The organism is Streptomyces sp. NPDC093065 (assembly GCF_044754585.1).
Taxonomy (GTDB): Bacteria; Actinomycetota; Actinomycetes; order Streptomycetales; family Streptomycetaceae; genus Streptomyces.
In genome coordinates this window covers 115343-173013 of sequence record NZ_JBIVPJ010000006.1, presented here as the reverse complement: position 1 = coordinate 173013, position 57671 = coordinate 115343, and the positions used below count along the sequence as shown (strand labels likewise).

43 protein-coding genes and 1 pseudogene (2 of these 44 running past the window's edge) are annotated in these 57671 nt (G+C 72.0%); 26 read left to right on the top strand and 18 right to left on the bottom strand.

Translation table 11 applies throughout. From position 1 onward, the window contains the following. The 5 genes from narI to ACIQFU_RS13230 form a co-directional block, all read right to left on the bottom strand. Window positions 1-178 carry the 5' end (the start) of a respiratory nitrate reductase subunit gamma gene (gene narI / locus ACIQFU_RS13250; protein WP_402551126.1) on the bottom strand. It extends 545 nt beyond the left edge of the window, so 178 of the gene's 723 nt are visible here — the first part of the coding sequence; its start codon is at window positions 176-178; the stop codon falls past the left edge of the window. Beyond that, window positions 175-669 (bottom strand): nitrate reductase molybdenum cofactor assembly chaperone, encoded by a 495-nt coding sequence (gene narJ / locus ACIQFU_RS13245; RefSeq protein WP_402551124.1) that lies wholly within the window; start codon window positions 667-669, stop codon window positions 175-177. Before narJ ends, narI begins: the two co-directional genes overlap by 4 nt. 4 nt (window positions 670-673) lie before the next feature. After that, entirely contained in the window at window positions 674-2269 is a 1596-nt protein-coding gene (gene narH, locus ACIQFU_RS13240) for a nitrate reductase subunit beta (protein WP_402551122.1), read from the bottom strand. Then, window positions 2269-5964 (bottom strand): nitrate reductase subunit alpha, encoded by a 3696-nt coding sequence (locus ACIQFU_RS13235; protein ID WP_402551121.1) that lies wholly within the window; start codon window positions 5962-5964, stop codon window positions 2269-2271. Before ACIQFU_RS13235 ends, narH begins: the two co-directional genes overlap by 1 nt. Before the next feature lie 208 nt (window positions 5965-6172). After that, the gene (locus tag ACIQFU_RS13230; RefSeq protein WP_402551119.1) at window positions 6173-7036 is read right to left on the bottom strand and encodes a helix-turn-helix domain-containing protein; all 864 of its coding nucleotides are present in this window, start codon (window positions 7034-7036) and stop codon (window positions 6173-6175) included. Between the two features lie 228 nt (window positions 7037-7264). On the opposite strand from ACIQFU_RS13230, the gene ACIQFU_RS13225 reads away from it, so the two are divergent. After that, window positions 7265-7690, top strand: coding sequence for a hypothetical protein (locus ACIQFU_RS13225; protein WP_402551117.1), 426 nt, complete (start codon window positions 7265-7267; stop codon window positions 7688-7690). Here the strand turns inward: ACIQFU_RS13225 and ACIQFU_RS13220 are convergent. Beyond that, on the bottom strand, window positions 7672-8490 hold the full coding sequence (locus ACIQFU_RS13220; protein ID WP_402551116.1) for a helix-turn-helix domain-containing protein: 819 nt from the start codon (window positions 8488-8490) through the stop codon (window positions 7672-7674). The genes ACIQFU_RS13225 and ACIQFU_RS13220 overlap by 19 nt on opposite strands. 102 nt (window positions 8491-8592) lie before the next feature. Here ACIQFU_RS13220 and ACIQFU_RS13215 point away from each other — a divergent pair, with 102 nt between their 5' ends. From ACIQFU_RS13215 to ACIQFU_RS13205, 3 genes are all read left to right on the top strand, one after another. Then, window positions 8593-8898, top strand: coding sequence for a 4a-hydroxytetrahydrobiopterin dehydratase (locus tag ACIQFU_RS13215; protein WP_402551115.1), 306 nt, complete (start codon window positions 8593-8595; stop codon window positions 8896-8898). A 4-nt stretch (window positions 8899-8902) separates the two neighbouring features. Then, complete coding sequence (locus tag ACIQFU_RS13210) at window positions 8903-9643, top strand: class I SAM-dependent methyltransferase (RefSeq protein ID WP_402551114.1); 741 nt, start codon at window positions 8903-8905, stop codon at window positions 9641-9643. Window positions 9644-9715: 72 nt separating this feature from the next. Continuing rightward, entirely contained in the window at window positions 9716-11608 is a 1893-nt protein-coding gene (locus ACIQFU_RS13205) for a rhamnogalacturonan lyase (RefSeq protein ID WP_402551112.1), read from the top strand. Window positions 11609-11666: 58 nt separating this feature from the next. On the opposite strand, the gene ACIQFU_RS13200 is transcribed toward ACIQFU_RS13205, so the two are convergent. The 3 genes from ACIQFU_RS13200 to ACIQFU_RS13190 form a co-directional block, all read right to left on the bottom strand. Continuing rightward, complete coding sequence (locus tag ACIQFU_RS13200; protein WP_402551110.1) at window positions 11667-12107, bottom strand: peptidase inhibitor family I36 protein; 441 nt, start codon at window positions 12105-12107, stop codon at window positions 11667-11669. Between the two features lie 281 nt (window positions 12108-12388). Next, entirely contained in the window at window positions 12389-15055 is a 2667-nt protein-coding gene (locus ACIQFU_RS13195) for a cellulose binding domain-containing protein (RefSeq protein WP_402551109.1), read from the bottom strand. A gap of 279 nt (window positions 15056-15334) precedes the next feature. After that, window positions 15335-18256: a glycoside hydrolase family 48 protein gene (locus ACIQFU_RS13190; protein WP_402551107.1), complete on the bottom strand. Its 2922-nt coding sequence runs from the start codon at window positions 18254-18256 to the stop codon at window positions 15335-15337. A 519-nt stretch (window positions 18257-18775) separates the two neighbouring features. Here ACIQFU_RS13190 and ACIQFU_RS13185 point away from each other — a divergent pair. The 3 genes from ACIQFU_RS13185 to ACIQFU_RS13175 all read left to right on the top strand — a co-directional run bounded on the left by ACIQFU_RS13185 (window position 18776) and on the right by ACIQFU_RS13175 (window position 22439). Next, the gene (locus ACIQFU_RS13185; RefSeq protein ID WP_402551105.1) at window positions 18776-20518 is read left to right on the top strand and encodes a glycoside hydrolase family 6 protein; all 1743 of its coding nucleotides are present in this window, start codon (window positions 18776-18778) and stop codon (window positions 20516-20518) included. Between the two features lie 174 nt (window positions 20519-20692). Further along, window positions 20693-21622 carry a class I SAM-dependent methyltransferase gene (locus ACIQFU_RS13180; RefSeq protein ID WP_402551103.1) on the top strand — a complete coding sequence of 310 codons (930 nt, stop codon included), beginning with the start codon at window positions 20693-20695 and terminating at the stop codon, window positions 21620-21622. A 109-nt stretch (window positions 21623-21731) separates the two neighbouring features. Then, window positions 21732-22439: an SDR family oxidoreductase gene (locus ACIQFU_RS13175; RefSeq protein WP_402551102.1), complete on the top strand. Its 708-nt coding sequence runs from the start codon at window positions 21732-21734 to the stop codon at window positions 22437-22439. 83 nt (window positions 22440-22522) lie between these two features. Here ACIQFU_RS13175 and ACIQFU_RS13170 read toward each other — a convergent pair whose 3' ends face one another. The 3 genes from ACIQFU_RS13170 to ACIQFU_RS13160 all read right to left on the bottom strand — a co-directional run bounded on the left by ACIQFU_RS13170 (window position 22523) and on the right by ACIQFU_RS13160 (window position 26994). Further along, window positions 22523-23356, bottom strand: a complete 834-nt coding sequence (locus ACIQFU_RS13170) for an aldo/keto reductase (protein ID WP_402551101.1) — start codon at window positions 23354-23356, stop codon at window positions 22523-22525. Between the two features lie 83 nt (window positions 23357-23439). Continuing rightward, complete coding sequence (locus ACIQFU_RS13165; protein WP_402551100.1) at window positions 23440-25266, bottom strand: AMP-dependent synthetase/ligase; 1827 nt, start codon at window positions 25264-25266, stop codon at window positions 23440-23442. A 213-nt stretch (window positions 25267-25479) separates the two neighbouring features. After that, entirely contained in the window at window positions 25480-26994 is a 1515-nt protein-coding gene (locus tag ACIQFU_RS13160; RefSeq protein WP_402551099.1) for an MFS transporter, read from the bottom strand. A 122-nt stretch (window positions 26995-27116) separates the two neighbouring features. Between ACIQFU_RS13160 and ACIQFU_RS13155 the strand changes: the two genes are divergently transcribed. Beyond that, complete coding sequence (locus ACIQFU_RS13155; protein WP_402551097.1) at window positions 27117-28094, top strand: Lrp/AsnC family transcriptional regulator; 978 nt, start codon at window positions 27117-27119, stop codon at window positions 28092-28094. Here ACIQFU_RS13155 and ACIQFU_RS13150 read toward each other — a convergent pair. Then, window positions 28073-28954: a LysR substrate-binding domain-containing protein gene (locus ACIQFU_RS13150; RefSeq protein WP_402551095.1), complete on the bottom strand. Its 882-nt coding sequence runs from the start codon at window positions 28952-28954 to the stop codon at window positions 28073-28075. The two genes, ACIQFU_RS13155 and ACIQFU_RS13150, sit on opposite strands and share 22 nt — an antisense overlap. A 140-nt stretch (window positions 28955-29094) precedes the next feature. Here ACIQFU_RS13150 and ACIQFU_RS13145 point away from each other — a divergent pair, with 140 nt between their 5' ends. Then, entirely contained in the window at window positions 29095-30132 is a 1038-nt protein-coding gene (locus ACIQFU_RS13145; RefSeq protein ID WP_402551093.1) for a bile acid:sodium symporter family protein, read from the top strand. A gap of 298 nt (window positions 30133-30430) precedes the next feature. Here ACIQFU_RS13145 and fdhD read toward each other — a convergent pair whose 3' ends face one another. The 5 genes from fdhD to ACIQFU_RS13120 are packed head-to-tail and all read right to left on the bottom strand — an operon-like array spanning window position 30431 to window position 37055. Continuing rightward, window positions 30431-31279, bottom strand: coding sequence for a formate dehydrogenase accessory sulfurtransferase FdhD (gene fdhD, locus ACIQFU_RS13140; protein WP_402551091.1), 849 nt, complete (start codon window positions 31277-31279; stop codon window positions 30431-30433). Between the two features lie 32 nt (window positions 31280-31311). Further along, window positions 31312-32172, bottom strand: coding sequence for a 2Fe-2S iron-sulfur cluster-binding protein (locus tag ACIQFU_RS13135; protein WP_402551090.1), 861 nt, complete (start codon window positions 32170-32172; stop codon window positions 31312-31314). After that, the gene (locus tag ACIQFU_RS13130; RefSeq protein ID WP_402551089.1) at window positions 32169-34178 is read right to left on the bottom strand and encodes an NAD(P)H-dependent oxidoreductase subunit E; all 2010 of its coding nucleotides are present in this window, start codon (window positions 34176-34178) and stop codon (window positions 32169-32171) included. The genes ACIQFU_RS13135 and ACIQFU_RS13130 overlap by 4 nt, the downstream gene beginning before the upstream one ends. Next, on the bottom strand, window positions 34159-36087 hold the full coding sequence (locus ACIQFU_RS13125) for a molybdopterin oxidoreductase family protein (protein ID WP_402551087.1): 1929 nt from the start codon (window positions 36085-36087) through the stop codon (window positions 34159-34161). The genes ACIQFU_RS13130 and ACIQFU_RS13125 overlap by 20 nt, the downstream gene beginning before the upstream one ends. After that, the gene (locus ACIQFU_RS13120; protein WP_402551085.1) at window positions 36084-37055 is read right to left on the bottom strand and encodes a 2-dehydropantoate 2-reductase; all 972 of its coding nucleotides are present in this window, start codon (window positions 37053-37055) and stop codon (window positions 36084-36086) included. The genes ACIQFU_RS13125 and ACIQFU_RS13120 overlap by 4 nt, the downstream gene beginning before the upstream one ends. 200 nt (window positions 37056-37255) lie before the next feature. Here ACIQFU_RS13120 and ACIQFU_RS13115 point away from each other — a divergent pair, with 200 nt between their 5' ends. The 17 genes and pseudogenes from ACIQFU_RS13115 to eboE all read left to right on the top strand — a co-directional run. Continuing rightward, the gene (locus ACIQFU_RS13115; RefSeq protein WP_402551083.1) at window positions 37256-38602 is read left to right on the top strand and encodes an OFA family MFS transporter; all 1347 of its coding nucleotides are present in this window, start codon (window positions 37256-37258) and stop codon (window positions 38600-38602) included. Beyond that, on the top strand, window positions 38571-38723 hold the full coding sequence (locus ACIQFU_RS13110) for a hypothetical protein (RefSeq protein WP_402551081.1): 153 nt from the start codon (window positions 38571-38573) through the stop codon (window positions 38721-38723). Before ACIQFU_RS13115 ends, ACIQFU_RS13110 begins: the two co-directional genes overlap by 32 nt. 158 nt (window positions 38724-38881) lie before the next feature. After that, complete coding sequence (locus tag ACIQFU_RS13105) at window positions 38882-39832, top strand: beta-ketoacyl-ACP synthase III (RefSeq protein ID WP_402551079.1); 951 nt, start codon at window positions 38882-38884, stop codon at window positions 39830-39832. Window positions 39833-39981: 149 nt separating this feature from the next. Continuing rightward, window positions 39982-40659 (top strand): GntR family transcriptional regulator, encoded by a 678-nt coding sequence (locus ACIQFU_RS13100; protein WP_402551078.1) that lies wholly within the window; start codon window positions 39982-39984, stop codon window positions 40657-40659. A 274-nt stretch (window positions 40660-40933) separates the two neighbouring features. Continuing rightward, a complete protein-coding gene (locus ACIQFU_RS13095) occupies window positions 40934-42115 on the top strand; it encodes an ROK family protein (protein ID WP_402551076.1) in 1182 nt (393 codons plus the stop codon). 139 nt (window positions 42116-42254) lie between these two features. Continuing rightward, a complete protein-coding gene (locus tag ACIQFU_RS13090) occupies window positions 42255-43772 on the top strand; it encodes a sugar ABC transporter ATP-binding protein (protein ID WP_402551074.1) in 1518 nt (505 codons plus the stop codon). Continuing rightward, window positions 43769-44788, top strand: a complete 1020-nt coding sequence (locus ACIQFU_RS13085; protein ID WP_402551073.1) for an ABC transporter permease — start codon at window positions 43769-43771, stop codon at window positions 44786-44788. The genes ACIQFU_RS13090 and ACIQFU_RS13085 overlap by 4 nt, the downstream gene beginning before the upstream one ends. Window positions 44789-44805: 17 nt before the next feature. Further along, complete coding sequence (locus tag ACIQFU_RS13080) at window positions 44806-45849, top strand: substrate-binding domain-containing protein (protein WP_402551071.1); 1044 nt, start codon at window positions 44806-44808, stop codon at window positions 45847-45849. Window positions 45850-45937: 88 nt separating this feature from the next. Then, on the top strand, window positions 45938-47230 hold the full coding sequence (locus tag ACIQFU_RS13075; RefSeq protein WP_402551069.1) for a Gfo/Idh/MocA family protein: 1293 nt from the start codon (window positions 45938-45940) through the stop codon (window positions 47228-47230). Between the two features lie 16 nt (window positions 47231-47246). Then, on the top strand, window positions 47247-48245 hold the full coding sequence (locus ACIQFU_RS13070) for a sugar phosphate isomerase/epimerase family protein (protein WP_402551067.1): 999 nt from the start codon (window positions 47247-47249) through the stop codon (window positions 48243-48245). A 266-nt stretch (window positions 48246-48511) separates the two neighbouring features. Beyond that, window positions 48512-52228 carry a ThuA domain-containing protein gene (locus ACIQFU_RS13065; RefSeq protein ID WP_402551065.1) on the top strand — a complete coding sequence of 1239 codons (3717 nt, stop codon included), beginning with the start codon at window positions 48512-48514 and terminating at the stop codon, window positions 52226-52228. A 167-nt stretch (window positions 52229-52395) separates the two neighbouring features. Continuing rightward, window positions 52396-53580 carry an inositol-3-phosphate synthase gene (locus ACIQFU_RS13060; protein ID WP_402551063.1) on the top strand — a complete coding sequence of 395 codons (1185 nt, stop codon included), beginning with the start codon at window positions 52396-52398 and terminating at the stop codon, window positions 53578-53580. After that, complete coding sequence (locus ACIQFU_RS13055; RefSeq protein ID WP_402551062.1) at window positions 53577-54668, top strand: SCO3242 family prenyltransferase; 1092 nt, start codon at window positions 53577-53579, stop codon at window positions 54666-54668. The genes ACIQFU_RS13060 and ACIQFU_RS13055 overlap by 4 nt, the downstream gene beginning before the upstream one ends. Window positions 54669-55087: 419 nt before the next feature. Beyond that, a pseudogene (locus ACIQFU_RS13050) lies at window positions 55088-55996 on the top strand (sugar phosphate isomerase/epimerase family protein); the annotation flags it as partial. A 13-nt stretch (window positions 55997-56009) separates the two neighbouring features. Then, on the top strand, window positions 56010-56753 hold the full coding sequence (locus ACIQFU_RS13045; RefSeq protein ID WP_402551061.1) for an EboA domain-containing protein: 744 nt from the start codon (window positions 56010-56012) through the stop codon (window positions 56751-56753). Beyond that, window positions 56753-57601 carry a TatD family hydrolase gene (locus ACIQFU_RS13040; RefSeq protein WP_402551059.1) on the top strand — a complete coding sequence of 283 codons (849 nt, stop codon included), beginning with the start codon at window positions 56753-56755 and terminating at the stop codon, window positions 57599-57601. Before ACIQFU_RS13045 ends, ACIQFU_RS13040 begins: the two co-directional genes overlap by 1 nt. Before the next feature lie 3 nt (window positions 57602-57604). After that, window positions 57605-57671, top strand: the beginning of a protein-coding gene (gene eboE, locus ACIQFU_RS13035) for a metabolite traffic protein EboE (RefSeq protein WP_402551058.1). It continues 1109 nt past the right edge of the window; the window shows 67 of its 1176 coding nt (coding positions 1-67); it begins with the start codon at window positions 57605-57607; its stop codon lies beyond the right edge, outside the window.

Here is a 57671-nt window from a genome sequence, read left to right as displayed (position 1 = left end):
GCACGAAGAGGATGCCGTAGTGGAAGACCGGCGATGCGATGTTGAGCAGTTTGGACTCGTAGACCTGCGAGGAGCGCGTCGTCCAGCCGAAGCGGTCGTAGCGGTGCCGCCAGACGAGACCCGCGATCAGCAGCGCGAAGGCGGCGTAGGGCAGGACGCCCCACAGGAAGACGTTCATCGGCGGGCTCCGGTGGGTGCGGGCGGCAGGGTGGCGCACACGGCGTCCAGGACGCACGCGTAGGGCGTGCCGAAGGCGGTGAGCCGGGAGCGCAGCTGGTCGAGGGCGTCGCGGTGCTCGGTGAGCATGGTCAGGTCCCCGGTGCGCGAGACGAACTCCAGGACCGCCGGGAGGAAGTCCGGCAGTTCCTCGCCGGTGAACTCCAGACCGTGCGCGCGGTACAGCTCCTTGAAACGGACCAGGGACATCCCGCGATTGCGGGTGTCGCCGTCGGTCCACCAGCTCAGGTACAGACTGTGCCGGTTCCTGAAGTCGAAGACCTCGACGTAGTGCGCCTGGAGTTCGTCCTGCCCGGTCGCCGCCGCGTGGTCGGTGAAGCCGCGCAGTTGCGGGGCGGCCTCGCGCAGCAGGGGCAGCCGGGTGCGGAAGTCGTCGTCGGGATACGTCAGACAGAGCGCCGCCGCCTGGTACAGCACCTCGAAGCCGGGCATCGGATCAGACCTCCCTCTCGTCGTCCGCGGTCTGCCGCCTGCGCAGGATGTGGAAGTTCTCCACCGGCACCAGCGGCAGCCGCCTGCGCCCCGAGTCCTGGCCGAACGGTCCGTCGCCGCCCATGCCCGGCCCGCCGTCGGTGTCCAGGCTGCAGGTGTCCGGCAGCGCGGAGGCCTCCAGCCGGTGCGCATCCCCGACGGCTGCCGTCGGGATCACGTATCGCTCCTCGTACTTGGCGATCGCCAGCAGCCGGTACATCTCCTCGACCTCCTCGGGGGACATGCCGACGCCCGCGCAGACGGCCGGGTCGGGGTCCTCGCCGAGGTTGACCGACCGCATGTGGGCGCGCATCGCCGCCAGCTTCTCCAGGGACGCCCGCACCGGCCCGGTGTCTCCGGCCGTGAACAGTTCGGCCAGGTACTCCAGCGGGATGCGCAGCGTGTCGATCGCGCCGAACAGGTTGTCCGCGTCCTCGCCGTCGTGCCCGGTCTCCGTCAGTGCGTCGACGACCGGGGACAGGGGAGGGATGTACCAGACCATCGGCATCGTGCGGTACTCCGGATGCAGGGGCAGCGCGACGCGGTACCTGCTCACCAGGGCGTGCACGGGGGAGCGCCGGGCCGCCTCGATCCAGTCGAACGGGATCCCCGCCTCCTCGGCGGCCCGCCGCACCTCCGGGTCCTCCGGATCGAGGAAGACGCCCAACTGGGCCTCGTACAGGTCGCGTTCGTTCGGCGTCTCGGCGGCCCCGGTCACCTTGTCGGCGTCGTAGAGGACCACCCCCAGGTACCTGAGCCGTCCCACGCAGGTCTCCGAGCAGACGGTGGGCTGGCCGACCTCGATGCGCGGGTAGCAGAAGGTGCACTTCTCGGCCTTGCCGGTGCGGTGGTTGAAGTACACCTTCTTGTACGGGCATCCGGTCACGCACATCCGCCAGCCCCGGCAGCGGTCCTGGTCGACAAGGACGATGCCGTCCTCCGAGCGCTTGTACATCGCCCCGGACGGGCACGAGGCCACGCACGACGGGTTGAGGCAGTGTTCGCAGATGCGCGGCAGGTAGAACATGAACGTCTCTTCGTACGCGAACCGCACCTTCTCCGAGGCCTGTCGACGCGTGCGTTCCACCATCGGGTCCAGGTCGCCGTAGGCGGGGGCACCGCCCAGGCTGTCGTCCCAGTTCGAGGACCAGCCGATCTTCATGGGCTTGCCGTCTAGCTGCGAGATCGGACGCGCGACGGGGTAGTCCGTGCCGAGCGGCGCGTCGGTGAGGTTCTTGTAGTCGTACGTCCAGGGCTCGTAGTAGTCCTTGATCTCCGGGAGCCTGGGGTTGGAGAAGATCCCGGCGAGCTTCCTGAACCGGCCGCCCGCCTTCAACCGCAGCGCGCCACGCCGGTTCAGCTCCCAGCCGCCCTGCCACTTCTCCTGGTCCTCGTAGCGGCGCGGGTAGCCCTGTCCGGGGCGGGTCTCCACGTTGTTGAACCAGACGTACTCCATGCCCCGCCGGTTGGTCCACGCCTGCTTGCACGTGACCGAACAGGTGTGGCAGCCGATGCACTTGTCGAGGTTCATGACCATCGCCACCTGTGCCATGACGCGCATCAGTACTCGACCTCCTGGGAGCGGCGCCGGATCACCGTCACCTCGTCGCGCTGGTTGCCCGTCGGGCCCAGGTAGTTGAACGCCCAGGACAACTGGGCGTAGCCGCCGATGAGATGGGTCGGCTTGAGGAGCAGACGGGTGAGTGAGTTGTGGACGCCGCCGCGCTTCCCGGTCGTCTCCGTGAGCGGGACGTTGACCGTGCGTTCCTGGGCGTGGTGCATGAAGACCGTGCCGGGCGGCATGCGGTGCGAGACGATCGCGCGGGCCACCACCACGCCGTTGCGGTTGACCGCCTCGATCCAGTCGTCGTCCGCGACCCCGATCGCCGCCGCGTCCTCGGCGGACATCCAGATGGTCTGACCGCCGCGGGACAGCGCCAGCATGAACAGGTTGTCCTGGTACTCGGAGTGGATCGACCACTTGTTGTGCGGGGTGAGGTACCGGACCGTCACCTCGCGGTGCCCGTCGGGACCGAGCTGCGGTTCGCCGAACAGCCGGTGCATGTCCAGCGGAGGCCGGTACACGGGCAGTGCCTCGCCCAGCTCGTGCATCCAGTCGTGGTCGACGAAGAAGTGCTGCCGGCCGGTGAGGGTGTGCCAGGGCTTGAGGTGCTCGGTGTTGAGCGTGAACGCCGTGTAGCGCCGCCCGCCCGCCTCGCTGCCCGACCACTCCGGAGAGGTGATCACCGGCACCGGCGCCGCCTGGGTGTCGGCGTAGGTGATCCGCTTGCCCTCGTGCTCGGCGGCCAGGTGGGCCATCTCCTGCCCGGTCTTCGCCTCCAGGGTGTGGAAGCCCTGGGTGGCCAGGCGCCCGTTGGTGGTGCCGGACAGCGACAGGATGGTGTTGGCCGCCTTCACCGCCGTGTCCAGCGCCGGGCGTCCGTCGGCCGGGCCGCCGTGCACCGTGCCGTTGAGGTCCCGCAGCCGGGCCACCTCCTCGTCCGGCCGCAGCGTGATGCCCTTGGCGGGCAGCCCCTTGGCCTCCACCAGCGGGCCCAGCGCCGCGAACTTGGCACCGATCGCCGTGTAGTCGCGCTCCACGACGACGAGGTTCGGCATGGTCCTCCCCGGCTCCGGCTCGCACTCCCCGCGCCGCCAGTCCCGTACGACACCGCCCGGCTGGGCGATCTCGCCCGGTGTGTCGTGCTGGAGCGGTGCCGCCACCAGGTCCTTGCGCACCCCGAGACGGCCCTCGGCCAGCTCGCTCAGCTTCTCCGCGAGGAGCTTGAAGGTGTCGAAGTCGGTGCGGGCCTGCCATGGCGGGTCCACCGCCGGGGAGAAGGCGTGCACGTAGGGGTGCATGTCCGTGCTGGACAGGTCGTGCTTCTCGTACCAGGTCGCGGCCGGCAGCACCACGTCGGACAGGAGCGTGGACGAGGTGTGCCGGAAGTCCAGCGAAAGCAGCAGGTCGAGCTTTCCCTCGGGTGCCTGCTCGTGCCAGACCACGTCCCGGGGCCGCTCGCCGGGCGCCGCCTCCTCGGCCCGCAGCGAGGACTGGGTGCCCAGCAGGTGCCTGGTGAAGTACTCGGCGCCCTTGCCGGACGAGCCGAGCAGGTTGGCCCGCCACAGGGTCACGATCCGCGGCCAGTTCTCCGGCGCGTCCGGGTCCTCGCCCGCGAACTTCAGGGTGCCCGCTCGCAGTTCGGCCACCGCGTTCGCCACCGGGTCGCCCAGGCTCTCGCCCAGCTCCAGCGGGTTGCGGTCGAAGGTCGGGTACGACGGCATCCAGCCGGTGCGCGCCGACAGCGCGAGACAGTCCGCGCCCGCCATCCCCGCGAGCCGCCCCTCGCCCAGCGGCGAGGCGAGCACGTCGGCGCGGAAACGGTCGTAGCGCCACTGGTCGGTGTGGAGGTACCAGTACCCGGTGCCGATCGCCTGGCGCGGTGGGCGCGACCAGTCCGACGCGGCGGCCAGGGACGCCCAGCCCGTCACCGGACGGCACTTCTCCTGGCCGACGTAGTGCGCCCAGCCGCCGCCGTTGCGGCCCTGGCAGCCGGTGAGCTGGAGCAGGGCGAGGAAGCCCCGGTAGATCGTCTCGGAGTGGAACCAGTGGTTGGTGCCGGCGCCCATCAGGATCATGCAGCGCCCCTCGGACCGCTCCGCTGTCCGCGCGAACTCCCGGGCGATGCGCACACAGGCCGCCGCCGGGACCGAGGTGTGCGTCTCCTGCCAGGCGGGGGTGGCGGGCGCCTCCGCGTCCTCGTACGACGCCGGCCAGTCGCCCGGCAGGTCCGGCCGCGCCACGCCGTACTGGGCCAGCATCAGGTCGAAGACCGTCGTCACCAGCGGACCGGTCGCCCCGCCGAGCCGCGTCGCCGGCACACCCCGCCGCAGCACGTCACCGCGCCCCTGCCCGTGCGGGCCGCCCTCGGTGTCGAATCGGGGGAGCAGCACCTCCACGCCGGACGCCATGGCGTGGCCGTGCAGGCTCAGCCGGGGGCGTACGTCGCCCAGGTCCAGGTTCCACTTCCCCCGGTCGGCGTCGTTCCAGCGGAAGCCCAGCGAGCCGTTCGGGACGACCGCGCGGCCCGTCGCCTCGTCCAGGACGACCGTCTTCCAGCGGGCGTCGTCGCCGCCCTGCCCCAGGTCGGCGGCGCGCAGGAACTTGTCCGGGACGTACGCGCCGTCCCGCTCGGTCAGCGTCACCAGGAACGGGAGGTCGGTGAAACGGCGCACGTAGTCGTCGAAGAACGGGGTCTCGCGGTCGACGAAGAACTCCTTGAGGACCACGTGCCCCATCGCCGTCGCCAGCGCGGCGTCCGTACCGGGGTGCGGGTGCAGCCACTGGTCGGCGAACTTGGTGTTGTCGGCGTAGTCGGGCGAGACCACGACCACCTTCTGGCCCCGGTAGCGGGCCTCCGCCATCCAGTGCGCGTCCGGCGTGCGGGTCACCGGCACGTTCGTGCCCCACATGATCAGGTACGCCGCGTCCCACCAGTCGCCCGACTCCGGCACGTCCGTCTGGTCGCCGAAGACCTGCGGGGACGCCACCGGCAGGTCGGCGTACCAGTCGTAGAACGACAGCATCGGCGCGCCGATCAGCGAGTGGAAGCGGGCCCCCGCCGCGTGCGACACCATCGACATCGCGGGGATGGGGGAGAAGCCCGCGACGCGGTCGGGGCCGTGGGCGCGGATCGTGTGCACGTGCGCGGCGGCGACCATCTCCACCGCCTCGTCCCAGCTCGCCCGGACCAGACCGCCCTTGCCGCGCGCACGCTGGTAGCGCCCGCGGCGCTCCGGGTCGCCCTGGATGTCGGCCCAGGCCAGCACGGGGTCCTTCAGCCGGGCCTTCGCCTCGCGGTACATCGTCAGCAGCACACCGCGCACGTACGGATAGCGCACCCGGGTCGGCGAGTACGTGTACCAGGAGAACGCCGCACCGCGGGGGCAGCCGCGCGGCTCGTACTCGGGGCGGTCCGGACCGACCGACGGATAGTCCGTGGCCTGGGTCTCCCAGGTGATGATGCCGTCCTTGACGAACACGTTCCACCGGCACGAACCCGTGCAGTTCACGCCGTGCGTCGACGTGACGACCTTGTCGTGGCTCCAGCGGTCCCGGTAGAAGGCGTCCGACTCCCGGCCGCCGACCAGCCCGATGCTGTGCAGGTCGGGTGCGGCGGTGCCCGGCCGGAAGAACCGTCCCGCGCGCAGCAGCGCCGCGCCCGGCTCGGTGGGCGGTGTCCGCGTGTCGGTCACGTGCGCTCCCTTGCTCACCCGGCGCCGGGTGCTCGCCGGGCCCTGGTTCCCGAACCTAGGGCCGGGCGCGGGAGCGCACCCGTTCGCGGCGCCCGTACGGGTCAGGGGGCTGCCCGACGTGCGGCTCGGGGCCTTGCGGGCCACCCCCGCGTACACCGGCACGATGCCCTCGGCCTGGGCCGCCACGTCCTCCGGGTCCGGCCGCCGGTCAGAAGGTCTCGCGGTACTCCCGGAGGATCTTCTCGGTGCGCTGGGTCGAGGCGGCGCGCGCCGTCATGTGGTCCAGGACCTCCAGGTGCGCCGAGACCTCGGTGCGGGAGTCCAGGTACAGGGCGCCCGTCAGGTACTCGGTGAAGACCATGTCGGGCAGCTCCGGCTCCGCGAACCGGAACAGGGTGAACGGTGCGTACGTCCCGGGGTGCGGCCCGTCCTCGAACTCGGCGACCTGGAGCGTCACCCGGTCCCGGGCGGCGAACTCCAGCAGCTTGTCCAGCTGCTCGCGCATCACCCGGCCGTGGATGCTCACCGGCCGCTTCAGCACCGTCTCGTCCATCACCACCCACAGGTGGGGCGGATCGGCGCGGTCGAGGAGGCGCTGGCGCTCCATGCGCAGCGACACGTGCCGCTCCACCGCGTCCGCGCCCGCGTTGCCGATGGTCCCGGCCTCCAGGACCGATCGCGCGTAGTCCTCGGTCTGCAGCAGCCCGGGGACGAAGTGCGGCTCGTAGGAACGGACGATCCGCGCCGCCCCCTCCAGGCTCACGTACAGGCTGAACCAGTCCGGCAGCACGTCGTGGTACCGCTGCCACCAGCCCGGCTGGTTCGCCTCCTCGGCGAGCGCCACGAACGCCGAGACCTCGTCGGCGGCCACTCCGTACGCCGTCAGCAGTATCTGGACGTACGGTATTTTCAGCGCGACCTCGGCCATCTCCATGCGCCGCACGGTCGCCGGGGCCACCCGGAGCACCTTGGCGGCCTCCTCGCGCTTGAGGCCCGCTCTCTCCCGCAGTTCCTGAAGCCGTCTGCCGAGGACCACCTGGCCCACGGTGGGTGCGGCCCGCCGCTCGCTCACGCCACGCCTCCCCAACGCGCCCAAGTCTCACCGCAGTCTGTCATGTTCCTCTGCCGGTCTCACAGGGGTGTTCGTGGATCTTTCCCGGACCGGACGCATTACCCGGCGGGTAATCGACCCCCGCCCGTGCCGGACGGGATCGTGGAGCCACCGGGTTCCGGTCCGGCGCACTCCGGACCGGGAACCGGCCCGTCCCAGCATGTCCGACCCGACGGAGGGTGACTCGCCATGTCCACACACCAGCTTGCCGCACTCGCCCGTACGGCCGAACCGCGGCTCATGCTCCGCCGCTTCCTGGCCCTCGACGCGGCGGTGACCGGCGCCAACGCGCTCGCCTACCTCGCCCTGTCCGGCCCGCTCGGCCGCTACCTCGGCGCCGGCTCGGGGCTGCTCCTCGCCCTCGGCGCGTTCCTCGCGGTGTACGCCGGGTGCGTGGGCCTGCTGGCCGCCCGTCCCCGGCCCCCGGCGCTCGCCGTGCGGGCCGTCGTCGAGGCCAACCTCGCCTGGGCGGCCGTCAGCCTCGTCGCGCTCGCCCTGTGGCTCACGCCCACCACGGCCGGAGCGGTGTGGACGGTGCTCCAGGCCGCCGTCGTCACCGGGTTCGCGCTGGTTCAGTACGGCGCCCTGAGGGTGATTCAGGGCAGCAGGGTCTGAAGGTGCTTGACCGTCGCCGGGTCGGCCGGGAGCAGCGTCTCGATGGCCAGCTCGGCGACCGTCACGTCCATCGGGGTGTTGAAGGTGGAGATGGACGAGATGAACGACAGCACATGTCCCTCGTGCTCGATCTGCATGGGCAGCGCGAAGTACGGCACCGGCTCCTCCGGCTCGGTGCCCGGCGCGGTCTCCGGCACCGGATACGCCACCACCTCCTCGTACAGCTCCCGCAGCGCCTGTGAGCGGTGCAGGGCGATCTGCCGCCCCATCTGCTCCAGCAGGTGCCCGCGCCACTCGCGCAGATTGCGGATGCGTGGCGCAAGGCCCTCGGGGTGCAGCGTCAGCCGGATCGCGTTCAGCGGCGGCGCGAGCAGGTGCTCGGCGACCCCGTCCATGAGCATCGTGATCCCCCGGTTGGCCGCCAGCACCCGGTACGTCCCGTCGACGACCAGCGCCGGATACGGCTCGTATCCCCGGATCAGCCGCTCCATGCCCTCGCGCAGGGCGCCGAGCGCGGGATCGTCCAGCGGGGTCTCCGGGTAGCGCGGGGCGTAACCGGCCGCGAGCAGCAGCGCGTTGCGCTCGCGCACGGGGACGTCCAGGTGTTCGGCGAGGCGCAGCACCATCTCCTCGCTCGGCCGGGAGCGGCCCGTCTCGACGAAGCTGATGTGCCGGGCCGAGGAGTCGGCGCGCAGCGCCAGCTCGAGCTGGCTGACCCGCCGCCGCTCCCGCCAGGCCCGCAGCAGCGGGCCCACACCCCGGTCGGTCGCGGGGGCGGTGCCGGGCACGAGTGCGGTCATGCCCCGAACGGTAGTCGACGGCGGGCCGCGCCGCGGCGGCCCCGCTGTGGCAGGCTGAAACGAACCCGACCGTCGAGCACCACCAGCGAAGGAGCGCAGCACATGCCCGTCGAACCGCTGTCGCCGCAGGAGATCGAGGAGCGGCTGGCCGGGCTGCCCGGCTGGTCCCTGGACGCCGGCCGCCTCACCCGCTCCTACCGGCTCGCCTCCCACTTCGCGGCGACCGCGATGGTCGTCCACATCGCGCAGGTGCAGGAGGAACTGGACCACCACTCCGACCTGACCCTCGGCTACAACACGGTGGCCCTCGCCGTGCACACCCACAGTGCGGGCGGCGCCGTCACCGGGAAGGACGTCGAGCTCGCCCGCAGGGTGGAGGACCTGGCCGCCGGTCACGGGGCACACTGACGGTGTGCTCGACTACGACAAGGAAGCGGAGCGGTACGACGAGTCCCGCGGCGGTGAGCCCCGGGCCGCGGCGGCCGCGCAGGCCGTACTGAGCCTGGTGCCGCGACAGGCCCGCCGGCTGCTCGACGTGGGGTGCGGCACCGGCATCGTCACCCGGCGGGTCGCTGCCGGACGCGACGGCCTGCGGGTGACCGGTGTCGACCTCGTCCCCGCCATGGCCCGCCGCGCCGCCGCCCGGCTGCCCGGTGCCGTCGCGCTCGCCGACAGCCGCCGACTGCCCTTCGCGGACGGGGAGTTCGACGCGGTCTCCAGCGTGTGGCTGCTGCACCTCACCGGCGGCGCCCGCAACGCGCGGGCGGTCGTCGGCGAGTGCGCCCGGGTACTGCGGCCCGGCGGGGTGTACGTGACCACGGTGGACAAGGGCGCCTCGCACAACGTGGGCAGCGACATCGACGCCGTGCTCGCCGCCCGCCCGGCCGGCACCGCGCACGACGCCGCCCGCCTGGTCGAGGCGTACGCCCGCGAGCACGGCCTGGTCCCGGCGGGCGGGGCCCGCTTCACCGGCCACGGCCAGGGCCGCAGCCCTCGCCGGACGGTCGCGGACCTGCGGCGCGGCTGGTTCGTCACGCTGCCGCCGGGCGAACCGCTCGCGGAGGAGTTCGCCGCACGCCTGGCCGCCCTGCCGGACCAGGACCGGCCACGGGCCGACCCCGTCTTCACCCTCGCGGCGTTCAAGAAGCCCTAGGGGGCGGCAACCCGGCAGCCCCGGGCGGCGACTGAGGGGCGGAAACCGTCCGCCCCTCAGGAGGTCCGACCCGTGAGGCACCCCCACACCCGCCCCCATGCCCCCCGCGCCCACCGCAGACGCCCACTCGCCGTGGCCGCTGCCCTCGCCGCCGCGCTCCTCGGCGCCGGCCTGACCACGCTGGCCCCCGACACCGCCCAGGCCGCCACGGCACGCCAGGTGGAGGCCCTGGACCGGGGTGTCGTCAGCGTCCACACCGGCGACGGCAACCTGGTCGGCTGGCGCTGGCTGGGCACCGACCCGGACAACGTCGCCTTCAACGTGTACCGGGCCGGCACGAAGGTCAACTCCAGCCCGGTCACTGGCTCCACCACCTTCTTCCACGCCGGCGCCCCCGCCCAGGCCGACTACACGGTCCGCGCGGTCGTGAACGGCACCGAGCAGGGCGACTCCGTCCACGCCGTCCAGTTCCGCGCCGGCTACAAGGACGTACCGATCAGCCCGCCGGCCGGCGGCACCACCCCCGACGGCGTCTCCTACACCTACGAGGCCAACGACGCCTCCGTCGGCGACCTCGACGGCGACGGCGCGCTCGACATCGTCCTCAAGTGGCAGCCGACCAACGCCAAGGACAACTCCCAGTCCGGTTACACCGGCAACACGGTCGTCGACGGCATACGCCTCGACGGCACCCGCCTGTGGCGCGTCGACCTGGGCCGCAACATCCGTTCCGGCGCCCACTACACCCAGTTCCAGGTGTACGACTACGACGGCGACGGCAAGGCCGAGGTCGCCATGAAGACCGCGGACGGCACCAGGGACGGCACCGGCGCGGTCCTCGGCAGCTCCTCGGCCGACCACCGCAACTCGAGCGGCTACGTGCTCACGGGCCCCGAGTACCTCACCATGTTCAACGGCCAGACCGGCAAGGCCATGGGCACCGTCGACTACGTCCCCGCCCGGGGCTCGGTCTCCTCCTGGGGCGACTCCTACGGCAACCGCGTCGACCGCTTCCTGGCCGGCACGGCGTACCTGGACGGCTCCCGCCCCTCGGTGATCATGGCGCGCGGCTACTACACGCGCACGGTGATCGCGGCCTGGGACTGGCGGGACGGCCGGTTCACCCGCCGCTGGACCTTCGACACCAACTCCTCCACCAACAGCGGCAAGGGCTACGACGGCCAGGGCAACCACCAGCTGTCCGTCGCGGACGTCGACGGCGACGGCCGGGACGAGATCGTCTACGGCGCGATGGCCGTCGACGACAACGGCTACGCCCTGTGGACCACGAAGAACGGCCACGGCGACGCCATGCACGTCGGCGACCTCGACCCGTCCCGCGCGGGCCTGGAGGAGTTCAAGGTCGACGAGGACGGTTCGAAGCCCTCGTCGTACATGGCGGACGCGCGCACCGGCCAGATCCTCTGGTCCACCGGCGCGAGCGGCGACAACGGGCGCGGCGTCTCCGGAGACATCTGGGCGGGCAGCGCGGGCGCCGAGTCCTGGTCGTCCGCCGAGAGCGGCATCCGCAACCCCAAGGGCACCGTCGTGAACAGCCGCAAGCCCTCCAGCACCAACTTCCTCGCCTGGTGGGACGGCGACACCGTCCGCGAACTCCTCGACGGCACCCACGTCGACAAGTACGGCACGTCCGGCGACACCCGCCTGCTCACCGGTTCCGGCGTCGCCTCCAACAACGGCACCAAGGCCACCCCGGTCCTGGCCGGCGACATCCTCGGCGACTGGCGCGAGGAGGTCGTCTGGCGCACGTCCAACAACACGGCGCTGCGCATCTACTCCACCCCCTACGACACGGACACCCGCATCACCACCCTCCTCCACGACACCCAGTACCGCACGGCCCTGGCCTGGCAGAACACGGCCTACAACCAGCCTCCGCACCCGAGCTTCTTCATCGGCGGCGGCATGACGGCGGCACCGAGGCCGACGATCTACACGCCGTGACGCACGGCGCCTTGGTCGTGCGGATGACCCTGCCCGGTCGGCAGGGTCATCCACGTGTTCAGCAGGAGGCCCCCGGCGGTGGCGGCGGGAAACCACCGCCGCCCATGGGCCTCCATGAAGAGATGACATCGTTCATGCTCGAGCCACCCACGTAGACGTTCGCGAGGTTGTTGATGCCTGAGCCAGGCGGCACCGCAACGCCGCGACCCTGGAAGTTGTTGTGTTCGTAGAAGCAGATCGGTGTGGGGGTGGGATTGGTGATGGACGAGATGTTGTCCTGGAACCCGCGGCCGAGCTGCTTGAGAGCGTCACTTACCGTGGTCGCAGTGCCGGGCGCGCAGCCGCCTCCATTTGCGTTCACACAGACGGTGATCGTGTTGGCCGCTGCGCCGGCGTCACCCGTGGAGGCAGCTGCGCTGCCGGCGAAGGCGCCGATGACGCCAAGGGTCAATGCGAGACTTGCCGTCGCGCCGGTGAGTGGGTTTCTGAGCATACCCATGAGGCGTTTCCTCCAGGTTGGGCCCGTCCGGATCCGGTCCGGCTGTCGAGCGTTCCTTGTGTGCTTGGGCGGAGGTGCCCACATCGTGGGCCTCCGCGATCGACGAGGGATCGTCAACTCTTAGACCGGGTGGGGATCGCGGATGTGACTCGCTCGTTGGCCCTGCTGGGCGGACGGGTCTTCCTCGTTTGTCTGTTCCGTAGAAACCGACCCGAGTGCAACGGCACCCCCGCGCCTCTGCCACGGCAGTAGGGCGGGGGTGCGGTTGCCTTCTCTCGGTCTCAGCCGACCGCGCAGCTCCCCTCGCCCAGCGTGAACGAGGCCGGTTCCGCGTTCGCCCCCGACCAGTCGCCGGTGAAGCCGAAGCTCACCGAGGCGCCGGGGGCGACGCCCTTGTTCCAGGCCACGTTCCTCGCCGTCACCGACGTGCCGGACTGGGTGTGTTCCGCGTTCCACATCTGGGTCACCCGCTGGCCGCCGGCGAACGACCAGTCGAGGGACCAGCCGTTCCAGGCCGACGTGCCCGTGTTGGTGAGCCGGACGTCCGCCTGGAAGCCGCCGGACCACTGGTTCGTGACCGTGTAGGTGACCTCGCAGGCGCCGGTGGGTGTCGGATCGGGTCCGGGGCCCGGGTCGGTGCCGCCGTCGCCGCCCGCCGTGTCGCCGTAGACGACGCCCCTGCCGTTGGTCGCGACGTACACCCGGCCGTACACCCGCGGGTCACCGGTGATGGCGGCGCCGGTCCAGCCCCACTGGTGGGCGTCGTCGTTGACGCGGGTCCAGGTCGCGCCCGCATCGGTGGAGCGGAAGATGCCGCGGACGCCACCGATCTCCGCGCTGGTGAACAGGGTCTGGTAGGCGGCGTCCGGGGCCGCCTTGCCGAAGCCGACGGTGTCGGCCGCGTCGACGTTCGTCAGCTTGGTGAAGGCCGCGCCGCCGTCCGTCGAGTGCCACAGGCCGTACGGGCCGTCCGCCGCCCCGCCGGCCAGCCAGACGTCCCCCTCGGCGCCGGGCAGCGCCTTGAAGCGCACGCTGTCACCGGCGGGCAGGCCGGCCGCCGCCGAGGCGGTGAAGGTCGCGCCGCCGTCCGTGCTGACGTAGAACTTCCCGGACTTGAAGCCGTAGAAGGTGGCGGGGTCCACGCGGTCGGACTCGACGACCGCGCCCGCGGGGATGCCGGTCGACGCCTGCCATGACGTGCCGAAGCCCGTCGTGTACTGGACACCGGTGCCCTCGGGGCTCCACACGAAGCGGCTGCCGTCCGCGCCCGCCGCGACCGTGCCGCCGCCGCTCACCCCCGACGGGTCGGTGCCGCCGAACCAGTTGGCACCGTTGTCCGTGGAGAACGCGATGTGCGGGCCCGAGTCGAGGTTGCCGGCCCGGACCACCGTGTCCGGGTTCGTCTCCGCGAAGTCCAGGCTCGTGGTGGAGGTGAAGTTCGGCGAGGTGTACATCATCGACGGGACCTCGGTCAGGCTCGTGTGCCGGAAGCCTCCGACGTCACCCAGGGCGCTGAGCAGCGGGGCGCCGGACGGGGGCGAGGCCAGGTCGTTGACCGCCGTCTCCTCCAGGCCGCGCACCATCGGCTCGACCGTGAACGTGCCGCCCTCGTCGTCCCAGGCGGTCAGGTCCTCTGTGCCGTAGATCGTGGCGCCCGTGCCGTACATCATCCGGTCCGAGTCGAACGGGTCGATCTCCAGCGCCTCCGTCATCCAGCCCAGCTTCGGCGTCTGCTCGGGCGGCGTCGGATTCGCGCCCCAGGTGAGCCACGGGGACGAGGACACGTCCATCGTGTAGCGGTTCTCGCGGTTCGGGTACGACGTGTAGCTCCACGCCTGGGTCCACGTCGCGCCGCTGTCCGTCGAGCGGAAGATCTGCGTGTCCGGCCACCACGAGCTGTACGCGGTCGCCATCACCGTCCCCGGGTGCTGCCGGTCCACGGTCAGGCCGCTGAAGCCGTAGTACGTGTCCGCCTCCGCCACCGGGCTGATGTCCGTCCAGGTGCCGGTCGCCGTCGCGTACCGGTACAGCCGGCCCTTGCCGCCGTCGTACGGGCCGCCCGTGTCGCTGTACGCGAGGTACAGGTAGCCGTTCTCCGCGTCCAGCACGCCCTTGTGGGCCAGGTAGCCCGTGGGCTGGCCGGCGAGCCGTTCCCAGGTCGCGCCCGCGTCCGTCGAGCGGTAGACCGCGTTCTCCTTGTCGGCGACCCCGACGTAGACGGTCCCCGTCGCCGCGCCCGCGCCGCCGCCCGTGGACTCGTCGAAGGTGACCCACGTGATGCCCTGGTTGTCGGAGGCGTAGCCGGACGTGTCGGCCGGGTCCTGCGCGTAGTTCCCGGGGTTCGGGAAGGCCGTCACCTCGGACCAGGTGACGCCCGCGTCGGTGGACCGCCACAGGCCGTGCCCGCTGGGTGCGCCCAGGTACAGGACGTCGTTGTCGTGCGGGTCGACGGCCAGACGCTCGCCCGTCCCGCGGCCCGGCATGTTGCCGCCCAGCTTGAACGGCAGGTCCGTCTTCTCCCAGGTCGCCCCGCGGTCGGCGGAACGCAGCACCGCGCCGTTCGTCGGGTCCCAGTCGTTGGTGTACGTGCCGACCGCCGCGTACACCCGGTCGGGGTCGACGGAGTCGGAGGCGACACCGACCACACCGGTGTGGCCCCAGTCGTCCCAGCCGACGTGGTCGAGCAGCGGCGTCCAGGTGTGGGACGACTCCTGCCAGCGGTAGGCGCCGCCGATGTCGGTACGGGCGTAGGCCAGGTCCTTCTCGGTGCGGTTGAAGACGATGCCGGGGACGAAGCCGCCCCCGTCGATGCGGGCGTTCCTCCAGGTGTAGCCGTCGGCGGAGACCGCCGGTTTCGGGGCCTCGGCCGCCGGCGCGCTCGGCGGGCTGCCCGCGAGCAGGCCGGCCGCGAGGGCCAGCAGCACGGTGAGTGTCCGGGTTCTTCGCACGGTGTGGAACCGTCCTTCCGTCAGGAACAGAACACATGCGAGGACCGGGCGGCCCCAGGCGTGGGCAGGGGCCGCCCGGTCGGTTGGTCCCGTCGTCCGGTGACGAGACCGAGCACGCGGAGCCGTCAGGCGCCACGGGGGAAGAAGCGGTGCCCACGGCGCCCCTGGAAGGGGCGCGGGGCCGTATCGACTTGCGGCTACCGCCGCGCGAGCGCGACCAGCCACACCCAGCCCGCAGCCGAAAACGAACCGCCCAACCCGCGGAGCGCCTCGCGGGGGCTATTCCAGTAGCTCCGCGTACGAACCCATGGCGAGGGCTATGTCCGCCTGGGCCCAGAACCGGTGGTACGTGAACGTGGGCGCGGCACCGCCCCGGAGGTAGCTCTCGATCTTCGACCAGGCCGGGTCGTCCTGGTAGAAGGAGCGGATCGAGGCGAAGGTCGACGACGCGTCGACCGTGTCGCCGTTCGGCATGGTGCCGCTCCAGCCGCCCGGGACGTAGATCCCGTCGTCGAAGCGGTTGTAGTCGGCGCGGGTCTCCGGGACGGCGATGCCGAGCGCGTCCTGGTTGTTCTCCCACATGCCGTCGAGCAGAGCCTTGGCGGTCGAGGCCGCCTCCGTGTCGCCCGAGCGGTCGGCGTAGTAGGTCAGGGTCTTGGCGTAGGCCGCCGCCACCCCCACGTCGTTGGTGTAGTCCGCGACCGTGACGTGCAGGTCGCCGTTGTCACCCGGGGACGAGGCGTTCCAGGTGTCGGGCTGCCCCGACCACTGGAGCGTCGACGGCATCAGGAAGGTGCCGTCCGGGTTGACCGTCGTCTCCGACAGCGCCCAGTCGACCCACTTGTCCAGGACCGCCTTGGCACCGGCGTCACCGCTCTGCTGGTAGTACTCGGCGACCCGCTCCATGGACCACGCCTGGAAGCCGAACCACTGGTTGGACGGCGGGTCGTGGTACACCGGCTTCTCGTCGTAGTACATGCCGTAGAAGGTCGGCGTACCGGCCGGCGGCGTCGCGTAGCGGCCCGCCCAGCTGTTGGTCGCGCCGCCCGCGATGGCACCCTCGTCCGACTGCAGCCAGCGGTAGAACTCCACCTGCCGGTCCAGGGACTTGACCCAGTCGGACTGGCCCGTCGCCGACTTCGGCCTCAGGTCGGCGTCGGTGCTCAGCGCGTACGCGGCCAGCGGGTTCTGGTAGCCGCCGTGGGTGTGGCTGGAGCCGATGCGCCAGGCCCAGCCCGCCGAGGTGTCGACCGCGCCGCCCCATGCGTAGTACCAGGACAGCAGGTAGTGCGAGGAGTCCTTGCCGGTGCCGGCCGGGCAGCTCGACGGCCCCACGCAGTCGCCGACCTTCTTGAAGTACTTGTCGAACATGGCGTAGCGCAGGTAGTCACCCATCTTCGCGGCCTTGTCGAGGGTCGAGGAGATCTCGTCGGCCTTGCCCTGCTCCCCGGCCCAGACGTCCGCCCAGTACGCGGCCTGCACGGCACGCGCGTCGGCGTCCGGGGCGTTGGTGAACTTCCACTGCTTGGCGTAGGAGGCGTCACCGGTGAACAGGTCGAGGTAGCCGTTCTTCCCGCCGTACTCGAAGGCGTCGCAGGTCGGCTGCGGCACCGTCTCCCACACCGACTCCTGCGCGCCGCGCTGGAAGGTGTTGATGTAGGACGGGCCGGTGTCCGCGGGGCCCGCCTCGCAGTTGCCGGGCGAGTTGCCGTAGCCGTAGGTGTTGTCCACGTCCTGGAGCCAGTGCATGCCGTACACGTCATCCGTGCCGTACGCCGACTTCAGCTCACCGGCGATCGGGTCCGAGCCCACCGGCACGGTGCCGTCCAGCGGCGCCGGGTACTCGTTCGGCGTGTCCAGCTCGGGGGCGTAGGTCGCCGGCTTCGAGGCGTTGTACGAGGAGTTGGTGGGCTGGTCGGCGTGGGTGGGGATCATGTACGTCTCCATGATCTCCCAGGCGTTGTTGAACCTCTCCCAGTCGCCGGTCACCTTGCCGTACATGGCCTGGAGCCACAGCAGATAGCTGTACGCCTCCGACGTGGTCTCGTGGCCGTGGTCCGGGGCCTCGACGATGAGCGTCTCGACCGAGTGGTACGGGATGCCCTCCGGCGAGAAGTAGCCGTTCGCCGGGTCGGTGATCTTGCCGTACAGCTCCAGGAACCGGGCGTCGTAGTCCTTCGCGGCCGCCAGCTGGGTCACGGTGACCGTGGCCTTGCCGTGGCCGGGAGCCGTCGACTCGAAGACCGCCGAGCCGCTGCCGGCGGCGTCCGCCGAGACGGTCACCCGCTGGGCGGTGTCCCAGTCGGAGGGCGTGAAGGTGAGGCTCGCGCCGCCGGTCAGTGTCAGGCCCGTGTTGCCGCTCGCGCGGGAGGTCGTGACGGTCACGTTCGCCGTCGGCTGCTCCGACAGCTTGACCTCGTAGGATCCCGACTCGCCCTGTTGGACGCCCAGTTGGCTCGGCGAGGCGACGACGGTCGGTCCCGCCGCCACCGTGATGCCGACCGGCGTCGAGTCCGCGGAGGCGCCCGTGCTGTCGTAGGCCTTCGCCACCAGGGAATGACTGCCCACGGTCAAACCAGAGGCCGAGTAGGTGTACGGCGAACTGGTGTCGGTGCCCAGCAGGGTGGTGTCGTCGTAGAACTCCACCTTGCCGATGGTGGCGCCGTCGGCCGCGGCCGCCGTGGCCGCCAGCGGAACCGCCTCGCCCCGCGAGTACACCGCGCCCGCCTCCGGGCTGGTCAGCACCGTGATCGGCGGCTGGTGCGCGCCGGTGCAGGAGGTGCCGTTGACCGCGAAGTCCGTCGGCGCGGCGTTGCCGCCGCTGTACGTGAACTGTCCGCCGGTGGAGACGGCGGCCCCGGCGGCGATCCGCGCGTTGTACGACGCGTTCTTCACGGTGACGTTCCGGCCGGACTGGGACCAGCTGCCGTTCCAGCCGTTGGTCAGCTTCTGGTCACCGGCGTAGGAATACGTCAGCGTCCAGCCGTCGATGGCGTCGGTACCCCGGTTGGTCAGTGCCAGCTCGGCGGTGAAGCCGGAGCCCCAGTCGTTGGTCCTGTAGTCCACGCTGCACTGAAGTGCGGCCGCCTGGGCGGGAGTCGAACCTGTACCCAGCATCGTGAGGGGGAGTGCCAGGGCCGCCAGTGCGGCGGTCCACCATCGCCGCGCGGTGCGGCGTCTGTGTCTGTGTCCGGGGTGCATGGTGCTGGTTCCTCCTTGCGGCTCGGGGAGGGGTGGGGGAGGAGCAACAAGCCTTGAACCAGTGGGAGCGCTCCCATAGTGGAGAGGGTGCCTGGTGCGGTCAAGATGTGTGGAGAGTCGAAAAGATTCGACAGTGCCGGCCGGCAGAAAGTCGGTAACTCCTCTGTTCTTTGCCGTCACTTGGCGCTACCTTCGCTGCACCAGTGGGAGCGGTTCCATCAGTCGACGCGTCCGTCACGGCGTGTCCGAACTGCAAGGAGTCGCTCATGCGCCACCCCCCGTTCCACCCTCCGCGTTCAGGACTTTTAGCCGTCGCCGCAGCCGTGGCCGCTACGTGTCCGACGCCTGGCCGGCCCGTGTGCCGGATCGCTCACCCCGCGGGCGGCACCGCCGTGCCCGCGGGCCGTTCCTGACCTCCGATCACGACGGCACCCCCATGCCGATCGGCAGCGGGCCGCGCCGAGGGACGCGCGGCCCCGGACGACAGCAGCACCCCCACGAAAGAAGGAACCCGCACTCATGACCCGTACCAGAACCGCGATGCTCGCCGCCCTGACACTGGTCGCCGGCGCCTCCGGCACGGCACTGGCCGCCCAGTCCGCGAGCGCCGGAGCCGCGGCCGCCGCCTGCGCCGTCGACTACGAGGTGCAGAACGACTGGGGAAGCGGATTCACCGCCGCCGTGACCGTCACCAACAACGGTGCCGCCACGTCCAGCTGGTCCTTGGGCTGGACGTACGCCGGCAGCCAGAAGGTCACCAACAGCTGGAACGCGAAGGTCAGTCAGAGCGGTGCCGCCGTCACCGCGACCAACGAGTCGTACAACGGCACGCTCTCCACGGGCGGCTCGGCGAGCTTCGGCTTCCAGGGCACCTACAGCGGCAGCAACGCGATCCCGGCCACCTTCACCCTCAACGGCGTGACCTGCAACGTCGACGGCGGGACCGACCCCACGGATCCCACCGACCCGACGGACCCCACGGACCCGACCGATCCCACCGGCCCGTCCGACCGGGTGGACAACCCCTATGACGGCGCCCAGGTCTACGTGAACCCCGAGTGGTCCGCCAACGCCGCCGCCGAGCCCGGCGGCGACCGCATCGCCGACGAGCCGACCGGTGTGTGGCTCGACCGGATCGCCGCCATCGAGGGCGTGGACGGCGGCATGGGCCTGCGCGACCACCTGGACGCCGCGCTGGCGCAGAAGGGCTCCGGCGAGATGGCGATCCAGCTCGTCATCTACAACCTGCCCGGACGCGACTGCGCCGCCCTCGCCTCCAACGGCGAGCTGGGCCCGACCGAGATCGACCGGTACAAGACCGAGTACATCGACCCGATCGCCGAGATCCTCTCCGACCCGAAGTACGCGGGTCTGCGGATCGTCACCACGGTCGAGATCGACTCGCTGCCCAACCTGGTCACCAACGTCTCCGGGCGGCCGACCGCCACGGAGAACTGCGACGTGATGAAGGCCAACGGCAACTACCAGAAGGGCGTCGGCTACGCCCTGAACAAGCTCGGCGACATCGGCAACGTCTACAACTACGTCGACGCCGGCCACCACGGCTGGCTCGGCTGGGACGACAACTTCGGCGCCTCCGCCGAGATGTTCAAGTCCGCCGCCACCACCGAGGGCGCGACCGTCGCCGACGTGCAGGGTTTCATCGTCAACACCGCCAACTACAGCGCCCTGAAGGAGGACAACTTCAAGATCGCGGACTCGGTGAACGGGACCTCCGTGCGCCAGTCCAAGTGGGTCGACTGGAACCAGTACACCGACGAACTGTCCTACGCCCAGGCCATGCGCGACAAGCTGGTCTCGATCGGCTTCGACCGGAACATCGGCATGCTGATCGACACCTCCCGCAACGGCTGGGGCGGCTCGGCCCGGCCCGCCGGTCCCGGTCCGCAGACCAGCGTCGACGCCTACGTGGACGGTGGCCGCTACGACCGCCGTATCCACCTCGGCAACTGGTGCAACCAGTCCGGAGCCGGCCTCGGTGAACGTCCGCAGGCCAGCCCCGCCGCCGGGATCGACGCGTACGTCTGGATGAAGCCCCCGGGCGAGTCCGACGGTGCGAGCGAGGCCATCGACAACGACGAGGGCAAGGGCTTCGACCGGATGTGCGACCCCACCTACGAGGGCAACGCGCGCAACGGCAACAGCCCCTCGGGCGCGCTGCCGAACGCCCCGGTGTCCGGGCACTGGTTCTCCGCGCAGTTCCAGGAGCTCATGAAGAACGCCTACCCGCCCCTGTCCTGAGCGGATTCCCGCGCCTGCCGCGCGGGTGAGCCGCCGGGGTCCGGTCCTCGCGGGCCGGCCCCGGCGGCCGGGTGGTCGTGCACCCCCCTTTTTTTGCGGGACCGGCAACTTCAGTTGCGTCCGGGTGGCGAGTCGTCGCACCCTGACGGCACCGCGAACGGGAGGCCGACCAGCATGGCGCACGACCACCAGGACCACGACAGGCACGGCTCCGCCCACGAGCAGAGCCACGCACACCGGCACGGACACGCCCACGACCACGCAGACATCGACTGGGCCGAGATGGCCCCGCACCTAGAGGCGCAGGCCGAGCTGTACACGCCGCTGTACCGGCAGGCCATGGCCTGGCTGGCCCGGGAGGTGACCGATCCCGGCCTGGTCGTCGACGTCGGCAGCGGACCCGGCGTCGTGTCCTGTCTGTTCGCCGACACCTTCCCCGGCGCCCGCGTCGTCGCCGCCGACGGCGCGGCACCGCTCCTCGAGCGCGCCCGCGCCCGCGCCGAGCGGCTCGGGGTCGGCGACCGCTTCGGCACCCTCGCGGGCGACCTGCCCGCCGCACTGGCCGAGCTGGACCACCCCGCCGACCTGATGTGGGCCAGCCAGAGCCTGCACCATCTCCCCGACCAGCGCGCGGCCCTCGCCGCCCTCGGCGGGCACCTCGCCCCCGGCGGCACGCTGGCGATCCTGGAGGGCGGACTGCCCGCCCGGTTCCTGCCCCGCGACATCGGCATCGGACGCCCCGGCCTCCAGGCCAGGATCCGCGCCGTGGAGGAGGACGCGTTCGCCGAGATGCGCGCCGACCTGCCGGACTCCGTGGCCGAGGCCGAGGACTGGCCCGCGATGCTGACCGCCGCCGGACTGAAGCACACCGGCACCCGCAGCTTCCTGCTCGACCTGCCCGCACCCGTCTCCGACGCGGCCCGCGACTACGTCACCACGTCACTGTCCCGGCTGCGCGAGCGCATCGGCGAGCGGCTCGACACCGACGACCTCGCCACCCTGGACCGCCTTCTCGACCCCGCCGACGAGGCGGGTGTGCACCGCCGCCAGGACCTGTTCGTGCTGGTGGCGCACACCGTGTACACGGCGGTGCGGCCGGCCTGACCCCGTGCCGAAGCCCGTCCGGAGCGCGCGCACTTGACTTCGAGAGCGCTCTACGTGATGGACTCCCCGCTGTCCGTGAGAGAGACAGGAACAGACACAGGGGGGAACCATGACCGACACCGACACACCGGTCACGCTGATCACCGGTGGCGGCAGCGGCATCGGAGCCGCTGTCGCCCGGCGGCTGCTGGACGCCGGGCAGCGGGTGGCCGTCACGGGACGCGGGGAGGCGAGACTGCGGGCGTTCGGCGCGGAACTCGGCGACCCCGGGAACCTGCTGACGATCCGGGGCAGCGCCGCCGAGCACGACCAGGTGGCCGCCGCCGTCGAGACCACGCTGAAGGAGTTCGGCCGCCTCGACACGGTCGTCGCCAACGCCGGCTTCGCCACCCACGACTCGGTCGCCGAGGGCGACCCGGCCGGCTGGACGGAGATGGTGCTGACCAACGTGCTGGGCCCGGCCCTGCTGATCAGGGCGTCCATCGACGCGCTCAGGGAGACGCGCGGGCGGATCGTGCTGGTGGGCAGCGTCGCCGGCTTCGTGAACACGCCGGGCAACATCTACGGCGCCACCAAGTGGGCGGTGACCGGCCTCGCCGAGAACACCCGGCGGGAGGTGACGCAGTGGGGCGTGGGCGTGACCCTGATCGCGCCCGGCCGGGTGGAGACCCCGTTCTGGGACGGTACCGGGGGCCTGCCGCCGGGCGAACTGCTCACCGCCGACCAGATCGCCGACTCGGTCGTCTGGGCCATGGCCCAGCCCGCCGGGGTCGACGTCAACACCGTGGTCGTACGGCCGCTGGGGCAGCCCAACTGACGACCGACACGCGGAGAGACAGGCACACGGGAAGAGGGGCCCGGCCGCGCAGACGGCCGGGCCCCTCTTCCCGTGTGTACCGCTCAGGAGTTGACGTCCGCCGGGTCCGAGCCCAGCCGACGGTCCTCGTTCAGCGCGCTGATCGCCGCGAGGTCCTCGGTGTCCAGGGTGAAGCCGAACACGTCGATGTTCTCCTTGATCCGGGACGGCGTCACGGACTTCGGGATCACCACGTTGCCCAGCTGGAGGTGCCAGCGCAGCACCACCTGGGCCGGGGTGCGCCCGTGCTTCTGGGCGATCGCGACGATCGCGGGGATGTCCAGGATGCCCTTGCCGGAGCCGAGCGGGGACCACGCCTCGGTGGCGATGCCCTGCTCCGCGTGCGCCTCGCGGGCGGCGTGCTGCTGGAGGTGCGGGTGCAGCTCGATCTGGTTGACGGCCGGAATCACCGACGTCTCGGCGGTCAGCCGCTCCAGGTGCTCCGGCAGGAAGTTGGACACGCCGATGGCGCGGACCCGCCCGTCGGCGAGCAGCTTCTCGAACGCCTTGTAACTGTCGACGTACGTGCCCTCGGCCGGCATGGGCCAGTGGATCAGGTAGAGGTCGAGGTACTCCAGGCCGAGCTTCGCCAGCGAGGTGTCGAAGGCACGGAGCGTGGAGTCGTACCCCTGGTCGCTGTTCCAGAGCTTGGTGGTGACGAAAAGATCCTCGCGGGCCAGACCGGAGGCGGCGATCGCCCTGCCGGTGCCCTCTTCGTTGCCGTAGATCGCCGCTGTGTCGATGCTGCGGTACCCGGCCTCCAGCGCCTGGGCGACGGCGGTCTGCGCCTCGTCGTCCGGCACCTGCCAGACGCCGAAGCCCAGCTGGGGCATCTCGACGCCGTTGTTCAGGATGATCGGGGGGACCTTGCTGCTCACGAGCTCTTGATCCTTCGGTTGTGGTCAGGTGGTACTCATATCGTCAACGATCACGAGCCCCCGCGCATTCCTGACCGTGGAACTCACGCCCGGTAAAGTGCCTCGACCTCGGTGCCGTAGGCGTTCTCGATGGCCTTGCGCTTCAGCTTGAGCGACGGCGTCAGCAGCCCGTGCTCCTCGGTGAACGGCTGGGCGAGGATACGGAAGGTGCGGATCGACTCGGCCTGGGAGACCAGCGTGTTGGCCGCGACCACCGCGCGCCGCACCTCCGTCTCCAGGTCGGCGTCGTGCACCAGGTCGGCCGGGGACATCTGCGGCTTGTTGCGCATCGTCAGCCAGTGCTCGACCGCCTCCTGGTCCAGCGTGATGAGGGCGGCCACGTAGGGGCGGTCGTTGCCGACGACGATGCACTGGTTGACCAGCGGGTGATCGCGCACCCGCTCCTCCAGCAGACCGGGGGAGACGCTCTTGCCGCCGGAGGTCACCAGGATCTCCTTCTTGCGGCCGGTGATGGTGAGGTAGCCGTCCTCGTCCAGGGAGCCGAGGTCGCCGGTGGCCAGCCAGCCGTCGTGCAGGGTCTCGTCGGTGGCCTTCGGGTTGTTCAGGTAGCCCTCGAAGACGTTGCCGCCGTTCAGCCAGATCTCGCCGTCGTCCGCGATGTGCACGGTGACGCCCGGAACGGGCTGCCCGACGGTGCCGTAACGGGTGCGCTCGGGCGGGTTGGCGGTGGCGGCCGCCGTGGACTCGGTCAGACCGTAGCCCTCGTAGATCTGCACGCCCGCGCCCGCGAAGAACAGTCCGAGCCGCCGGTCCATCGCCGAGCCGCCCGACATGGCGTTGCGGATGCGCCCGCCCATCGCGGCCCGCACCTTGGAGTAGACGAGCTTGTCGAAGAACTGGTGCTGCATCCGCAGCCCCGCCGAGGGGCCGGGCCCGATGCCCCAGGCCTTCGCCTCCACCGCCTCCGCGTACTTCACGGCCACGTCGACGGCCTTCTCGAACGGACCGGCCTTCCCCTCCTTCTCGGCCTTGCGCCGCGCCGCGTTGAACACCTTCTCGAAGATGTACGGCACGGCCAGGATGAAGGTCGGCCGGAACGCGGCCAGGTCGGGCAGGAGGGCTGCCGCGTTCAGCTGCGGCTGGTGGCCGAAGCGGACCCGGCCGCGGATGGCCGCGACCTCCACCATCCGCCCGAAGACGTGCGCGAGCGGCAGGAAGAGCAGGGTGGCCGCCTCGTCGCCGCGCTTGGAGTGGAACACCGGCTCCCAGCGCTCGATGACGGTGTCCGCCTCGTACATGAAGTTGCCGTGGGTCAGCACGCAGCCCTTGGGGCGGCCGGTGGTGCCCGAGGTGTAGATGACGGTGGCGACCGACTCCGGCGTGACCGCCTTGCGGTGCCGGTGGACCACCTCGTCGTCGAGGTGCGCGCCCGCGTCGTACAGCTCCTGGACGGCGCCGGAGTCCAGTTGCCACAGGCCGCGCAGGTGCGGCAGCCGGTCGATGACCGTGGCGATCGTCATCGCGTGGTCCTCGTGCTCGACGACCGCCGCGGTCACCTCGGCGTCGTACAGCATCCACATGCACTGCTCGGCCGAGGAGGTCGGGTAGATCGGCACCACCTGGGCGCCGATCGTCCACAGGGCGAAGTCGAAGAGGGTCCACTCGTAGCGGGTGCGGGACATGATCGCGACCCGGTCGCCGAAGCGGATGCCCTGGGCCAGCAGCCCCTTGGCGAGCGCCAGCACCTCGTCGCGGAAGGCGCCGGCGGTGACGTCCCGCCACTGCCCGGCCTCGTCCTTGCGCCCGAGCGCTATGTGCCGGGGATCCTCCCGGGCATGCTCGAAGACGACGTCGGCCAGACCGCCCACCGGTGGTGCCAACGTCAACGGAGGACTGGTGAACTCGCGCAAACCCCGCTCCCCGCTTTTCGATGACGCCCCCGCACAGCGCCGTGAAAGCTACCCCACCCGACGCGGGGACGGGAGGGGTGCCAAAATCGAACAGGGCTCATGTTCGCGCTGGTCAGCGAGAGGAAATGCGCTCACATGGGGAAGGGTCGGACAGTTTCCTGACGGTTGAGTAAGTATCGGTGGCCTAATCTCCACCGAATCTGTACGACCCGCTTACCGGCGGTACGGGGCTGCCGGAGCGGACACCTCCTCCTGCGGCGCGGGCGGCGCGGACTCCGTCGCACCGGCGTCCCGGCCCCCGCGGTCGGCCTTGACCAGGACGAGCACCAGGACCCCGGCGACCGCCGCGACCGCGCCCGCGGCCACCGCCGCCGCGTTCAGTCCGGAGGCGAACGCGGAGCGCAGCGTGTGCTCGCCGAACACGTCCCGCAGGGCGCCCGCCGCACCGCCCGCCAGTCGGTGCGCCGCGTCGTGCGGCAGCGTGCCCTCCATCCGCGAGGTCAGCACCGTGCCGAACACGGCGATACCGAGCGCGTACCCGAGCTGCCGGAAGGTGTTGACCGCGCCCCCGGCCATGCCGGCCCGGTCCGCCGGGACCGCCGCCAGCGCCGCGCCCGCGATGCCGGGCGACACCAGGCCCGTCCCGACGCCCACCAGGAGCAGCCCCGGCACCAGGGCCGACGCACCGGATCCCGCGTCCAGGAACGCCATGCTGAACTGGCCCGCCGCGATCAGCAGCAGCCCGCCGCCGATGGTCAGCCGCGCCGGCACCCCGTGCAGCAGCCGCCCGCCCGCCGCCGCCACCACGAACGACGCCAGCGACAGCCACACGAACACCAGACCACCGCGCACCGGGCTCATCCCCAGCAGCGTCTGCAGCCATATGGAGGTGTACGCCATCACACCGAACGCCGCCGCGTTGAAGGCCAGCCCGCCCAGCATGACGCCGGAGAACGCGGGCCGCAGGAAGAGCCGCGGATCGAGCAGCGGATCGGCGACCCGGCGCTCCACCGCGACGAACGCGCCCAGCGCCACCACCGCGAGCACGAAGGAGGCGAGGGTGCCGCCCTCCGTCCAGCCGTGCGAACCGGCCCGCACCGCCCCGTAGGTCAGCGCCCCGGCGAAGGCCGCGAACGTGGCCGTACCCGCCCAGTCCACGCGGCGCCCGGCCGCACCGCGGGACTCCGGCACCACGCGCAGCGTCAGCCAGACCGCCGCCACGCTCACCGGCAGGTTCACCCAGAAGATCCACCGCCAGCCCGGACCGTCGGTGAGCAGCCCGCCCAGCACCGGCCCCACGGCCGCCGCCGCGCCGCTGACCGCACCCCACACGCCGAGCGCCATCGACCGCCGGCGCCCCTGGTAGACCGAGCCCAGCAGGGGCAGCGTGGTGGCGAACATCGCCGCCGCGCCCACGCCCTGCAGCCCGCGCGCGGCGACCAGCATGCCGGGTCCCGTGGCCAGCCCGCACAGCAGCGACGCCACCGCGAACAGCACCACGCCCGCCACATGCACCCGGCGCCGTCCCAGGACGTCGGCCGCGGCGCCCAGCCCCAGCAGCAGCGCCGCCAGCGCCAGCGCGTAACCGTCCATCACCCACTGCAGATCGCTCAGCGAGGCGTGCAGCCCCCGGGCCATGTCCGGCAGCGCGACGACCGCGATCGTCACGTCCAGCAACAGCATGAACGTCCCCAGGCACACCGCCGTGAGCGGCCCCCATGTACGCATGTTCCGTCTTCTTCCTGTGTGCTACGAGTGTCTGTACCTCCGTACGATGAACCGGCGCCGACAGATTGCCCCCGTCACCGGCGCCCACGTGACGGAACCCGATGGGAGATCGCGCATTGCGGATGGAATCCGACACCTTCGACGAACTCGACCTGCGCGTGCTCGACGCCCTGGAGGCGAACGGCCGCGCCTCCTTCAGCCGCATCGGCGCGGTCCTGGGCGTCTCCGACCAGACCGTCGCCCGCCGCTACCGCAGGCTGTGCGCCGAGGGCGGCCTGCGGGTGGTCGCCGTCCGCGACGCCGAGCGGCTCGGCCAGGACCACTGGACGCTGCGGCTGCGCTGTGTGCCCGACAGTGCGCTCGCCATCGCGGACGCGCTCGCCAAGCGGCCCGACACCAACTGGATCGGGCTGGCCGCCGGCGGCACCGAGGTCGTCTTCGGCACCCGGCCGCGCAGCCCGGGCGACCGGGACGACCTGCTCCTCGGCAAGCTGCCGCGCACCCCGCGCGTACTGGAGATCCACGCCCACCAGATCCTGCACCGCTTCTACGGCGGACCCAGCGGCTGGCTCCGCAAGTTCCGTGTGCTCGGTGACGACCAGGTCGCGGCGCTGCGGCCCGACCACGGTCCGGCCTCGCCCGGACCGGCCCGCATCGACCTGGAGGACGAGCCGCTGCTCGCCGTCCTGGAGCGCGACGGGCGCGCCGGGTACCCCGAGCTGCAACGCGCCACCGGCCGCTCCGAGTCCGCGGTCAAACGCCGTCTGGCGGCGCTGTTCGCCTCCGGCGCCGTGTACATCGACGTGGAGTACCACTCGGAGATCCTCGGCTATCCGACCGCCGCCGCCCTCTGGCTCACCACCAGCCCGGCCGCCCTCCACCGGGTCGGCGAGGCCCTCGCCGCACACGAGGAGATCGCCCACGCCGCCGCCACCGCGGGCCCCTCCAACATCGTCGCCACCGCGGTCGTGCGCAACACCGCCGACCTCTACGCCTACCTCAGCGGTCCGCTCGGCCGCCTGGAGGGTGTCCAGCACGTGGAGGCGTCGCCGTTCCTGCGCCGGGTCAAGCAGCTCACCTATCCGAGGCCCGCCCGCTGAGGCCGGTGCAGCCGGTCGCCGCCCGCCAGGACCGCCGCCGCCAGCGCGTCCGCGGCGTCCTGCGCCGAGGGGCGCCGCCGACCGTGCACCAGCACGAAGTCCACACCGCCCAGTTCGGGCAGCCCGGCCCGGTCCGGCACCCGCACGAGACCGGGCGGGACGAGTCCGCGTGAGTGCGCCATCACGCCCAGGCCCGCGCGGGCGGCCGCGATCAGGCCGTTCAGGCTGCCGCTGGTGCACGCGACGCGCCACTCCCGGCCCTCCCGGTGCAGGGCGTCCAGGGCGAGCGCGCGGGTGATGCCCGGCGGCGGATAGACGATGAGCGGCACCGGGCGGTCCGGGTCCAGGCGCAGCCGCTCCGCGCCGATCCACACCAGCCGGTCGCTCCAGACCTGCTCGCCCCGCGGGTCCTCGGGCCGCCGCTTGGCGAGCACCAGGTCCAGCTTCCCGGCCGCCAGCCGCTCGTGCAGCGTTCCCGACAGCTCCACCGTCAGCTCCAGGTCCACTTCCGGGTGGTCGTGCCGGAAGCCCTCAAGGATCTCCGGGAGCCGGGTCAGCACGAAGTCCTCGGACGCCCCGAAGCGAAGCCGCCCGCGCAGCCGGGTGCCCGTGAAGAACGCCGTCGCCTGGTCGTGCACCTCCAGGATCCGGCGCGCGAAACCGAGCATCGCCTCCCCGTCCTCCGTCAGTTCCACCGAGTGCGTGTCCCGGCTGAACAGCTGCCGTCCGGTGGCGTCCTCGAGGCGCCGCACGTGCTGGCTCACCGTCGACTGGCGCAGCCCGAGCCGCCGGGCGGCCTGCGTGAAGCTCAGCGTCTGGGCCACGGACAGGAACGTACGCAGGTGGGTGGGGTCGTACATGACGCCAGGCTACCGGTGATCGGGAATCGTGATGACAGTCAGAGCGGTGTACCGGATTCCCGATCGCCGGGTGGGGGAGCACGATGGAGCGGGGACCCGTGACCCCCGCGAACGAGTAAGCAGCGAGCAAGTGGAGCACCGTGAAACGCCTGCGTTGGCCGAGTTGGATGCCGATCGACCCGTACGTCCTGCTGCTGCTCGGCACGGTGGGTCTCGCGGCGCTGCTGCCGGCCCGCGGTACGGGCGCCGACGTCGCCTCCGGCGCCTCGACCGGCGCGATCGCGTTCCTCTTCTTCCTCTACGGCGCCCGGCTCTCCACCCGTGAGGCGATGGACGGCGTACGGCACTGGCGGCTCCACGTGACCGTGCTCGCCTGCACGTTCGTCGTCTTCCCGCTGCTCGGTCTCGCCTCCCGCGGACTGGTCCCGGTGTTCCTGACCGACCCCCTCCAGCAGGGCCTGCTCTTCCTCACCCTGGTCCCGTCGACCATCCAGTCCTCGATTGCCTTCACCTCCATCGCCCGCGGCAACGTGCCCGCCGCGATCTGCGCCGGGTCCTTCTCCTCGCTGGCCGGCATCGTCGTCACCCCGTTGCTGGCCGCCGCCCTGCTGGGCGGCGGCGGGGGCGGGTTCTCCGCCGACTCGTTGGTGAAGATCGTGCTGCAACTGCTCGTGCCGTTCGTGGCCGGGCAACTGCTGCGCCGGTGGATCGGAGGCTTCGTCGCCCGGCACAAGAAGGTGCTCGGGCTCGTCGACCGCGGCTCCATCCTCCTGGTCGTCTACACGGCGTTCAGCGAGGGCATGGTCCAGGGCATCTGGCACCAGGTGAGCCCGGTGCGGCTGGCCGGGCTGCTGGGGGTGGAGGCGGTGCTGCTGGCCGTGATGCTGGTGCTGACCTGGTACGGGGCGAAGGGGCTCGGCTTCGGGCGGGAGGACCGGATCGCGATCCAGTTCGCCGGGTCCAAGAAGTCGCTCGCCGCCGGGCTGCCCATGGCGAGCGTCCTGTTCGGTGCCCAGGCCTCGCTGGCGGTACTGCCGCTGATGCTCTTCCACCAGATGCAGCTGATGGTCTGCGCCGTGATCGCCAAGCGGCGCTCCCGCGACCCGGAGGCGGTCGCCTCGCAGGAGCCGGCCGCCCCGGCGCGCACCGCGGTCGGCACCGGCAGCCGGTCCGCCTGAAGCGTCCGCACCCGCGTGGTGACGGCCAGCCGCCCGAGGCCGAGGGGTCCGTGGGCCCGTCCGGTCTCGTCCGGGTGCCGGACCCCGGCGACCGCCGCAAGAAGGCGGCGTCGCTCACCCCGGAGGGCGGCTGTGTGCTCGCGCGCCGCGAGGACGAGCGGCGCGGCTGACGGACCTGGCCCGGCGGACCGCCGGTGCGGCGGAGGCGGAGGGCTGACGGGGTCGAGGCGGGGCCCCGGCGGCGCAGGGGGCGCTCCCCGCCGGCAGGGGCCCCGCCGCCGTGCAGCGGGGAGCCGGGTCAGCCCTGGGCGGCCGCGGCCCGCAGGGCGACGCGGTCCTCGCCCGCGTACACGTTCATGGAGCTGCCGCGCAGGAAGCCCACCAGTGTCAGTCCCGTCTCGGCGGCGAGGTCCACCGCGAGCGAGGACGGCGCCGACACCGCGGCCAGCACCGGTATGCCCGCCATCACGGCCTTCTGCGCCAGCTCGAAGGAGGCCCGGCCCGACACCAGCAGGACGGAGCGCGACAGCGGCAGGTCCCCGTTCTGCAGGGCGCGGCCGACCAGCTTGTCGACCGCGTTGTGGCGGCCCACGTCCTCCCGTACGTCCACCAGCTCGCCGTCCTCGGTGAACAGCGCCGCCGCGTGCAGGCCGCCGGTCCGGTCGAAGACCCGCTGGGACGCGCGCAGCCGGTCGGGCAGGTCGGCCAGCAGCTCCGGGGCGACACGGACCGGGGGAGTGTCAGCGATGGGCCAGCGGGCCGTCGTACGCACCGCGTCCAGGCTCGCCTTGCCGCACAGTCCGCAGGACGAGGTGGTGTAGACGTTCCGCTCCAGCGTGATGTCCGGGACGCGCACACCGGGGGCCGTCCGCACGTCGACCACGTTGTACGTGTTGGAGCCGTCGACCGTGGCGCCCGCGCAGTACACGATGTTCTGGAGGTCGGCCTGCTCGGCGAGCACGCCCTCGCTGACCAGGAAGCCGGCCGCGAGTGCGAAGTCGTCACCGGGAGTGCGCATGGTGATGGCGAGGGGCTTGCCGTTGAGCCGGATCTCCAGCGGTTCCTCGGCGACGAGTGTGTCCGGGCGGGTGGAGACCGCCCCGTCCCTGATGCGGATGACCTTGCGTCGTTCCGTGACTCGTCCCATGTTCGTGCCCCTTGCGCCGGTCGGTTTGCCGGTCAGTCCCGGTTCTGTACGTGCTGGTAGCCGAAGCGGCCCTTGATGCACAGGTTGCCGTGGGTCACCGGGTTGTCGTGCGGAGAGGTGACCTTCACGATCTCATTGTCCTGCACATGGAGCGTGAGATTGCAGCCCACGCCGCAGTACGCGCACACCGTCGTCGTCTCGGTCTGCCGCTCCTCGTCCCAGGTGCCCGCCGCGCGCATGTCGAACTCGGACTTGAAGGACAGGGCGCCCGTGGGGCACACCTCGATGCAGTTTCCGCAGTACACGCAGGCGGAATCGGTCAGCGGGCCGTCGTGCTCGACCGAGATCCGGGCGTCGAAGCCACGGCCGGAGACGGAGATGGCGAAGCTGTTCTGCCACTGGTCGCCGCAGGCGTCCACGCACTTGTAGCAGAGGATGCATTTGCCGTAGTCGCGCACGTAGAGGTCGTTGTCGAGCCGCGGTTCCTCGTCGACGCGGGCCGCGTCCGGGCCGAAGCGGTCGGGCTTCGCCTCGTACTCCTTGATCCACTGTGCGGCCGAAGGAGTGGTGGAGAGGTCGACGGAGGAGGCGAGGAGTTCGAGGACGACCTTGCGGCTGTGCCGGGCGCGCTCGGTGTCCGTGCGCACCACCATGCCGGGCTCGGCCCGGCGCGAGCAGGCGGGCGCGAGGGTCCTGGCGCCCTCGACGTCCACCACACAGACCCGGCAGGCGTTCTTCGGGGTGAGCGTGTCGCCCTCGCACAGGGTCGGGACGTCCTTCCCGGCGGCCCGGCAGGCGTCGAGGATGGTCGATCCCTCGGGGACCCGGGCCTCCTGGCCGTCGAGGGTGAACTCCACCAGGCGGCGAGGGACTCCGAGCGGTATCGCGGTCATTCGTACGCCCCCAGACGGTCGATGGCGGATTCCACGGCGTTCCACGCGGTCTGTCCCAGACCGCAGATCGAGGCGTCCCGCATCGCACGGCCGACCTCGCGGAGCAGGGCGATGTCGTCGGCCGCCGCGGCGCCCGTGCGGTCGGCGATCCGGTGCAGCGCCTCCTCCTGGCGGACGGTCCCGACCCGGCACGGCACGCACTGCCCGCACGACTCGTCGCGGAAGAACTCGGCGATGCGCAGGAGCAGGCGGGGGAGCGGGACCGTGTCGTCGAAGGCCATGACGACGCCGGAGCCCAGCGTCGTGCCCGCCTCGCGGGTGCCTTCGAAGGTGAGCGGGATGTCCAGCTCGTCGGGGCGGACGAAGCCGCCCGCCGCGCCGCCGAGCAGGACCGCGCGGAGATTGCCGCGGACCCCGGCGAGGGTGAGCAGCTCGCCGAGCGTCGCGCCGAAGGGGAGTTCGTAGACCCCGGGGCGGGCGACGGTGCCGGACACGCAGAACAGCTTCGGGCCGGTGGATGTGGGGGTGCCGATCGCGGCGTACGCCTCGGCGCCCATCGTGAGGATCGGCAGGACGTTGACCAGTGTCTCGACGTTGTTCTCGACGGTGGGTTTGCCGAACAGGCCCTTCTCGACCGGGAACGGCGGCTTGGAGCGGGGTTCGCCGCGGCGGCCCTCGATGGAGTTGAACAGGGCCGTCTCCTCGCCGCAGATGTACGCGCCCGCTCCGCGCCGTATCTCGATGTCGAAGGCGTAGCCCTGGCCGAGGACGTCGTCGCCGAGGAGGCCGCGGGTGCGGGCCTGCTCGACGGCGTGGGTGAGGCGGGCGAGGGCGCGGGGGTACTCGCCGCGGAGGTAGAGGTGGCCCTGGTGGGCGCCGGTCGCGTAGGCCGCGATCGTCATGGCCTCGACCAGGGCGTACGGGTCGCCCTCCATGAGGACGCGGTCCTTGAAGGTGCCCGGCTCGGATTCGTCGGCGTTGCAGACGAGGTGGTGCGGGTGGTCGGGCTGGGCGGCCGTCGCCTGCCACTTGCGGCCGGTGGGGAAGGCGGCGCCGCCGCGGCCGACGAGGCCGGCGTCGGTGACCTCGCGGATGACGGCGGCGGGGCCGAGTTCGAAGGCGCGGCGGAGGGCGGTGTAGCCGCCGTGGGCGCGGTAGTCGTCGAGGGAGGCGGGGTCTGTGGTGCCGATGCGGTGGAGGAGGGTGAGGGTGGGGGAGCCGGTCTGGGGGACGGCGGTTTCGGGGGCGGGTTCGGCGGGGGCGGATTCGGGAGCGGTGGCTGTGCGGACGGCGGTGTCCGGGGTGGCGGGGGCGCATACGGCTGTGGCGTGGAGGGTGGTTCGCCCCCGCCGCCCCTTCCCGTCCCCGTCCCCGGGGGCTGCGCCCCCGGACCCCCCTTCGGCCTGAACGGCCTCGTCCTCAATCGCCGGACGGGCTGGAGTGTCCCCCTGCGCCGGACGGGCTGGAGTGTCCCGCTGCGCCGGGCGGGCCGGAGTGTCTCCCTGCGCCGAACGGGCCGCAGCGCCTGCCCGGATCGCCAGGGCCGCCGGGGCGCGCTCGCACAGGCCCAGGCACGGAGAGCGCTCGACCTGCACCCCGCTCTCCGGGCCCAGGCGCGCTTCCACGGCCGCGCACAGTTCACTCGCCCCCGCCGCCGTGCAGGCAAGGTCGGTGCAGAGGTGGAGGACCGTGGCGGGGCGGGGGCGGACCGAGAACATCGCGTAGAAGGTGGCCACCCCGTACGCCTCGGCCGGGGGGACGGTCAGGCGGCGGCACACGTAGTCCAGGGCCCCCTCGCTGATCCAGCCGACGCGGTCGTTGAGTGCGTGCAGGGCCGGCAGGAGCTGGTCGCGGCGCTCCCGGGCCTCCCGGCCGCCGCGGGCCCATCTGAGGTCCGCGTCGGAGCGGTCGGCGCCCTCCCAGGAGGACTCGGGCGGGCCGAGGAGGGCGTCGACGGCCGCGCGTTCCTCGTCCGTCGGCTTGCTGTCACCGAAGCGCAGGTCCACCGGTGCTCACCTTCTCGATCCGGATCGCCGAGGCCTTGAACTCCGCCGTCCCGGCGATCGGGCAGTTGGCCTCGATGGTCAGCTGGTTGGTGTCCACCTCGTCGGGAAAGTGGAAGCTCATGAAGGCCAGGCCCGGACGCAGGGCCGTGTCGACCCAGACGGGCGCGAGGAGCGAACCGCGCCGGGAGGTCACCCGTACTTCCTCGCCGACCACCACTCCGTAGCGTTCGGCGTCCTCCGGGCAGAGTTCGACGGACTCGCCGCGGCGCAGGGGGGATGCGTAACCGCCGCTCTGCACCCCCGTGTTGTAGGAGTCGAGGCGGCGTCCCGTGGTGAGCCTGATCGGGTACCGCTCGTCGGTGAGGTCCACCGGCGGGTCGTGCCGAACGATGCCGAAGGGGGCGAGGGCCCCCCGGTGGACCGGGTCCGGGTCCCACAACCTGCCGTGCAGGTAGGGCGGTTCCAGCTGCTCCGTGCTCGGGCACGGCCACTGGATGCCCTGGTGCTCCTCCAGGCGGGCGTACGTCATGCCGTGGTGGTCGGGGGAGAGGGAGCGCAGCTCGTTCCAGACCGCCTCCGCGTCGGCGTACTTCCAGTCGTGGCCCAGGCGGGCCGCGAGGTCGCAGAGGATGTCGATGTCCTCGCGGGCCTCACCCGGTGGACTGACCGCCCTGCGGACCCGCTGTACGCGTCGCTCGCTGTTCGTGGTGGTGCCCTCCGTCTCCGCCCAGCCGGCGGTCGCCGGGAGGACCACGTCGGCCAGTTCGGCGGTCTTCGTGAGGAAGATGTCCTGGACCACCAGGAAGTCCAGGGCGCGCAGGCGGCGTACCGCCTGTTCCGCGTCCGCCTCCGACTGGGCCGGGTTCTCGCCGATGCAGTAGACGGCGCGGAGCGTGCCGTCCTCCATGGCCTCGAACATCTCGGTCAGGGTGAGACCGTGGTGGGGCTCGACCACCGTGCCCCACACCGTCTCGAACTTCCGGCGGACCTCCGGGTCGAGGACGTCCTGGAAGCCGGGAAGCCGGTTGGGGATGGCGCCCATGTCGCCGCCGCCCTGCACGTTGTTCTGGCCGCGCAGGGGCTGCAGGCCGGAGCCGTAGCGGCCGACGTGGCCGGTGAGCAGGGAGAGGTTGATCAGGGCGCGGACGTTGTCCGTGCCGTTGTGGTGCTCGGTGATGCCGAGGGTCCAGCACAGCTGGGCGCGCTCGGCGCGGGCGTAGGCGTGGGCCAGTTCGCGGATGGCGGCGGCCGGCACGCCCGTCACCTTCTCGGCGAGGGAGAGGGTCCAGGGCTCGACCAGGGCCTTGTAGTCGTCGTAGCCCGTCGTCGCGCGCTCGATGAACGCCTCGTTGGCCAGGCCCGCGTGGATGATCTCGCGGCCGACCGCGTGGGCCAGCGGGATGTCCGTGCCGACGTTCGGGCCGAGCCAGCTCTCCGCCCACTCGGCGGTCGAGGTGCGGCGCGGGTCCACCGCGTACATGCGGGCGCCGCCCCGTATGCCCTTCAGGACGTGCTGGAAGAAGATCGGGTGCGCGAAGCGGGCGTTGGAGCCCCACATCACGATGACGTCGGTGTGCTCGATCTCCTCGTAGGAGGAGGTGCCGCCGCCCGAGCCGAAGGCCGCGGAGAGGCCCGCGACGCTCGGCGCGTGACAGGTGCGGTTGCAGGAGTCCACGTTGTGGGTGCCCATGACCACCCGGGCGAACTTCTGGGCGACGTAGTTCATCTCGTTGGTCGCCCGCGCGCAGGAGAACATCCCGAACGCGTCGCGCGCGGCCGCCAGGCCCCGGGCCGTGCGGTCCAGGGCTTCCTCCCAGGTCGCCCGGCGGAAGGGCTCGTCGCGCGAGTCCCGGACCAGGGGGTGGGTGAGGCGGGTGTAGGTCTTGGGGGTTCGGTCGCGTTTCCTCATGCGGCGCTCCTCAGCGCGAGCAGGTCCGACAGTGCGTGCACGGTGCGCAGCGTGGGCACCGGCACCCCGGTGATCTCCGCCAGTTCGACGACGGCCGCGAGCAGCACGTCGAGTTCGAGCGGCTTGCCGCGCTCCAGGTCCTGGAGCGTGGAGGTGCGGTGGTCGCCGACCTTCTCGGCACCCGCGAGCCGGCGTTCGATGGAGACGCCGACCTCGCAGCCGAGGGCACCGGCGACCGCCAGCGTCTCGGTCATCATGGTCTCGATGACCTCCCTGGTGCCGCCGTGCAGGCACATCTGCCGCATGGTGGCCCGGACCAGGGCGCTGATCGGGTTGAAGGAGATGTTGCCCAGCAGCTTCAGCCAGATGTCGCTGCGCAGGTCGGGCTCGACCGGGCACTTCAGGCCGCCCGCCCGCATCGCCTCGCTGAACGCCAGACACCGCGGCGAGACGTCCCGGCCGGGCTCGCCGACCGAGAACCGGGTGCCTTCCACGTGGCGTACGACGCCGGGCCGTTCCAGTTCGGTGGCCGCGTACACGACGCAGCCGACGGCCCGTTCGGGCGCGAGCACCGCACTGACCGCGCCGGCCGGGTCCACGCTTTCGAGGCGGCGTCCGTCGTAGGGGCCGCCGTGCCGGTGGAAGTACCACCAGGGGATGCCGTTCTGGGCGGCCACGACCGCCGTCGTCTGGTGCAGCAGCGGCTCGATCAGCGGCCCGCACGCCGCGTACGAGTTGGCCTTCAGACCCAGGAACACGTAGTCGGCCGGGCCGACTTCGGCCGGGTCGTCGGTTGCGCGCGGGTGCGCGGTGAAGTCGCCGCGCGGGCTGCGCACCCGTACTCCGTACTGCCTCATGGCCGCCAGATGCGGTCCACGGGCGATGAGATGCACGTCGGCGCCCGCACGGTGGAGCGCGGCGCCGACGTAGGCGCCGATCGCCCCGGCGCCGAGGACTGCGACTTTCATGGCGGGGGAGCTCCGTTCGGTCGAGGGATACCGAGGAACCGGGAAGAGACAGGCCGACGAAGTCTCGATGGTGTCGACGAAATATTGTCTACAGTATGGAGGTTGGGGCGGCAAGGCTTTGTGCAGCAGTAGTGGTGGTCTGTAGTTGTGTGCTCAACAGTCTTCTCAAGCGCTTTCCGGATGCCTACGGTTGGGGACCCATGAGCCCCCCCGTCGCACCCCCGGGCTGGAGCCGCTGGCTCGTACCCCCGGCCGCCCTCTCGGTCCACCTCTCCATCGGCCAGGCCTACGCCTGGTCCGTGTTCAAACCGCCCCTGGAGTCCGCGCTCGGCCTCAGCGGCACGCAGAGCGCGCTGCCCTTCCAGCTCGGCATCGTCATGCTCGGTCTGTCGGCCGCGTTCGGCGGCACGCTGGTGGAACGGCACGGCCCGCGCTGGGCGATGACCGTCGCCCTGGTCTGCTTCTCGTCCGGCTTCCTGCTCTCCGCGCTCGGCGCGGCGGTGGAGCAGTACTGGCTGATCGTCCTCGGCTACGGCTTCGTCGGCGGGATCGGCCTCGGCATCGGCTACATCTCGCCGGTCTCGACGCTGATCAAGTGGTTCCCGGACCGGCCGGGCATGGCCACCGGCATCGCCATCATGGGCTTCGGCGGCGGCGCCCTCATCGCCTCGCCCTGGTCGGCGCAGATGCTGAAGTCCTTCGGCACCGACAACTCGGGGATCGCCCTCGCCTTCCTCGTCCACGGACTGACGTACGCCGTCTTCATGCTCCTCGGCGTGCTGCTCGTGCGCGTGCCGCGGCCCAGGGAACGGGCGAACGGCAGGCCCGCCCCGCTCGAAGGCGTCCAGGTCTCGGCGCGCTCGGCCATGCGCACCCCGCAGTTCTGGCTGCTGTGGATCGTGCTCTGCATGAACGTCACGGCCGGCATCGGCATCCTGGAGAAGGCCGCACCGATGATCAGGGACTTCTTCGCCGACACGGCCACCCCGGTGTCCGTGACCGCCGCCGCCGGCTTCGTGGCCCTGCTGTCGGCGGCCAACATGGCGGGCCGGATCGGCTGGTCCTCCACCTCGGACCTCATCGGACGCAAGAACATCTACCGCGTGTACCTCGGCGTCGGCGCGCTGATGTACGCCCTGATCGCGCTGTTCGGCGACTCCTCCAAGCCGCTGTTCGTCCTGTGCGCCCTGGTCGTCCTGTCCTTCTACGGCGGCGGCTTCTCCACCGCCCCCGCCTACCTCAAGGACCTCTTCGGCACCTACCAGGTCGGCGCGATCCACGGACGGCTGCTCACCGCCTGGTCGCTGGCCGGCGTCCTCGGGCCGCTGATCGTGAACTGGATCGCCGACCACCAGGAGGAGGCGGGACGGCACGGGTCGGCGCTGTACGGCACGTCCTTCCTCATCATGATCGGGCTGCTGGTCGTGGGCTTCGCCGCCAACGAACTGATCCGGCCCGTCCACGCCCGGCACCACGAACCCGCCGCCACCGTCCCCGAGCAGAAGGAGGGCAACGATGTCCCCCGACAGCAGCCAGAGTCCGCCTGACGCGGCCGGTCTGCCCGACCGGCGGCCGCTGATCGCCTTCACCTGGCTCTGGGTCGGCGCTCCGCTCGCCTACGGGCTGTACGAACTTGTCCGGAAGGCGACCCAGCTTTTCACCGGATGAGGGCGGACGTGGGTGCGGAGATGCCAGGTCGGCGATGGATGCTGACCGAAGCCGACAAGCCGGGCGCCGGTTTCCTGTCGTAACACCTGCCGCCGTACCCGTCGGTCACTGATCACACTAGTGGATCCCGTACCCCCGAGGCAGCGAGGATTCCACCCATGCAGTACGGCTCCCGGATCACCGCCGTCGGCCACCACCAGCCCGCCCGGGTCCTCACCAACGAGGACCTGGCGGGCATGGTCGACACCAGCGACGAGTGGATCAGGAGCCGGGTGGGCATCCGTTCGCGCCGGATCGCCGGACCCGACGAGCCGGTCGACGAGCTCGCCGGCCACGCCGCCGCGAAGGCGCTCGCGGCGGCCGGGCTGACCCCCGCCGACGTGGACCTGGTCGTGGTCGCCACCTCCACCGCGATCGACCGCTCGCCGAACACCGCCGCCCGGGTCGCCGCCCGCCTCGGTGTTCCCGGCCCGGCCGCGCTGGACGTCAACGTCGTGTGCGCGGGTTTCACGCACGCCCTGGCCACCGCCGACCACGCCGTACGGGCCGGTTCCTCCAGCCGGGCACTGGTCATCGGCGCGGACAAGATGTCCGAGGTCGTCGACTGGACCGACCGCAGCACCTGTGTACTGGTCGGCGACGGGGCGGGGGCCGCCGTCGTCGAGGCCTCGGCACCGGGCGAGGAGGCGGGGATCGGGCCCGTGCTGTGGGGGTCGGTGCCCGAGATGGGCAACGCGGTCCGCATCGAGGGGACGCCGCCGAGATTCGCGCAGGAGGGGCAGAGCGTGTACCGCTGGGCGACCACCCGGCTGCCCGCCGTCGCACGCCGGGCGTGCGAGCGGTCCGGTCTCGAACCAGCCGACCTCGCCGCGGTCGTGCTGCATCAGGCCAACCTGCGCATCATCGAACCCCTCGCGGCGAAGATCGGCGCCGTCAACGCCGTCGTCGCCCGCGATGTCGTCGAGTCCGGCAACACCTCCGCGGCGAGCATCCCGCTGGCACTGTCCAAGCTGGTCGAACGGGGCGAGATCACCACCGGCGACCCGGTGCTGCTCTTCGGCTTCGGCGGCAACCTCTCCTACGCCGGACAGGTCGTCCGCTGCCCCTGAACGGCCCCGCCCGGCCGTCCCGTGTGACGTGGCCTACACACCGGCTCCGGACCCCCGCCGCGCCGTAGACTGTAGACGAAAGACAATCAATACTGCGCGTACCGAGGATCGCGGGTACTGGTTGTGAGCCGGCCGTCGAGGGGGGACCGATGTTGTCCGCAGGACTGCCGCAGGGCGCGGTGCCCAAGCTGGAGCGACCCGGCCCGCTGCGGGACCGGGTCTACGAGGCGCTGCTCGAACTCATCACCACACGGGCCCTCCAGCCGGGCCAGCACCTCGTCGAGAGCGAACTCGCCGGACACCTCGGGGTGTCGAGGCAGCCGGTGCGCGAGGCGCTGCAGCGGCTCAACACCGAGGGCTGGGTCGATCTGCGGCCCGCCCAGGGCGCCTTCGTGCACGAGCCGACCGAGGAGGAGGCGGACCAGCTCCTGACGGTCCGTACGCTCCTGGAGGCCGAGGCGGCTCGGCTCGCCGCGGCCAACGCCTCCAGTGCCGGCATCGCCGCGCTGGAGGAGCTGTGCGAGGAGGGGGAGCGGGCCGTCGCCGCCGAGGACGTGGACGCCACCGTCGCCTACAACGCCCGCTTCCACGGCAAGGTCATGGAGCTGGCGGGCAACACCGTCCTCGCCGAACTCGCGGCCCAGGTCGACCGCCGGGTCCGCTGGTACTACACCCCGGTCGCCCGGCAGCGCGGCCGGCAGTCCTGGATCGAGCACCGCAAGCTGATCGCCGCCATCACCGACCGGGACGAGCAGTCGGCGACCCGGCTGATGCGCGAGCACACGGAGCACACCCGGCGTTCGTACCACGCGCGCGGGGATTCGTAGGGCCAGAGCCCTCCTGGAGCCCCTTCAGGACCCCATCGAGGTTTGATCACAGACCGCCCGGCATGTCGGCCGGGCGGTCTCGTCGTGCCCGGAGCCGTCCCGCGCCGCACTCTCCTTTGTCCTCTCAGTGGAGAAAGTTGGCAGCAATTCATGCGTGACTTCTTCCCACACCCGGCGCCCACTGCTACGTTCCCTCCGAAAGCAAGCCACCGGACGAGGCCGGAAGACCGGCACACTCACAGCCGATTGAGGCGGGGAGGGGCTCGTGAGACGCATGACCGCACGACCCGCGAACGCCCACCAGGCACGACTGCTCCAGCTGTTGCGCGACGGTGGGCCCAACTCCCGCGCCCAGCTCGGCGACCAGGTCGACCTCTCCAGGTCGAAACTGGCCGTCGAGGTGGACCGGCTCCTGGAGACCGGACTCGTCGTGGCCGACGGACTCGCCGCCTCGCGCGGCGGGCGCCGCAGCCACAACGTCCGCCTCAACCCCGAACTCCGCTTCCTGGGCGTCGACATCGGCGCGACCTCGGTCGACGTCGCCGTCACCAACGCCGAGCTGGAGATCCTCGGGCACATCAACCAGCCCCTGGACGTGCGCGAGGGCCCGGTCGCGGTCTTCGAGCAGGTGCTGTCGATGGCCGCCAAGCTGCGCGCCTCCGGGCTCGCGGAGGGCTTCGACGGCGCCGGCATCGGCGTCCCGGGGCCGGTCCGCTTCCCCGAGGGCGTGCCGGTGGCGCCGCCGATCATGCCGGGCTGGGACGGCTTCCCCGTGCGGGAGGCGCTCAGCCAGGAACTCGGCTGCCCCGTCATGGTCGACAACGACGTGAACCTGATGGCGCTGGGGGAGCAGCACGCGGGGGTCGCCCGCACCCAGCACGACTTCCTCGTCGTCAAGATCGGTACCGGCATCGGCTGCGGCATCGTCGTCGGCGGCGAGGTCTACCGCGGAACCACCGGCAGCGCGGGCGACATCGGGCACATCCAGGCCGTGCCAGAGGGACGTCAGTGCGCCTGCGGCAACCGGGGCTGCCTGGAGGCACACTTCAGCGGCGCGGCCCTGGCCCGCGACGCCACGGAGGCCGCCCAGCAGGGCCGGTCGGCCGAGCTCGCGAACCGGCTGGAGGCGAACGGGGGCCTCAGCGCCGCCGACGTCGCCGCCGCGGCCGCCGCGGGCGACGCCACCGCACTGGACCTGATCAGGGAGGGCGGCCGCAGCACCGGCCAGGTCATCGCCGGCCTGGTCAGCTTCTTCAACCCGGGCCTGGTGGTGATCGGCGGCGGGGTGACCGGCCTCGGCCACAACCTGCTCGCCGCGATCCGTACCCAGGTCTACCGCCAGTCGCTGCCTCTCGCGACCGGCAACCTGCCCATCGTCCTGGGGGAGTTGGGCCCCACCGCCGGAGTCATCGGCGCGGCCCGGCTGATCAGCGACCACCTGTTCTCACCCGCGTAGCACCGTTCGGTTCCGCAGCTCCACCCAGCACGGCGCTCCACCCCGTCACGCCCTGTTCCGCACCACCCCGACCTGCTTCGCCACGCCCTGCTCTGCTCTGCCCTGACACCGGCCCGCAAGCCCGCCGAGGGGACCTCACATGGCACCAGAACCACCGCTGCTCAGCATGTCCGGCATCACCAAGTCGTTCCCCGGAGTCCGGGCCCTGGACGGCGTCGACCTCGACGTCCAGGCCGGTGAGGTGCACTGCCTCCTCGGCCAGAACGGCGCCGGGAAGTCCACCCTCATCAAGGTGCTGGCCGGCGCCCACCAGCCCGACACCGGCACCATCCGCTGGCGCGGCGAGGAGGTCACCCTGCGCTCGCCCATCGCCGCCATGCGACTGGGCATCGCCACCATCTACCAGGAACTCGACCTGGTCGAGCACCTGTCGGTCGCCGAGAACGTCCACCTCGGCCACGAACCGACCGCCGCCGGCTTCGTCGTACGGGGGAGGGCGGCCAAGGCGTCGACGGCCGCGCTCCTCAAGCGGCTCGGGCATCCCGAGGTGGACCCGGGCCGGCTGGTGGGGGACCTGTCGGCGGCCCAGCAGCAGATCGTGTCCATGGCGCGGGCGCTCTCGCACGACGTACGGCTGATCGTGATGGACGAGCCGTCCGCCGCGCTCGACCCGGACGAGGTCGACAACCTTTTCCGCATCGTCGCCGACCTCACCGCCGCCGGAGTCGCCGTCGTCTACATCTCGCACCGTCTGGAGGAGATCCGCCGCATCGGCGACCGGGTCACCGTCCTCAAGGACGGCCGGGCCGTCGCCGGCGGGCTGCCCGCCGAGTCGACGCCGACCCGCGAGGTGGTGGCGCTGATGACGGGGCGCAACGTCGAGTACGTCTTCCCCGAGCGGCCCACCGGCCCGCCCGCCGCCGAACCCGTACTGAAGGTCGAAGAGCTGTCCCGCGACGGCGAGTTCGCGCCGCTCGACCTCGAAGTGCGACCCGGTGAGATCGTCGGCCTCGCGGGGCTCGTCGGCTCCGGCCGCTCCGAGATCCTGGAGACGGTCTACGGGGCACGCAAGGCGAGCACCGGCCGGGTCCTCGTCGACGGACGCCCGCTCAGGCCCGGCAGCGTGCGCGCCGCGGTACGCGCCGGACTGGGGCTCGCCCCCGAGGAACGCAAGGCCCAGGCCCTGCTGATGCTGGAGTCCGTCACCCGCAACGTGTCGGTCTCCGCCATGTCCCGCTTCTCGCGCGGCGGCTGGATCGACCGCGGCGCCGAACTCGGCGCGGCCCGCGAGGCCACCCGCGAGCTGTCGCTGCGGCCCGACAACCCGTCCGTGCCCGTGCGCACCCTCTCCGGCGGCAACCAGCAGAAGGCGGTTCTCGCCCGCTGGCTGCTGCGCGGCTGCCGGGTCCTGCTGCTCGACGAACCCACCCGCGGCGTCGACGTCGGCGCCCGCGCGGAGCTGTACGCCGTCATCCGGCGCCTCGCCGACGAGGGCCTCGCCGTGCTGCTGGTCTCCAGCGAGGTGCCCGAGGTGCTGGGCCTCGCCGACCGCGTACTGGTGCTGCGCGAGGGCCACGTCGTGCACGAGGCCCCCGCCCGCGAACTCGACGAACACCGCGTACTCGACCTCGTGATGGAAGGAAGCCCGGCGTCATGACGCAGCACGTGTCCCCGCCACGGGGCGGCACCGACAAGGCGGCACCGGTGGAAGGGCCGCCCGCCTGGCGGGTCCGGTTGGGCCGCGCCGACGTCCGCACCCTCACCCTGCTCGGTGTGCTGGCCGTCCTGGTCCTCATCGGCGGCATCACCCAGCCCGACGCGTTCCTGGACACCCGCAACCTCCAGCTGGTGCTCACCCAGGCGTCCGTGATCGGTGTCGTCACCGTCGGCATGACCTTCGTCATCGTCTCCGGCGGCATCGACCTGTCCGTCGGCGCCATCGTCGCCCTCGCCTCGGTGTGGGCGACCACGGTCGCCACGCAGGAGTACGGGTTCGTCGGCATCCTCTTCACCGCGATCGTGGTGGGAGTGGGCTGCGGACTGGTCAACGGTGTGCTCATCGCCTTCGGCCAGATGGTCCCGTTCATCGCCACCCTCGCCATGCTGGCCTCGGCGCGCGGCCTCGCCCTGCAGATCACCGACGGCCGCACCCAGGTCGTCACCGTTCCGGGCGTCCTCAGGCTCGCCGAGCGCGACTGGTACGTCCTCGGCATACCGCCGCTGGTCATGGTCTTCGCGGCCGTCACCGTCATCGGCTGGCTGGTGCTCAACCGGACCACCTTCGGCCGCCGCACCGTCGCCGTCGGCGGCAACGCCGAGGCCGCCCGGCTGGCCGGCATCGACGTCCGCCGCCAGCGCCTCTACCTCTACCTGCTGTCCGGGCTGTGCTGCGGCATAGCCGCCTTCCTGCTGGTGTCCCTCGCCGGCTCCGGCCAGAACACCAACGGCAACCTCTACGAGCTCGACGCCATCGCCGCCGCGATCATCGGCGGCACCCTGCTGACCGGCGGCCGCGGCCACATCGTCGGCTCCGTGCTCGGCGTCCTGATCTTCACCACCATCACCAACATCTTCGCCCTGAACAACCTGCAGACCGACGTGCAGCAGATCGCCAAGGGCGCGATCATCGTCGCCGCCGTGCTGGTCCAGCGCCGTACCGCAAGCACGCATTGAGGAAAGGGTTCACCGTCATGACGAAGCTCACGAGTCGCAGAGGGCTGCTCTTCGGGGCCGCCGCCGTGTCCGCCGGTGCCGTCCTCACGGGGTGTACCAGCAACGACCCCGACGACGGCGACAAGGCCGCAGCGGACACCCAGCCGGCCGCCGACGACAAGCCCGGCAAGCCCGTCACCATCGGCTACGCCGGTCCGCAGGCCGACCACGGCTGGCTCAACGCCGTCAACGACCAGGCCAAGAAGCGCGCCGAGAAGTACTCCGAGATCACCATGGAGATCACCGAGGGCTCCAACGACACCGCGCAGCAGATCGGGCAGATCGAGACCCTCATCAACAAGAAGGTCGACGTCCTGGTCATCCTGCCGGCCGACGGCAAGGCCCTCACCCAGATCGGCCTGAAGGCGATGCGGGCGGGCATCCCCGTCATCAACCTCGACCGGATCTTCAACAGCCCCCAGGCCTACCGCTGCTGGGTCGGAGGAGACAACTACGGCATGGGGCTCAACGCCGCCCACTACATCGGCGAGAAGCTCAAGGACAAGTCGGACGCCAAGGTCATCGAGCTGGCCGGCATCGACAACCTGGAACTGACCCAGCAGCGCACCAAGGGCTTCGACGACGGCCTGAAGAACTACCCGAACATCAAGAAGGTGGCCCGGCAGGCCGCCGAGTTCACCGTCGAGTCCGGCCAGTCCAAGATGGCCCAGCTGCTCCAGGCCCAGTCGGACTTCGACGCCCTGTGGAACCACGACGACGACCAGGGCGTGGGCGCCCTGCGCGCCATCGAGCAGGCCGGCCGCGACGACTTCCTCATGGTCGGCGGCGCGGGCGCGCTCTCCGCCTTCCAGGCCATCAAGGCGGACAGCGGCGTCCTGAAGGCCACGGTGCTGTACCCGCCGACCATGGCCGCCTCCGCGATCGACCTGGCCCGCGCCCTCGGGCAGGGCAAGGGCATCGGCGGCCTCGCCGAGTTCGAGATCCCCTCGACCGTCACCTGCTACTCGGCCGTCGTCGACAAGGAGAACGTCGACCAGTACATGTCCACGGGCTTCAAGTGAGGGCCGCCGCCCCGGCAGCGGCCCGACCAGCCGCCGCCGGGGCGGGGCCCACCCCGCACCGCGCCACCACGACGAGGAGGACATCCGCATGGGACAGCCGCAGCAGCCCGAGGGGGCCGGCGCCGAGGAGGCAGCCGCCGGGACCGACACCGGGACCGACACCGGGACCGGCGCCGGGGCCGGGGCGGCGACGGGGGCGTCCGCGAGCCGACCACCCCTGCGCGTGGGCATGGTCGGCTACGCCTTCATGGGTGCCGCCCACTCCCAGGGCTGGCGCACCGCGGGCCGGGTCTTCGACCTGCCGCTGAACCCGGTCATGGCCGCGATCTGCGGGCGGGACGCCGACGCCCTCCGCCTGGCGGCCGGGCGGCACGGCTGGGCGAGCACCGAGACCGACTGGCGGGCCCTGGTCGAACGGGACGACATCGACCTCGTCGACATCTGCACCCCCGGCGACAGCCACGCCGAGATCGCCCTGGCCGCGCTCGCCGCCGGAAAGCACGTCCTGTGCGAGAAGCCGCTGGCCAACACCGTCGAGGAGGCGCAGGCGATGACCCGCGCGGCCGAGGAGGCCGGGGCACGCGGACAGCTGGCGATGGTCGGGTTCAACTACCGCCGCGTACCGGCCACCGCACTGGCCCGGCGGATGGTCGCCGAGGGCCGCGTCGGCCGCCTGCGGCACCTGCGGGTGACCTACCTCCAGGACTGGCTGGTCGACCCGAAGGCCCCGCTCACCTGGCGGCTGCGCAAGGAGCTGGCCGGATCGGGGGCGCTGGGCGACCTGGGCGCCCACATCGTCGACCTCGCCCAGTACCTGACGGGGGAGAGGATCGCGGGCGTCTCCGCCCTCACCGAGACCTTCGTACGGGAACGCCCGCTGCCCGCCGGCGCCCCCCGGGGCCTGTCCGCGGGCTCGGCGGACGGCGTGACGGGCCAGGTGACCGTGGACGACGCCGCGGTGTTCACCGGCCGCCTCACCTCCGGCGCCCTGGTCTCCTTCGAGGCGACCCGGTACGCCACCGGCCGCAAGAACGCCCTGCGTATCGAGCTCAACGGGGAGCGCGGATCGCTCGCCTTCGACCTGGAACGGCTCAACGAGCTCGAGTACCACGACGGCACGGAACCGGGGGAGCACGCCGGCTTCCGCCGCATCCTCGTCACCGAACCCGAGCACCCCTACCTGGACGCCTGGTGGCCGCCGGGCCACGGGCTCGGCTACGAGCACACCTTCGTGCACCAGGCGCGCGACCTCGTCCACGCCGTCGCCGAGGGCCGCGGGCCCGACCCCTCCTTCCTCGACGGACTGCAGGTGCAGCGCGTGCTCGCCGCCGTGGAGGAGAGCGCCGAGAAGAACTCCGTCTACACCCCGATCACCCCCTGAGGAGGCCGGCCGCGACATGCCACGCAACTTCACGCTCTTCACCGGACAGTGGGCGGACCTGCCGCTGGAGGAGGTCTGCCGCCTCGCCCGCGACTTCGGCTACGACGGCCTGGAACTCGCCTGCTGGGGCGACCACTTCGAGGTCGACAAGGCCCTCGCCGACCCCTCCTACGTGGACTCCCGGCACCAGCTGCTCGACAAGTACGGCCTCAAGTGCTGGGCCATCTCCAACCACCTGGTCGGCCAGGCCGTCTGCGACGCCATCATCGACGAACGCCACGAGGCCATCCTGCCCGCCCGCATCTGGGGCGACGGCGACGCCGAGGGCGTACGCCGACGCGCCGCGGCCGAGATCAAGGACACCGCACGGGCCGCCGCCCGCTTCGGCGTCGACACCGTCATCGGCTTCACCGGCTCCGCGATCTGGCACCTGGTCGCCATGTTCCCCCCGGCGCCGGAGTCGATGATCGAGCGCGGCTACCAGGACTTCGCGGACCGGTGGAACCCGATCCTCGACGTCTTCGACACCGAGGGCGTGCGGTTCGCGCACGAGGTGCACCCCAGCGAGATCGCCTACGACTACTGGACCACCCAGCGCGCGCTGGAGGCGGTCGGCCACCGGGAGGCCTTCGGTCTCAACTTCGACCCCTCGCACTTCGTGTGGCAGGACCTCGACCCCGTCGGCTTCCTGTGGGACTTCCGCGACCGGATCTACCACGTCGACTGCAAGGAGGCCCGCAAGCGCCTCGACGGCCGCAACGGGCGGCTCGGCTCCCACCTGCCGTGGGGCGACCCGCGGCGCGGCTGGGACTTCGTGTCGGCCGGGCACGGCGACGTCCCCTGGGAGGACGTCTTCCGCATGCTGCGCTCCATCGACTACCAGGGACCCGTCTCCGTCGAGTGGGAGGACGCCGGCATGGACCGGCTGCAGGGCGCACCCGAGGCCCTCACCCGGCTGAAGGCCTTCGACTTCGAGCCGCCCACCGCGTCCTTCGACGCCGCCTTCAACAGCTGATCCGCACGCCCGACCGCAGGTCAGGACCGGGGACCGGCCGCGACGCCGGTGCCCGGTCCGGGCTGCCCGAATCCTGCTTTGTCCTGAGTTGGGAAAAAGTTCAACCAGTCACGGTCCAAGGGGTGTTCGCCCCGGAAGAACGCGGTTACCGTCCCTGAAGTGTTCAGGACACCCACACCTCCGGGGTGACGGCGCACCCCGGCGCCCGCATCGCACGTCTCCGCACCCATCCCAGTACGGCCCACCCCCGTTCCCGGAGGGACTTCGTGCACAGAACCAGACTCAAAGGCACCGGCACCGCGAGGCGCCCCAGGCTTCGCACCACTCTCGCCCTGTTCACCGGCCTGCTGCTGGCCGTGGGCACCCCGGCGACCGTCGCAGGCGCCCACCCCGGCCACCCGGAGCACGACGAGGCGCCGGCCGCCGTCGAGGGGCAGTTCCAGCAGGTACCGCTCGCCAAGGGCGAGCCCGAGATGGGCGAGCCGATGTCGCTCGCCGTGCTCCCGGACCGCAGCGTCCTGCACACCGCCCGCGACGGCACACTGCGCCTGACCGACGAGGGCGGCGTCACCAAGGTCGCCGGCCGGATCCCCGTCTACAACCACGACGAGGAGGGCCTGCAGGGCGTCGGCATCGACCCGGACTTCGAGAACAACCGGGCGATCTACCTCTACTACGCCCCGCCGCTCGACACCCCCGCGGGCGACGCCCCGGAGAACGGCACCGCCGAGGACTTCAAGAAGTTCGACGGCGTCAACCGCCTCTCCCGCTTCGTCCTGAACGCCAACGGCACGCTGGACATGGCCAGCGAGAAGAAGGTCCTGGACGTCGCGGCCTCCCGCGGCACCTGCTGCCACGTCGGCGGCGACATCGCCTTCGACGCCGAGGGCAACCTCTACCTCTCCACCGGCGACGACTCCAACCCGTTCGCCTCCGACGGCTACACGCCGATCGACGAACGCCCCGACCGCAACCCGGCCTTCGACGCCCGCCGCAGCGCCGGCAACACCAACGACCTGCGCGGCAAGATCCTGCGCATCAAGGTCGCCGAGGACGGCTCGTACACCGTCCCGGAGGGCAACCTCTTCGAGCCCGGCACCGAGAAGACCCGGCCCGAGATCTACGCCATGGGCTTCCGCAACCCGTTCCGGATCAGTGTCGACAAGAAGACCGGCACGGTCTACGTCGGCGACTACGGCCCCGACGCGGGCGCCGCCGACCCGAAGCGCGGTCCGGCCGGACAGGTCGAGTTCGCCAAGGTCACCAAGGCCGCCAACTTCGGCTGGCCCTTCTGCACCGGCGACAACGACCCGTACGTCGACTACGACTTCGCCACCGGCACCTCCGGCGAGACCTTCGACTGCGCCGCTCCGAAGAACACCTCCCCGCACAACACCGGCCTCACCGACCTGCCGCCCGCGCAGGCCGCGTGGATCCCCTACGACGACGACTCCGTGCCCGAGTTCGGCAGCGGCTCCGAGTCCCCGATGGGCGGCCCGGTCTACCGCTACGACGCCGACCTCGACTCCAAGGTGAAGTTCCCCGAGGAGTACGACGGCGACTTCTTCGCCGGCGAGTTCGGCCGTCAGTGGATCAAGCGGATCGAGCAGACCGAGGACGGGGCGGTCGAGAAGATCAACGACTTCACGTGGACCGGCACCCAGATCATGGACATGGAGTTCGGCCCCGACGGCGCGCTCTACGTCCTGGACTACGGCCTGTCCTGGTTCCAGGGCGACGAGAACTCCGCGCTGTACCGGATCGAGAACGCCGCGGACGGCTTCACGCCGATCGTCGGGGCGAGCGCCGACAAGACCTCCGGCGCGGCGGGCCTGAAGGTGAAGTTCACCGCCACCGCCGAGGACGCCGACTCGCCCGACCTCACCTACGGCTGGGACTTCGGCGACGGCACCAAGGGCGAGGGCCTGACCCCCACCCACAAGTACAAGAAGGCCGGCACCTACACCGCGACCTTCACCGCCACCGACCCCGAGGGCAACACCGGCAACGCCAGCGTCCGGATCGTGGTCGGCAACACCGAGCCCAAGGTGACCATCGAGACCCCCGGCAACGGCACCCTGCTCCCCATGGGGCAGCCCATCCCGTTCAAGGTGAAGGTCACCGACCCCGAGGAGACGATCGACTGCTCGAAGGTCAAGGTCGCCTACAGCCTCGGCCACGACTCCCACGCCCACGAGCTGACCAGCGAGACGGGCTGTGAGGGCACCCTCAACCCGCCGCCGGGCGACGGCGGCCACGACCCCAACGCCGACATCTACGGCGTGGTAGGCGCCAGCTACACCGACGGCGGGGCCAACGGCCAGGAGGCCCTGACCGGCACCGCCCGCACCGTGATCCAGCCCCCGCACCGCCAGGCCGAGCACTTCACCACCCAGCAGGGCGTGTCGCCGATCGACAAGACCGGCGCCAACGGCGGCAAGACCGTCGGCGACATCAACGACGGCGACTGGATCTCCTTCAGCCCCTACAGGTTCGACGGACAGAAGAAGCTGACCGTCCGGGCCTCCTCCGGCGGCGCCGGCGGCTACGTCGAACTGCGCACCGGCTCGCCCACCGGCACGCTGCACGGCTCGGCGTACATCCCGCCGACCGGCAGCTGGGAGACCTTCCAGGACGTCGACGTGCCGCTGCGGGCCCTGCCCAAGAAGACCACGGACATCTACCTGGTCTTCAAGGGCGGCGAGGGCGCGCTGTTCGACATCGACGACTTCGAGTTCTCCACGGAGCCGTTCAAGGCCGGCAAGAAGGTCCTGGTCTTCTCCAAGACCGCGGGCTTCCGCCACGACTCCATCCCGGAGGGCATCGCCGCCCTGAAGGAGCTGGGCGCCCCGGCCGGTATCTCCGTCACCGCGACCGAGGAAGCGGGCCAGTTCACCACGGCCAACCTCGCCAAGTACGACGCGGTGGCGTTCCTGTCGACCACCGGTGACGTCCTCAACGCCGACCAACAGAAGGCGTTCGAGAACTACGTCAAGAACGGCGGCGGCTACATGGGCGTCCACGCCGCCGCCGACACCGAGTACGACTGGGAGTTCTACGGCGGCCTCGTCGGCGCCTACTTCGACTCGCACCCGGCCATTCAGAAGGCCACCGTCCGCGTCGAGGACCACGACCACCCGGCCACCGCGCACCTGGACGACGTCTGGGAGCGCACCGACGAGCTGTACAACTACCGCACCAACCCGCGCGAGCAGGCCAAGGTCCTCGCCACCCTCGACGAGACCACCTACGACGGCGGCACCATGAAGGGCGACCACCCGATCGCCTGGTGCCAGACCTACGAGGGCGGCCGCTCCTTCTACACCGGCCTCGGTCACACCAAGGAGTCCTACGCGGACGAGGCCTTCCGCGGCCACCTGCTCGGCGGCCTGCAGTACGCCACCGGCCAGGTCAAGGCGGACTGCAAGCCGAACAAGGGCTACCGGGACATCTTCAACGGCCAGACCCTGGAAGGCTGGAAGCAGGCCGGCCCCGGCAAGTTCAACGTCAAGGACGGCGTCCTGGAGTCCGAGGGCGGCATGGGCCTGCTCTGGTACCAGGCCAAGGAGCTGAAGTCGTACTCCCTCAAGCTCGACTGGAAGATGCGGGGCGACGACAACTCCGGTGTCTTCGTGGGCTTCCCGGCCTCCGACGACCCCTGGTCCGCCGTGAACAAGGGCTACGAGGTCCAGATCGACGCCACGGACGCCGTGGACCGCACCACGGGTGCGATCTACACGTTCAAGGCGGCGAACATCAAGGCCCGTGACCAGGTTCTGCGGCCGCCCGGCCAGTGGAACTCCTACGAGATCAAGGTCCGGGGCGAACGCCTCCAGGTGTTCCTCAACGGAGTCAAGATCAACGACTTCACCAACAAGGACCCCGAGCGGAGCCTGACCGACGGCTACATCGGCCTGCAGAACCACGGTGCCGACGACCAGGTCTCCTTCCGCAACATCCAGCTCAAGGAACTGCCCTCCTAGGGCGAACCGCCCCCGAGGGGTGACCCCTTCCAGGGGCTCGCCCTCGGGGGCGACCGGAACGGCGGCGGGCGGAGGACGCCGGACCTCCGCCCGCCGTCACCCCGAACGGAACCCCCGGCCGTACCACCGCTCGTGTGTGCTCGACGCGCTCGACAAGGAGGCTGCCCATGTCCGCGTCCCCCTCTGCTTCCTCCCACGGCTCCCGTACCGGTGTCTGGCTGATCGGAGCCCGCGGTTCCGTCGCCACCACGGTGGTGGCGGGCTGCGCCGCCGTGACCGCGGGGCTGCACGCCCCGACCGGCATGGTCGCCGAGACCCCCGACTTCGCCGGCGCGGGACTGCCCGCACTTCCCTCCCTCGTCTTCGGCGGTCACGACACCGTGGACTGCCCCCTGCCCAAGCGGGCGGAGGCCCTGGCCGCGGGCGGTGTGCTGCCGCACGGACTGCCCTCGGCCGTGGGCGCGGAACTGGCCGCGGCCGACCGCGAGATACGCCCCGGAGGGCCGCTGCCCGGCGACACCCGGGACGACGAGGAGCTGATCGCCGCGTTCGCCGCGGACATCACCGGCTTCGCGCGCCGCTCCGGGGTGGAGCGGACGGTGGTCGTGAACGTGGCCTCCACCGAGCCGGCGCCCAGCGGGGGAACCCTGCCCGCCAGCTCCCTCTACGCCGCCGCCGCCCTGCGCGCCGGCTGCCCGTACGTCAACTTCACGCCCTCCACCGGCCTGCACCACCCGGCGCTGGCCGCACCGGCCGAGGCGAGCGGCCTGCCGCACGCGGGCCGCGACGGCAAGACCGGGCAGACCCTGCTGCGTTCCGTGCTGGGCCCGATGTTCGCGCAGCGGGCGCTGGCGGTGCGGGCCTGGTCGGGCACGAACCTGCTGGGCGGCGGCGACGGCGCCGCGCTGGCCGATCCGGCCGCCGCCGCGGCGAAGAACGCCGGCAAGGAGCGCGTGCTGGCCGACACCCTCGGTGCTCCCGTCGAGGGCGAGGTCCACATCGACGACGTGCCCGCCCTCGGGGACTGGAAGACCGCGTGGGACCACATCGCCTTCGACGGCTTCCTCGGCGCCCGCATGATCCTCCAGACCACCTGGCAGGGCTGCGACTCCTCCCTCGCCGCGCCCCTCGTCCTCGACCTGGCCCGCCTGGTCGCCCGCGCCCACGAGCGGGGCCTGTCCGGCCCCCTCGGCGAACTGGGCTTCTTCTTCAAGGACCCGGTGGGAGACGGCCCGTCGTCCCTGGCCGGGCAGTACGAGGAGCTGAAACGCTTCGCCGGACGACTGGCGGGCGACGCGAGCAACGCGGGGGGCGGGGACGCCGCCGCCGTCGAGCACGGGGCGGGGCGATGAACCGCGCCGCCGCCACGCCGCAGGACCGGTCCGCACGCGAGCCCCGAGCGGCACGGGTGCACACCTCCGCCTCCCGGCCCCCCGCCGCGGCCCCCGGCAGCCCGGAGACGCACGCACCCCGCACCTCGGCAACCCTTGCCCCCCGCGCGGACGGCGGCGCCGGGGCCTGGGCCGAACTGCTGCGTCTGCCCGCCCTGTTCACCGTTCCCGGCGACGCCCTGGCCGGCGCGGCGGCGGCCGGAGCACGCCCGGGACCCCGCACGCTGCTCGCCATCGGCTCCTCCCTGTGCCTGTACGAGGCCGGCATGGCCCTCAACGACTGGGCCGACCGCGCGGAGGACGCCGTGGAACGCCCGCACCGCCCCCTCCCGTCCGGCCGCATCCGCCCCGCCGCCGCCCTCACGGCGGCCGGTGCCCTGACCGGCGCCGGGCTGGCGCTGGCGGCCGGTGCGGGACGCTCCGCCCTCGCGGTCGCCGCACCGCTGGCGGCCACCGTCTGGGCCTACGACCTCGCCCTGAAGCACACGCCGGCCGGTCCCGCGGCCATGGCGGCGGCCCGCGGCCTCGACCTGCTCCTGGGCGCGGTCGCCACCGGGGGCGGCACCCGGGCCGCGCTGCCCTCGGCCGCGCTGATCGGCAGCCACACCCTCGCGGTCACGGCCGTCTCCCGCCGGGAGACCACCGGCGGGTCGGTCCTGGCACCGCTGGCCGCCCTCGCGACAACGGGGGCGCTGACCGGTCTGGTCGCCCGCCGACGCACCCGACTCCCGGCAGGCCGGCGGGCAGCAGCCGCCCCCGGCCTGTCGGGCTCCACCCCGGCACCAGGTGTCACCGACGCCCTCAGGGCCGGGCTGAGCGCCGTCTACGCCGTGACGGCCGCCCGCCCCTACTTCCACGCCGCGCTCAACCCCTCACCCCCGCTCACCCAACGCGCCGTGGGCGGCGGCATCCGGGCCACGATCCCCCTCCAGGCCGCACTCGCCGCCCGCTCCGGCGCCGGACCCACGTCCCTCCTGGTCGCGGCCCTCGCCCCGGCCGGCCGCTGGTTCGCACAACGGACCGCCATGAGGAAGGTGAGCATCACGTGAGCCGGGAGCTGAACAACGGGCAGGAGCAGGGGCAGGGCCCGGGGCACGGGCCGGGCCAGGGGCCGGAGTTCGGTCCGGGCCGGCGTCCGGGCCACGGGTCGAACGGGAGGACGGACCACGGGTCGGGCCGGGGGCCGGACCGGGAGCCGCACGACGGGTCGGGCCGGAGGACGGGGCAGGGGCCGGGCCAGGGGGAGGACGGGGAGCCGAGCCACGGGCCGGGCCGGGGGCCGGACCGGAAGCCGCACGACGGGTCGGGCCGGAGGACGGGGCACGGCTCGGGCCAGGGGGAGGACCGGGAGCCGAGCCACGGGCAGGAGCAGGGCCCGGGGCACGGGTCGGGCCAGGGGCCGGGGCCCGGTCCGGGCCGGGAGCCGAGCCGCGGGCCGGGCCGGGGGCCTGGTCACGGGCCGGGTTGGGCCGGGGGCGGCGTCGCCGCGGCCCCGCTCCGTTTCGGCTACGGCACCAACGGCCTCGCCGACCTCCGTCTCGACGACGCCCTCGCCCTCCTCGCCGACCTGGGGTACGACGGCGTCGGACTGACCCTCGACCACATGCACCTGGATCCGCTCGCCGACGACCTCGCCGCCCGCACCCGCCGGGTCGCCGCACGGCTGGACCAGCTCGGTCTGGGCGTCACCGTGGAGACGGGCGCCCGCTACGTGCTCGACCCGCGCCGCAAGCACGGCCCCTCCCTGCTCGACCCGGACCCGGAGGACCGTGCCCGCCGCACCGGCCTCCTCGTCCGTGCCGTCGACGTCGCCGCCGACCTCGGTGCCCACGCCGTGCACTGCTTCAGCGGCGTCACCCCGGCGGGCACGGACGAGGACACCGCGTGGAAGCGGCTGGCCGAGTCCCTCGCCCCGGTCCTGGACGCCGCCGCCACCGCGGGCGTCCCCCTCGCGGTGGAGCCGGAACCGGGGCACCTGCTCTCCACCCTCGCCGGCTTCCACACCCTGCGCCGTACCCTCGGCGACCCCGAACTCCTCGGACTCACCCTGGACATCGGCCACTGCCAGTGCCTCGAACCGCTCCCTCCCGCCGACTGCGTGCGCGCCGCCGCCCCCTGGCTGCGCCACGTGCAGATCGAGGACATGCGCCGCGGCGTCCACGAACACCTCCCCTTCGGTGACGGCGAGATCGACTTCCCGCCCGTCCTCGAGGCCCTCGCCGCCACCGGCTACCAGGGCCTGACCGTCGTCGAACTGCCCCGCCACTCCCACGCGGGCCCCCACCATGCCGAACGCTCCCTCCCGTTCCTGCGCCGCGCCGCACCGGCGTCGCCACCCCGCACCAGCCGCTCGGGCGAGCCCTCCGCCACCCACTGAAGGGAGCCACACCATGACGCAGCCACACGCCGGCCACGTCACCCCCGACACCCACGACGCGGCCGGCGCCCCCTCCGGGCACGCCGGACAGGACCAGGGCACCACCCCCGCCCACGTCCCGCCCGCCGAACTGCGCGCAGCCCTCACCGCCCGCCTCGGCGGAGCCGCCCGCGCCTGGCTGGACCAGGCCCTCGACGAGGCCGCCGCCCACCCCGGCACCCACGGCCCCATCTCGGTGTGGGAACTGCGCCTCGCCGAGGCCGGCCGCCGCTGCGGGCCCGCCCACGCCGACGCCGCCCGCGTCCTCGTCCTGCACGCCGCCCGGGCCGACACGGACGCCCTGAGCCGCGTCTACACCCAGGGCACCGCCGACGAACGCCGCGCCGTCCTCCACGCCCTGCCCCACCTCGTGCCGGGGCCGGACGCCCTGCCGCTCGTCGAGGACGCCCTGCGCACCAACGACACCCGGCTCGTCGCCGCCGCCCTCGGCCCCTACGCCGCCCGGCACCTCGACCCGCACCAGTGGCGGCACGCCGTACTGAAGTGCCTGTTCACCGGCGTCCCCGTGGCCGGCGTGGCGGACCTCGCCCGTCGCGCCCGGGGCGACGACGAACTCGCCCGGATGCTCGCCGACTACGCCGCCGAACGCACCGCCGCGGACCGCACCGTCCCCGAAGACCTGCACCGCGTCCTGGCCCTGACCGAGTCCGGGCACCCCGCGCCCGGCACGGCCGACCCCCACGGCAAGGAGTCCTGATGCGCATCTTCGACCCCCACATCCACATGACCTCCCGGACCACCGATGACTACGAGGCCATGCACGCGGCCGGCGTCCGCGCCGTCGTCGAACCCTCCTTCTGGCTGGGCCAGCCCCGCACCTCTCCCGACTCCTTCCGCGACTACTTCGACGCCCTGCTGGGCTGGGAGCCCTTCCGTGCCGCGCAGTACGGCATCGCCCACCACTGCACGATCGCCCTGAACCCCAAGGAGGCCAACGACCCCCGCTGCCTGCCCGTCCTCGACGAACTGCCCCGCTACCTCGTCAAGGACCGCGTGGTGGCCGTCGGCGAGATCGGCTACGACTCGATGACGCCGGCCGAGGACACCGCCCTGGCCACCCAGCTCCAGCTGGCCGCGGACCACGGTCTGCCGGCCCTGGTGCACACCCCGCACCGCGACAAGCTCGCCGGTCTGCGCCGCACCCTGGACGCGGTGCGCGAGTCCGCCCTGCCCACCGAGCGGGTGCTGGTCGACCACCTCAACGAGACCACCGTCAAGGAGGCCAAGGACTCCGGCGCCTGGCTGGGCTTCTCGGTCTATCCGGACACCAAGATGGACGAGGCCCGGATGGTCGCCCTGCTGCGCGAGTACGGCCCCGACCAGGTCCTGGTGAACTCGGCTGCCGACTGGGGCCGCAGCGACCCGCTCAAGACCCGCAAGGTGGGTGACCTGATGCTGGCGGAGGGCTTCACCGAGGAGGACGTGGACCGGGTGCTGTGGCGCAACCCTGTCGCCTTCTACGGGCTCAGCGGACGCCTGGAACTCGACGTGACCTCGGGCGAGGCCACGCACGAGGGCAACTCCATCCTGCGCGGCGGGGAGTGAGCCATGCGCTTCCGGCACCCCGACGGCTCCACCGTCCACCTCGCCTACTGCACCAACGTCCACCCCGCCG

What these genes read in the sequence shown, in the direction of transcription:
- narJ (WP_402551124.1), bottom strand. Translation starts at nt 669, where the DNA reads ATGCCCGGCTTCGAGGTGCTGTACCAGGCGGCGGCGCTCTGTCTGACG.
- narH (WP_402551122.1), bottom strand. Translation starts at nt 2,269, where the DNA reads ATGCGCGTCATGGCACAGGTGGCGATGGTCATGAACCTCGACAAGTGC.
- ACIQFU_RS13225 (WP_402551117.1), top strand. Translation starts at nt 7,265, where the DNA reads ATGTCCACACACCAGCTTGCCGCACTCGCCCGTACGGCCGAACCGCGG.
- ACIQFU_RS13220 (WP_402551116.1), bottom strand. Translation starts at nt 8,490, where the DNA reads ATGACCGCACTCGTGCCCGGCACCGCCCCCGCGACCGACCGGGGTGTG.
- ACIQFU_RS13215 (WP_402551115.1), top strand. Translation starts at nt 8,593, where the DNA reads ATGCCCGTCGAACCGCTGTCGCCGCAGGAGATCGAGGAGCGGCTGGCC.
- ACIQFU_RS13200 (WP_402551110.1), bottom strand. Translation starts at nt 12,107, where the DNA reads ATGGGTATGCTCAGAAACCCACTCACCGGCGCGACGGCAAGTCTCGCA.
- ACIQFU_RS13190 (WP_402551107.1), bottom strand. Translation starts at nt 18,256, where the DNA reads ATGCACCCCGGACACAGACACAGACGCCGCACCGCGCGGCGATGGTGG.
- ACIQFU_RS13185 (WP_402551105.1), top strand. Translation starts at nt 18,776, where the DNA reads ATGACCCGTACCAGAACCGCGATGCTCGCCGCCCTGACACTGGTCGCC.
- ACIQFU_RS13180 (WP_402551103.1), top strand. Translation starts at nt 20,693, where the DNA reads ATGGCGCACGACCACCAGGACCACGACAGGCACGGCTCCGCCCACGAG.
- ACIQFU_RS13175 (WP_402551102.1), top strand. Translation starts at nt 21,732, where the DNA reads ATGACCGACACCGACACACCGGTCACGCTGATCACCGGTGGCGGCAGC.
- ACIQFU_RS13160 (WP_402551099.1), bottom strand. Translation starts at nt 26,994, where the DNA reads ATGCGTACATGGGGGCCGCTCACGGCGGTGTGCCTGGGGACGTTCATG.
- ACIQFU_RS13155 (WP_402551097.1), top strand. Translation starts at nt 27,117, where the DNA reads ATGGAATCCGACACCTTCGACGAACTCGACCTGCGCGTGCTCGACGCC.
- ACIQFU_RS13150 (WP_402551095.1), bottom strand. Translation starts at nt 28,954, where the DNA reads ATGTACGACCCCACCCACCTGCGTACGTTCCTGTCCGTGGCCCAGACG.
- fdhD (WP_402551091.1), bottom strand. Translation starts at nt 31,279, where the DNA reads ATGGGACGAGTCACGGAACGACGCAAGGTCATCCGCATCAGGGACGGG.
- ACIQFU_RS13135 (WP_402551090.1), bottom strand. Translation starts at nt 32,172, where the DNA reads ATGACCGCGATACCGCTCGGAGTCCCTCGCCGCCTGGTGGAGTTCACC.
- ACIQFU_RS13125 (WP_402551087.1), bottom strand. Translation starts at nt 36,087, where the DNA reads ATGAGGAAACGCGACCGAACCCCCAAGACCTACACCCGCCTCACCCAC.
- ACIQFU_RS13120 (WP_402551085.1), bottom strand. Translation starts at nt 37,055, where the DNA reads ATGAAAGTCGCAGTCCTCGGCGCCGGGGCGATCGGCGCCTACGTCGGC.
- ACIQFU_RS13115 (WP_402551083.1), top strand. Translation starts at nt 37,256, where the DNA reads ATGAGCCCCCCCGTCGCACCCCCGGGCTGGAGCCGCTGGCTCGTACCC.
- ACIQFU_RS13110 (WP_402551081.1), top strand. Translation starts at nt 38,571, where the DNA reads ATGTCCCCCGACAGCAGCCAGAGTCCGCCTGACGCGGCCGGTCTGCCC.
- ACIQFU_RS13105 (WP_402551079.1), top strand. Translation starts at nt 38,882, where the DNA reads ATGCAGTACGGCTCCCGGATCACCGCCGTCGGCCACCACCAGCCCGCC.
- ACIQFU_RS13100 (WP_402551078.1), top strand. Translation starts at nt 39,982, where the DNA reads ATGTTGTCCGCAGGACTGCCGCAGGGCGCGGTGCCCAAGCTGGAGCGA.
- ACIQFU_RS13095 (WP_402551076.1), top strand. Translation starts at nt 40,934, where the DNA reads ATGACCGCACGACCCGCGAACGCCCACCAGGCACGACTGCTCCAGCTG.
- ACIQFU_RS13090 (WP_402551074.1), top strand. Translation starts at nt 42,255, where the DNA reads ATGGCACCAGAACCACCGCTGCTCAGCATGTCCGGCATCACCAAGTCG.
- ACIQFU_RS13085 (WP_402551073.1), top strand. Translation starts at nt 43,769, where the DNA reads ATGACGCAGCACGTGTCCCCGCCACGGGGCGGCACCGACAAGGCGGCA.
- ACIQFU_RS13080 (WP_402551071.1), top strand. Translation starts at nt 44,806, where the DNA reads ATGACGAAGCTCACGAGTCGCAGAGGGCTGCTCTTCGGGGCCGCCGCC.
- ACIQFU_RS13075 (WP_402551069.1), top strand. Translation starts at nt 45,938, where the DNA reads ATGGGACAGCCGCAGCAGCCCGAGGGGGCCGGCGCCGAGGAGGCAGCC.
- ACIQFU_RS13070 (WP_402551067.1), top strand. Translation starts at nt 47,247, where the DNA reads ATGCCACGCAACTTCACGCTCTTCACCGGACAGTGGGCGGACCTGCCG.
- ACIQFU_RS13060 (WP_402551063.1), top strand. Translation starts at nt 52,396, where the DNA reads ATGTCCGCGTCCCCCTCTGCTTCCTCCCACGGCTCCCGTACCGGTGTC.
- ACIQFU_RS13055 (WP_402551062.1), top strand. Translation starts at nt 53,577, where the DNA reads ATGAACCGCGCCGCCGCCACGCCGCAGGACCGGTCCGCACGCGAGCCC.
- ACIQFU_RS13045 (WP_402551061.1), top strand. Translation starts at nt 56,010, where the DNA reads ATGACGCAGCCACACGCCGGCCACGTCACCCCCGACACCCACGACGCG.
- ACIQFU_RS13040 (WP_402551059.1), top strand. Translation starts at nt 56,753, where the DNA reads ATGCGCATCTTCGACCCCCACATCCACATGACCTCCCGGACCACCGAT.